52 protein-coding genes, 1 tRNA gene and 1 other annotated feature (2 of these 54 only partly in view) are annotated in these 57671 nt (G+C 47.2%); of the genes, 6 read left to right on the forward strand and 47 right to left on the reverse strand.

Annotation, left to right across the window (positions count from 1 at the left end):
- The 21 genes from ACE3MZ_RS18050 to ACE3MZ_RS18150 form a co-directional block, all read right to left on the reverse strand.
- Window positions 1-175, reverse strand: partial view of a homoserine dehydrogenase gene (locus ACE3MZ_RS18050; RefSeq protein ID WP_411343501.1) — the start only. It extends 1115 nt beyond the left edge of the window; only the first 175 of its 1290 coding nucleotides appear in the window; the start codon lies at window positions 173-175; its stop codon lies beyond the left edge, outside the window.
- Window positions 176-287: 112 nt separating this feature from the next.
- Window positions 288-725 carry an ACT domain-containing protein gene (locus tag ACE3MZ_RS18055; RefSeq protein ID WP_367062841.1) on the reverse strand — a complete coding sequence of 146 codons (438 nt, stop codon included), beginning with the start codon at window positions 723-725 and terminating at the stop codon, window positions 288-290.
- Window positions 726-1102: 377 nt separating this feature from the next.
- The gene (locus ACE3MZ_RS18060) at window positions 1103-2341 is read right to left on the reverse strand and encodes a DUF418 domain-containing protein (RefSeq protein ID WP_411343502.1); all 1239 of its coding nucleotides are present in this window, start codon (window positions 2339-2341) and stop codon (window positions 1103-1105) included.
- Window positions 2342-2730: 389 nt separating this feature from the next.
- Window positions 2731-4041: a GTPase ObgE gene (gene obgE, locus ACE3MZ_RS18065; RefSeq protein ID WP_411343503.1), complete on the reverse strand. Its 1311-nt coding sequence runs from the start codon at window positions 4039-4041 to the stop codon at window positions 2731-2733.
- Between the two features lie 21 nt (window positions 4042-4062).
- Window positions 4063-4857 (reverse strand): Spo0B domain-containing protein, encoded by a 795-nt coding sequence (locus ACE3MZ_RS18070; protein WP_411343504.1) that lies wholly within the window; start codon window positions 4855-4857, stop codon window positions 4063-4065.
- Window positions 4858-5100: 243 nt separating this feature from the next.
- The gene (gene rpmA, locus ACE3MZ_RS18075) at window positions 5101-5412 is read right to left on the reverse strand and encodes a 50S ribosomal protein L27 (protein WP_188777152.1); all 312 of its coding nucleotides are present in this window, start codon (window positions 5410-5412) and stop codon (window positions 5101-5103) included.
- Window positions 5413-5429: 17 nt separating this feature from the next.
- A complete protein-coding gene (locus ACE3MZ_RS18080; protein ID WP_411343505.1) occupies window positions 5430-5765 on the reverse strand; it encodes a ribosomal-processing cysteine protease Prp in 336 nt (111 codons plus the stop codon).
- A gap of 13 nt (window positions 5766-5778) precedes the next feature.
- Window positions 5779-6090 carry a 50S ribosomal protein L21 gene (gene rplU, locus ACE3MZ_RS18085; RefSeq protein WP_411343506.1) on the reverse strand — a complete coding sequence of 104 codons (312 nt, stop codon included), beginning with the start codon at window positions 6088-6090 and terminating at the stop codon, window positions 5779-5781.
- Window positions 6091-6237: 147 nt separating this feature from the next.
- Entirely contained in the window at window positions 6238-7485 is a 1248-nt protein-coding gene (locus ACE3MZ_RS18090; protein WP_411343507.1) for an Rne/Rng family ribonuclease, read from the reverse strand.
- Window positions 7486-7767: 282 nt separating this feature from the next.
- Window positions 7768-8910: an FtsW/RodA/SpoVE family cell cycle protein gene (locus ACE3MZ_RS18095; protein WP_411343508.1), complete on the reverse strand. Its 1143-nt coding sequence runs from the start codon at window positions 8908-8910 to the stop codon at window positions 7768-7770.
- A 6-nt stretch (window positions 8911-8916) separates the two neighbouring features.
- Entirely contained in the window at window positions 8917-9711 is a 795-nt protein-coding gene (gene minD, locus ACE3MZ_RS18100) for a septum site-determining protein MinD (protein WP_411343509.1), read from the reverse strand.
- A gap of 3 nt (window positions 9712-9714) precedes the next feature.
- Entirely contained in the window at window positions 9715-10389 is a 675-nt protein-coding gene (locus ACE3MZ_RS18105; RefSeq protein WP_411343510.1) for a septum site-determining protein MinC, read from the reverse strand.
- Between the two features lie 114 nt (window positions 10390-10503).
- Window positions 10504-11034 carry a rod shape-determining protein MreD gene (mreD, locus tag ACE3MZ_RS18110; protein WP_411343511.1) on the reverse strand — a complete coding sequence of 177 codons (531 nt, stop codon included), beginning with the start codon at window positions 11032-11034 and terminating at the stop codon, window positions 10504-10506.
- Entirely contained in the window at window positions 11034-11906 is an 873-nt protein-coding gene (gene mreC, locus ACE3MZ_RS18115; protein ID WP_411343512.1) for a rod shape-determining protein MreC, read from the reverse strand. The genes mreD and mreC overlap by 1 nt, the downstream gene beginning before the upstream one ends.
- 60 nt (window positions 11907-11966) lie before the next feature.
- Window positions 11967-13001, reverse strand: coding sequence for a rod shape-determining protein (locus ACE3MZ_RS18120; RefSeq protein ID WP_411343513.1), 1035 nt, complete (start codon window positions 12999-13001; stop codon window positions 11967-11969).
- Between the two features lie 39 nt (window positions 13002-13040).
- Window positions 13041-13730 (reverse strand): RadC family protein, encoded by a 690-nt coding sequence (gene radC / locus ACE3MZ_RS18125; protein WP_411343514.1) that lies wholly within the window; start codon window positions 13728-13730, stop codon window positions 13041-13043.
- Window positions 13731-13757: 27 nt separating this feature from the next.
- Window positions 13758-14369 (reverse strand): Maf family protein, encoded by a 612-nt coding sequence (locus tag ACE3MZ_RS18130; RefSeq protein ID WP_411343515.1) that lies wholly within the window; start codon window positions 14367-14369, stop codon window positions 13758-13760.
- Between the two features lie 50 nt (window positions 14370-14419).
- The gene (locus ACE3MZ_RS18135; protein WP_411343516.1) at window positions 14420-14662 is read right to left on the reverse strand and encodes a DUF4321 domain-containing protein; all 243 of its coding nucleotides are present in this window, start codon (window positions 14660-14662) and stop codon (window positions 14420-14422) included.
- A 182-nt stretch (window positions 14663-14844) separates the two neighbouring features.
- Complete coding sequence (gene murC / locus ACE3MZ_RS18140) at window positions 14845-16233, reverse strand: UDP-N-acetylmuramate--L-alanine ligase (protein ID WP_411343517.1); 1389 nt, start codon at window positions 16231-16233, stop codon at window positions 14845-14847.
- Between the two features lie 6 nt (window positions 16234-16239).
- Window positions 16240-17616 (reverse strand): bifunctional folylpolyglutamate synthase/dihydrofolate synthase, encoded by a 1377-nt coding sequence (locus tag ACE3MZ_RS18145; protein ID WP_411343518.1) that lies wholly within the window; start codon window positions 17614-17616, stop codon window positions 16240-16242.
- Window positions 17617-17627: 11 nt separating this feature from the next.
- Window positions 17628-20297: a valine--tRNA ligase gene (locus ACE3MZ_RS18150; RefSeq protein ID WP_411343519.1), complete on the reverse strand. Its 2670-nt coding sequence runs from the start codon at window positions 20295-20297 to the stop codon at window positions 17628-17630.
- 81 nt (window positions 20298-20378) lie between these two features.
- Window positions 20379-20682 (reverse strand) — a binding site (T-box leader).
- A gap of 220 nt (window positions 20683-20902) precedes the next feature.
- On the opposite strand from ACE3MZ_RS18150, the gene ACE3MZ_RS18155 reads away from it, so the two are divergent.
- Window positions 20903-21400, forward strand: a complete 498-nt coding sequence (locus tag ACE3MZ_RS18155) for a hypothetical protein (protein WP_411343520.1) — start codon at window positions 20903-20905, stop codon at window positions 21398-21400.
- A gap of 78 nt (window positions 21401-21478) precedes the next feature.
- Window positions 21479-21766 carry a hypothetical protein gene (locus tag ACE3MZ_RS18160; protein ID WP_411343521.1) on the forward strand — a complete coding sequence of 96 codons (288 nt, stop codon included), beginning with the start codon at window positions 21479-21481 and terminating at the stop codon, window positions 21764-21766.
- 544 nt (window positions 21767-22310) lie between these two features.
- Here ACE3MZ_RS18160 and ACE3MZ_RS18165 read toward each other — a convergent pair.
- The 17 genes from ACE3MZ_RS18165 to ACE3MZ_RS18245 form a co-directional block, all read right to left on the reverse strand.
- Window positions 22311-23222 carry an IS982 family transposase gene (locus tag ACE3MZ_RS18165; RefSeq protein ID WP_411343522.1) on the reverse strand — a complete coding sequence of 304 codons (912 nt, stop codon included), beginning with the start codon at window positions 23220-23222 and terminating at the stop codon, window positions 22311-22313.
- A gap of 158 nt (window positions 23223-23380) precedes the next feature.
- Window positions 23381-24388 (reverse strand): RluA family pseudouridine synthase, encoded by a 1008-nt coding sequence (locus ACE3MZ_RS18170; protein WP_411343523.1) that lies wholly within the window; start codon window positions 24386-24388, stop codon window positions 23381-23383.
- Window positions 24389-24403: 15 nt separating this feature from the next.
- Complete coding sequence (gene hemL, locus ACE3MZ_RS18175) at window positions 24404-25705, reverse strand: glutamate-1-semialdehyde 2,1-aminomutase (RefSeq protein ID WP_411343524.1); 1302 nt, start codon at window positions 25703-25705, stop codon at window positions 24404-24406.
- A gap of 77 nt (window positions 25706-25782) precedes the next feature.
- Window positions 25783-26796 carry a porphobilinogen synthase gene (gene hemB / locus ACE3MZ_RS18180; RefSeq protein WP_411343525.1) on the reverse strand — a complete coding sequence of 338 codons (1014 nt, stop codon included), beginning with the start codon at window positions 26794-26796 and terminating at the stop codon, window positions 25783-25785.
- Between the two features lie 228 nt (window positions 26797-27024).
- Window positions 27025-28578 carry a uroporphyrinogen-III C-methyltransferase gene (cobA, locus tag ACE3MZ_RS18185; RefSeq protein WP_411343526.1) on the reverse strand — a complete coding sequence of 518 codons (1554 nt, stop codon included), beginning with the start codon at window positions 28576-28578 and terminating at the stop codon, window positions 27025-27027.
- Window positions 28579-28582: 4 nt separating this feature from the next.
- Window positions 28583-29530 carry a hydroxymethylbilane synthase gene (gene hemC, locus ACE3MZ_RS18190; protein ID WP_411343527.1) on the reverse strand — a complete coding sequence of 316 codons (948 nt, stop codon included), beginning with the start codon at window positions 29528-29530 and terminating at the stop codon, window positions 28583-28585.
- Entirely contained in the window at window positions 29530-30207 is a 678-nt protein-coding gene (locus ACE3MZ_RS18195) for a bifunctional precorrin-2 dehydrogenase/sirohydrochlorin ferrochelatase (protein ID WP_411343528.1), read from the reverse strand. Before ACE3MZ_RS18195 ends, hemC begins: the two co-directional genes overlap by 1 nt.
- Window positions 30204-30905, reverse strand: coding sequence for a cytochrome c biogenesis protein CcsA (gene ccsA, locus ACE3MZ_RS18200; protein ID WP_411343529.1), 702 nt, complete (start codon window positions 30903-30905; stop codon window positions 30204-30206). Before ccsA ends, ACE3MZ_RS18195 begins: the two co-directional genes overlap by 4 nt.
- A 140-nt stretch (window positions 30906-31045) precedes the next feature.
- On the reverse strand, window positions 31046-32434 hold the full coding sequence (hemA, locus tag ACE3MZ_RS18205) for a glutamyl-tRNA reductase (RefSeq protein ID WP_411343530.1): 1389 nt from the start codon (window positions 32432-32434) through the stop codon (window positions 31046-31048).
- Window positions 32435-32833: 399 nt separating this feature from the next.
- Entirely contained in the window at window positions 32834-33415 is a 582-nt protein-coding gene (locus ACE3MZ_RS18210; protein WP_411343531.1) for a non-ribosomal peptide synthetase module, read from the reverse strand.
- An 81-nt stretch (window positions 33416-33496) separates the two neighbouring features.
- Window positions 33497-34213: a ribosome biogenesis GTP-binding protein YihA/YsxC gene (gene yihA, locus ACE3MZ_RS18215; RefSeq protein ID WP_411343532.1), complete on the reverse strand. Its 717-nt coding sequence runs from the start codon at window positions 34211-34213 to the stop codon at window positions 33497-33499.
- Window positions 34214-34625: 412 nt separating this feature from the next.
- Complete coding sequence (lon, locus tag ACE3MZ_RS18220; protein ID WP_411343533.1) at window positions 34626-36971, reverse strand: endopeptidase La; 2346 nt, start codon at window positions 36969-36971, stop codon at window positions 34626-34628.
- A gap of 788 nt (window positions 36972-37759) precedes the next feature.
- Complete coding sequence (gene ispG / locus ACE3MZ_RS18225; protein WP_411343534.1) at window positions 37760-38881, reverse strand: flavodoxin-dependent (E)-4-hydroxy-3-methylbut-2-enyl-diphosphate synthase; 1122 nt, start codon at window positions 38879-38881, stop codon at window positions 37760-37762.
- Between the two features lie 171 nt (window positions 38882-39052).
- Window positions 39053-40309: an ATP-dependent protease ATP-binding subunit ClpX gene (clpX, locus tag ACE3MZ_RS18230; protein ID WP_367062897.1), complete on the reverse strand. Its 1257-nt coding sequence runs from the start codon at window positions 40307-40309 to the stop codon at window positions 39053-39055.
- Window positions 40310-40323: 14 nt separating this feature from the next.
- Entirely contained in the window at window positions 40324-40914 is a 591-nt protein-coding gene (gene clpP, locus ACE3MZ_RS18235; RefSeq protein WP_411343535.1) for an ATP-dependent Clp endopeptidase proteolytic subunit ClpP, read from the reverse strand.
- A gap of 294 nt (window positions 40915-41208) precedes the next feature.
- The gene (gene tig / locus ACE3MZ_RS18240; RefSeq protein WP_411343536.1) at window positions 41209-42522 is read right to left on the reverse strand and encodes a trigger factor; all 1314 of its coding nucleotides are present in this window, start codon (window positions 42520-42522) and stop codon (window positions 41209-41211) included.
- Between the two features lie 165 nt (window positions 42523-42687).
- The gene (locus ACE3MZ_RS18245; RefSeq protein ID WP_411343537.1) at window positions 42688-43665 is read right to left on the reverse strand and encodes a hypothetical protein; all 978 of its coding nucleotides are present in this window, start codon (window positions 43663-43665) and stop codon (window positions 42688-42690) included.
- Window positions 43666-43929: 264 nt separating this feature from the next.
- Here ACE3MZ_RS18245 and ACE3MZ_RS18250 point away from each other — a divergent pair.
- Window positions 43930-44003: transfer RNA gene (locus ACE3MZ_RS18250), tRNA-Arg, on the forward strand.
- A gap of 84 nt (window positions 44004-44087) precedes the next feature.
- Here the strand turns inward: ACE3MZ_RS18250 and ACE3MZ_RS18255 are convergent.
- Window positions 44088-45179 carry a DNA-3-methyladenine glycosylase family protein gene (locus ACE3MZ_RS18255; RefSeq protein ID WP_411343538.1) on the reverse strand — a complete coding sequence of 364 codons (1092 nt, stop codon included), beginning with the start codon at window positions 45177-45179 and terminating at the stop codon, window positions 44088-44090.
- Window positions 45180-45312: 133 nt separating this feature from the next.
- Window positions 45313-46608: a Gfo/Idh/MocA family protein gene (locus ACE3MZ_RS18260; protein ID WP_411343539.1), complete on the reverse strand. Its 1296-nt coding sequence runs from the start codon at window positions 46606-46608 to the stop codon at window positions 45313-45315.
- A 238-nt stretch (window positions 46609-46846) separates the two neighbouring features.
- On the opposite strand from ACE3MZ_RS18260, the gene ACE3MZ_RS18265 reads away from it, so the two are divergent.
- Entirely contained in the window at window positions 46847-47743 is an 897-nt protein-coding gene (locus ACE3MZ_RS18265; RefSeq protein ID WP_411343540.1) for a helix-turn-helix domain-containing protein, read from the forward strand.
- A gap of 21 nt (window positions 47744-47764) precedes the next feature.
- Here ACE3MZ_RS18265 and psiE read toward each other — a convergent pair whose 3' ends face one another.
- Window positions 47765-48178 (reverse strand): phosphate-starvation-inducible protein PsiE, encoded by a 414-nt coding sequence (psiE, locus tag ACE3MZ_RS18270; protein WP_411343541.1) that lies wholly within the window; start codon window positions 48176-48178, stop codon window positions 47765-47767.
- Window positions 48179-48506: 328 nt separating this feature from the next.
- On the opposite strand from psiE, the gene ACE3MZ_RS18275 reads away from it, so the two are divergent.
- A complete protein-coding gene (locus ACE3MZ_RS18275; protein ID WP_411343542.1) occupies window positions 48507-48854 on the forward strand; it encodes an aegerolysin family protein in 348 nt (115 codons plus the stop codon).
- A gap of 711 nt (window positions 48855-49565) precedes the next feature.
- Window positions 49566-51473, forward strand: a complete 1908-nt coding sequence (locus ACE3MZ_RS18280; protein WP_411343543.1) for a DUF342 domain-containing protein — start codon at window positions 49566-49568, stop codon at window positions 51471-51473.
- 226 nt (window positions 51474-51699) lie between these two features.
- On the opposite strand, the gene ACE3MZ_RS18285 is transcribed toward ACE3MZ_RS18280, so the two are convergent.
- From ACE3MZ_RS18285 to ACE3MZ_RS18310, 6 genes are all read right to left on the reverse strand, one after another.
- A complete protein-coding gene (locus ACE3MZ_RS18285; RefSeq protein WP_411346842.1) occupies window positions 51700-52575 on the reverse strand; it encodes an STM4011 family radical SAM protein in 876 nt (291 codons plus the stop codon).
- Between the two features lie 77 nt (window positions 52576-52652).
- Window positions 52653-54104, reverse strand: coding sequence for an STM4012 family radical SAM protein (locus tag ACE3MZ_RS18290; protein ID WP_411343544.1), 1452 nt, complete (start codon window positions 54102-54104; stop codon window positions 52653-52655).
- Window positions 54105-54131: 27 nt separating this feature from the next.
- The gene (locus ACE3MZ_RS18295) at window positions 54132-54917 is read right to left on the reverse strand and encodes an STM4013/SEN3800 family hydrolase (RefSeq protein WP_411346843.1); all 786 of its coding nucleotides are present in this window, start codon (window positions 54915-54917) and stop codon (window positions 54132-54134) included.
- A 56-nt stretch (window positions 54918-54973) separates the two neighbouring features.
- Entirely contained in the window at window positions 54974-56377 is a 1404-nt protein-coding gene (locus tag ACE3MZ_RS18300; RefSeq protein ID WP_411343545.1) for an STM4014 family protein, read from the reverse strand.
- On the reverse strand, window positions 56350-57192 hold the full coding sequence (locus ACE3MZ_RS18305) for an STM4015 family protein (RefSeq protein ID WP_411343546.1): 843 nt from the start codon (window positions 57190-57192) through the stop codon (window positions 56350-56352). Before ACE3MZ_RS18305 ends, ACE3MZ_RS18300 begins: the two co-directional genes overlap by 28 nt.
- Before the next feature lie 268 nt (window positions 57193-57460).
- Window positions 57461-57671 carry the 3' end of an XTP/dITP diphosphatase gene (locus tag ACE3MZ_RS18310; protein WP_411343547.1) on the reverse strand. The gene runs 422 nt beyond the window's last position, so only the last 211 of its 633 coding nucleotides appear in the window; its start codon lies beyond the right edge, outside the window; it ends in the stop codon at window positions 57461-57463.

Below are 57671 nucleotides of genomic sequence, written 5' to 3' on the forward strand. Positions count from 1 at the left end.
TAGATGGATCGATCTCGATGCTACGCGCTTTGTCTGCACTGCGAACAGCGATCTTTTCGATCATGATCGGTGAACCGACCTGGCTACTAAGATCCTGTTGATTGCCCTCCAATATGCGCACTACTCCAGTACCGACGGTACCTAATCCTAACAAGCCAACTTTTACTGGTTTCATGTCGTACTCCTCCTCCTGGAACTTTCGTTATGCTCTCTAGTCTAATCTACTAGTATGATGATAGTACTGTGCAGATGAACTCTATGACAGATCAGCATGTCGATTGTCTGGATCACCCTTGACCGATAATATGGATATGCCGTACACCCGGAACATTCTGCATATCTTCAATCATGACATCCAAATCCTGTGTTAAACGTGTCGTCTCTACTGACAGAACGACATTCGCGCGTCCTTGCAAGGGAATGCTCTGATGAATCGTCAGTACATTGCCGCCGTATTCCGCCATCAGTCCAAGCACATGCGACAAAATGCCGGAACGATGATCCAGATCAAAGGATACGGTAATGATTCGATCTTTTTCGAGTCGGTTCAGTGGATGAATGCCGTCCTTGTATTTGTAAAATGCGCTCCGACTCAAGCCTACTTTCTCTACCGCTTCGTTAATCGTACGTGTATCACCCGAAGCAAGCAGCTCCTTAACACGCATCGTTTTCAAAACAGCTTCCGGCAAAATGTCTTCCCGTACAAGATAATACTTCTCTTTCACAACGTCCTCTCCTTAAAGACTCGTGTTTTCATATAGTGGACATTATAAAGTAACCGTCTATGTCAGGCAACCACTTTTTCCATAAGAAGGCTTACATGAGCTGTAAAAGATAGAGGATTGTTATGATGCATTGATAGTTCGTGCACAAGAGCTAAGAAAAGCTGTGACCTATAATTCGTCAACAGTTGTCCATATGATAGGGGAATAGCTGTGTCATAGGATTCGAACGATTCAAACGACGGCTCCATACAGCGATATAACAAAAAACCTTTCCCAAGATAGAAACAGGAAAGGTTTGAAGTCAAACGAGCAATAGGAGTAGAGAAATAAGATGATAATTCACTGGATCTCACTAGATCTCACTAGATCTCATTAGATCATTGCTGCTGTATCCGTGCTGCTGAAGAAGCAGAACGTCGATCATTACGCCGGAATGATGGAATCTCCAAATTGGTTCCGATTCGCCACAACCATTCGAATGGACCGTATTTGAAATATTTTAACCAATACGTAGCGAAGATCATCTGAGCGATGAAAAATAGTAAAGAGCCTGCAAATATGCGTCCATATGGCATTACATCCACCCAGCCAATATAACCAAACACCCCTTCGCCCGTAGCGGCAAATACAGATACATAGATAAGGGATTGCAGCAAATAGCAACTGAATGCCATTCGACCAATCGGACCAAACAAGGACAGGATGCGACTTACCCAGCCTCCGCGATAGCCGATCCATACAATACAGAATATAGCGCCAATCGTTACAGCTACATAGGCAAAAGGATAAAATTGTGCAACTGTCGATACCCATGGTGCAGTATAACCGAATGAATTGGCTATTTTGCCTGCCAATCCGATAAGTAGCAGTATAACACCTGCAATCGCAAAACGACCTGGAAAACGAGCAATCTGTTGAAAGATGCCTTTACGATACGCATACATACCGAATAAGAAAAAAGGTAGATGTTGAATCGCCAGTTGCCATTCGGACATCATTAAAAACCAATTTGGATGTTCATACCATTGTTGCAAGGAAGGCATACTGCCAGACAATTGGGAAAGTAACCAGAACGGCCATGACGATGGATCGTAAGAAGGCCAATTCCTTTCACTTAGCCATGCCTGTAAACCGGGCGTCCAATCTTGCAATGTCGATGATGTTAATAGCAGTAATACAATACCTGTACTCAGCAAAAGCAGTGGTGACATCCACAAAAATGCTAGCAGCATCAATCCATCCAGTGCATACATAAACAAAATATCACCGCTCCAGATCATATACAGATGCACACTGCCGATGAGCAGTAACGTTAGCATCCGGCGCAGCAATGTCCAGTACGGCTGTCGATCTCGCCGCCGCGCACTATCGTAAATGAGCAGCATACTCATCCCGAACATAAAGGAAAACAAGGTACGACTGCTATCGCCCAGCACAATATGTACGAGCAGATACATCCAGCCTCCCGGTGTGCCGTCTGTTGCTGATGCTCCACTCAATGCAACCAGATTGCATAAAAAAATAGACAGCAATGCTACCCCACGCATTTGATCCAATACTTCAATTCGTGCACCATCGCCTGACAGCGTTGGTTGCCGATAAACCAATATACCCATATGATCCTCCCCGACCGGTAACTATAACAACAAGCCCGGCTTTTTCATGTGACGTTATTATCATACTGGCATATGCCACCGCATTGTTTGCTGCAATGCTTCAATTTCAACACAATATTGTTATGAATCAGATTGCAAAACGAACATTTCTGTCATTTGCAACCTTATTTGGACACATGCCGTGTGAATACATATAGTTGTTGCAATATGGAAGGAGCTTAACTATGTAAAGGAATTGGGGACGGGGAATGTTTATGCTCATTTGGGTGTAACGTATATATTTATCATTGGCTGTTGGAACGGGCAAAAAAGACCTTACTTCCGGGCATTTGATCCCGAATGTAAGGTCTGTTGCATAATGTATGAATGAATATCTGATCAATCGTTGATTAATAGTAGCTACTGCCTTCAACGAATTCGAATTCTAGCTCGCCAATGCGTACAGGTGTACCGTCTTTGGCACCACGTTTACGCAGTTCGTCGTCGACGCCCATATGACGGAGGGTACGACCGAGCTTGAGGATCGCATCTTCGGTATTCAGCTGCATGCGCTTCATGATATTTTCGATCTTTTTGCTCTCGACAACAAAGGTATCGTTCTCGCGGTGGATTGTAAAACCATCGTCCTCTTCTTTTTCGAGACGATACACTTTACGTTCTGCCACTTCTTGAACTTCCTCAACTGCTACGACTTCTGGCATTTGATCCAGTTGGTCAGCTGCTTTGTACAGCAACTCCTGAATCCCTTGACGAGTCAACGAGGAGATCGGGATAATCTGGATATCAGGATGTGCTTCTTGTACCTGTCGTGTGAATTCCGGCAGATTCTCCTGTGCTTCTTCCATATCCATTTTGTTGGCTGCTACGATTTGTGGACGGTTTGCCAGCTCCGGGTTGTACAGTTTCAATTCTTCATTGATTTTTTTCCAATCGTCAAATGGTTCGCGACCTTCTGAGCCGGATACATCCACAACGTGGATGATCACGCGTGTACGTTCAACGTGACGCAGGAACTCGTGTCCCAGACCGATACCTTCGTGCGCGCCTTCGATCAGACCCGGCAGATCCGCCATAACGAAGCTGCGATCATCACCAACAGCAACGACACCCAGATTCGGTGTAATGGTTGTAAAATGGTATGCACCGATCTTCGGTTCAGCTGCGGATACAACCGACAACAGCGTCGATTTGCCGACACTTGGGAAACCGACCAGACCGACATCTGCCATGACTTTCAGTTCCAGAACAATATTGCGTTCCTGTCCTTCTTCCCCATTTTCCGCCAGATAAGGCGCCGGGTTAGCTGGTGTAGAGAAACGACTGTTTCCGCGTCCACCACGTCCGCCTTTGGCAACGACAATCTCCTGATTGTGGCGCGTCAAGTCAGCCAGAATTTCTTCGCTATCTGCATCAATGATAATCGTTCCCGGTGGAATCCGTACGATCATATCTTCAGCGCCAGCACCGTGCTGGTTTTTGGTACGTCCTTTTTCGCCGCGTTGGCCTTTAAAGTGACGTTGGTAACGGAAGTCCATCAGTGTACGCAAACCTTCATCTACACGAAAAATAACGTCGCCACCGCGTCCGCCATCACCACCAGCAGGGCCTCCGTTTGGCACGTATTTCTCACGACGGAAAGAGATTGTACCATTACCTCCGTCGCCGCCCTTTACATAAATCTTCGCTTTATCTACAAACATGTGTGCACCTCTATTTTCAAATTACTTGTCTTCCTGATTCTCCAAAGCAATCAGTGGAGAAATGTGCAGTGTAATGGATGCTGGGTCTTCTTCCAGCCGGGAACTAACAATGCCTGTTGATTGTACAGACGATTGAACATCCAGCCATAATCCTTCCGCATCGGGGTAGTTCTCATCAGGCTCGAAAATACATTCAAGCTCCTGTTCTTCGCTCCGAATCATAATGAGCAGTGTGGGGCACTCACCCCAGGACGATCCTCCATGCTGTGCATACGCGGAGATCGTCTGCTGCATGACTCGGGTCAATTCCTCACACTGCTGTGGCGTAAGCCGTGCGGCAAGGGAAATCCCGTCTTCGATCTCCAGTTCCAACTGCATATCGCGTTGAATCGCTTTAAACGTTTGCAAGTAAAAAACCAGCTCAGGGACACCAAGCTTGGCTACGCGGCTCTCGGCTACCATCTGTTCCTTGATTCGCTCGATGTTCTCAATCAATCGCTCCCGATTCCCCATCTGGATGTATCCGTATAACAGCTGTAAATCATTCATCCAGTCATGACGATGGTGACTAAATGCTTCAATGGCTGTTGCATAGACATCCTCATTTTGTTTGTCCGGTAACGAAAAAGCGATGCGATCAATTCTGCGTTGTTCTTCCATCTCACCGTATACCATTTTCAAACTGAGTATATACACGACAGCAATCCACAGTCCAAGCAAAATGAATATCGGAATCGTATGAATACGGTATGCTGCAACCAAAGGTAAAATGATCGTTCCGGCAAGCACAGCCGGACGCCAGCCAAAATGCTTCATCGGTTCTCTCCAATCCTTACATGGCTTTTGAACAACATTAAGTATACCATAAACCATCATTGCGCCAACGACCCAATAACGATTGACTGGAAAAAATTAGCGAACCGATGGATAAGCTGTAAATGTAGTGATGATGGATCAGAACGATACGAACCGGAATCACACAACAAGCCTTCCATAAAATAGAATAAGCCTCCGGCACGAACAGTACCGGAGGCTTATTCATCCTGTCGTAAGACCGGATTATTGTTCGATTGCTGCTGCTACTGGAGCAACGTCAACCGGGTAGACGCTCACTTTTTTGCGGTCGCGGCCCCAACGTTCGAATTTCACGACGCCGTCAACTTTTGCAAACAGTGTATCGTCTTTACCGATGCCCACGTTTGTGCCTGGGTGAATTTTTGTACCGCGTTGACGATACAGGATGTTACCACCAAGTACGAACTGACCATCTGCACGTTTTGCACCAAGACGTTTGGAGTGGGAATCACGACCGTTCTTTGTGGAACCTACACCCTTCTTGGAAGCGAACAATTGCAAATTAAGCTTCAACATGTTTGTCTACCTCCTTTTTACGTTAATGTGACTTGCTTTATTTTGATATACTCACCGTAAGACTCTTCAATACTAACCAGCATGACCTGCATGGATTCCAGTAACAATTGGATCTTGTCGAGTGGGCTGTCTTCCGGAAGATCCGGTAAACGGGCGCTCAAAAATCCGTCTTTCATCTTTGCTTTCATTTCGACACCGGTCAGAGTTTCAATTGAGTTCACTGTACCTACCGTAATGGCAGATACTGCTGCACATACAATATCTTCTCCTGGATCGGCATAGCCGGCATGACCGCGAGAGGAAAAACCATGAATTGTACCATCTTCATGCCGTTCCATACGCACGATAATCAATTACCGCACCTTCTTATGCTTGGATTTTCTCGATAGTCACTTTAGTATATGGTTGGCGATGACCTTGTTTTTTGTGGTAGTTCTTTTTCGGTTTGTATTTGTAAACTACAACCTTTTGGCCTTTACCGTGTTTTTCAACTTTCGCTGTTACAGTAGCGCCTTCTACCAGTGGCAGACCTGTTGTCAGACCGTTCTCTTTGGATACAGCCAGAACGCGGTCAAAAGTTACGCTGTCGCCGTCATTAGCATCCAGCTTTTCGATGAACAATACGTCGCCCTCTTGCACTTTGTATTGTTTACCACCTGTTTCGATAATTGCGTACATTTCCTTGCACCTCCTCATGTCTCAGACTCGCCTGATTCAGGTGTTATGCCGAAGCATAAGCTTAGGACCATACCAGAGCGGTTACAGCATGTGAGGGAGTTATATCCGACACATACCAAATGATTGTAGCACAGCGTGAAACAGAAATCAATCCTTAATCCAAGATGCAATTTTGCCAGTGCCGTGGCAGACGGAGCAGGTCTGAAAAGCAAAGCTGATCGTTTCTTCACGCGCCTTTTTGCGGGTTAATTCCAGCAGCCCGAGCCGTGTCCAGCCGACGATATGCGTTTTGGTACGATCCTGAAGCAATACTTGTTCCAGTGCGTCCACAACGGCATGGCGGCTTGATTCGTGATCCATATCAATAAAATCGATAATAATAATTCCACCAGTATCGCGAAGACGAAGCAAGCGGGCAATAGATTGGGCTGCCAAGATATTCGTACGAGTGACTGTTTCTTCCAGCGTAGCGCCGCCAGTAAATTTGCCTGTATTGACATCAATGACAGTCAATGCCTCAGTCTGATCCCAGACAATATAACTGCCGCCCTCCAACCATATTTTACGCTGAAAATCATGATGCAATCGTTCCTCGACTCCAAGATGGGCGAAGATTGGCTCACGTTCCCGGTAGATCTCTACCGCAGGCTGAATATCGGCAGATGATATACGCTGCAAAAATGATTCCGCTACAGTTGCGCATTGTGGATCATCGGTAATAAAACGATCCGCTTCCGGATGAAACACGTCGCGGATCATTCGCTCCACCAAGCCGAGATCGCGATGCAACTCCGCTGGCGGACGCTGACGTTCAGCTTCCGCTTCAATCCGATGCCAGATGTGACGCAGAGTGAGCATATCGTTTTCGATTGCTTCGTCTTGCTCGCCCTCAGCGACGGTACGAAGAATAACCCCTTCTTCGTTATCGCGCAGACGCTCCCCGAGATGTCGTAACCGGCTCCGTTCCTGCTCAGTGCTCACCTTTTTGGAGACGGCGATATAATCAGCATACGGCATATAAACAAGCCAGCGACCGGGTAACGAATAGTGAGTAGTCAACTTGGCACCCTTGCTGCCGGAAGGCTCCTTAGTCACCTGTACAATCAATTCCTGACCGGGATGCAGCAGATCAGCGATATTCGGTTTTACTCTAGGCTGCTTATCCATATGCGGATGCAGCACATCATCAATATACAAAAATCCATTCTTTTTCTGACCAATATCCACAAAAGCTGCCTGAATACCGGGCAGCACATTCATTACTTTTCCTTTGTAAAAGTTGCCGGCAATTCCCTTGACGGCTGAACGCTCAGAAGCAAATTCAACCAGTTGGCCTTCATCAAGCAACGCCATCCGCGTTTCCTTCGGATCACAGCTTACTATCATTTGCTTCATCGGGATATTTCACCTCTGTTGGTTTCGGGCGATGGCAACATGCAAAAGACGCCCTTTACCCCTAGACGCAGCGTTTCGGCAAAATGTTTCAGCAGACACGGGCATAGAGAACGCCTGCAATGAAAACGATATTCGACGGATGAACTGTCTACATATAGACACTTCGAGCTGCCCATATTCAAACTGGCGCTGCATCGTATTGTTGAATGAAGATTTCGGGATCAATGCACAACAAAACAACCGGCACGATCATCATGCCGGTTGTCCTTTAGCTCTATTCTCTTAATCTACTTCATACTTTTCTTGATAAATTTTGATACTCAATACGAGACCAATACTGAACATATTGAGGATCAGGGATGTACCGCCATAACTGATAAACGGAAGCGTAATCCCGGTAATCGGCATCAAACCGATCATCATGCCGACATTTTCAAAAATCTGAAAGACGAACATGCTGACTACGCCGACAATAATATAGGAACCCCGCCTGTCATAACACTGCAAGGCGATAAGTATCATTCGATAGATCAATAAAAAGTAGAATAGCAGCAGTACCGATGCACCGATAAAGCCAAACTCCTCGCCGATGACGACAAAGATCGAATCGGAATACGGATACGGAACGAATTTGTTATTTTTCAACTGGCCCTGCATGTATCCATCGCCGAACAGCCCCCCGGAGCCGACTGCGATCTTCGCATAGCTGGATTGATGCTTGGCATCATCAGATGCCTGCGTCGGATCAATAAACGTATTAATCCGCTCATACCAGTGAAATTTGTTGTTCTGATACAGATAATCATGAATCTGCTGGTTAAAGGTCGTAAACAGCACGATAACAAGCACAAGTGCACCAATAATCGTTGTCAAACCGATAATGACATGCGTGTACTTCGTATTCCCAATCCACAACATGCCGACCAGAATAATCAAATAAATAATGGCGTTACCCAGATCCGGCTGAATCAAGACGAGGACAAACGGCAGAAAAACGACCAGCGCGGTCGGTAGCAAATCCGTACGAAACCGCAACGGATCGCCTTCCCGTTTGCCGAGCAAATACGCGGTCGTCAACACGACAACAATCTTCACAATCTCCGCCGGCTGAATCTGGAAGCCCGGCAGATTGTACCAGGACTTGGCGCCGTTGATCTCAGCACCAAATGGATACAACAGCAACAGCGATACGATACCAAATGCATACAGATACCAGTGCTTGCGAAGCAGAATCCGGTAATCAAACAAACTGACAGCAAACATAATCACAAAACCAATGCTGTAGAAAACGATTGTACGTATGTCGTACCCAGCAAATTTCGGGTCCGGTGCAATCGCACTACGCACCAGCAATGTACTGAACACCATAAATACGCCGAGCAGGGTTACGATCCCCCAGTCCAGCTTTTTGAACTTGTTAAGCAAAATCCATCAACCCATTCCAAAAAACTTCTTAAAGCGAGAAAATGCACTTTTTTTCTGATCCATGGGCATGAGTGGAACCGTATCTCCCAAAATGCGGCGGGCAATATTACGGTACGCAATAGCAGCTTTGGAGTCAGGATTCATTACGGTCGGTTCACCTGAATTAGCGGCTTTGATGACCATTTCGTCATCGGGTACAACACCAAGCAGATCAATATTAAGCACTTGCAGTACTTCGTCGATATCCAGCATATCGCCGGATTTAACCATACTATGGCGAATCCGGTTCACGATTAACTTTGGTGAAGCAATATGTGAATTTTCCAACAGACCGATTACGCGGTCGGCATCGCGGACGGATGCATTTTCCGGTGTGGTCATGACGATTGCCTGATCAGCACCAGCAATAGCATTTTTGAAGCCTTGCTCAATACCGGCTGGACAATCGATCAAAATGTATTCGAAATCCTTTTTGAGTTCTTCGATGATTTCTTTCACTTGCTCCGGCGACACGGCGTTTTTGTCTTTGGTCTGTGCGGCAGGCAGCATGTACAGCTCGTCAAAACGTTTATCTTTGACCAGCGCCTGGTTGAGCCGGCAGCGACCATCGGCTACGTCACACAGGTCATAAATGATGCGGTTTTCCAGGCCCATCACGACATCCAGATTGCGCAAGCCGATATCGGTATCGACCAGGCAAACCTTTTTGCCGAGAAGCGCGAGCGCGGTACCTATATTTGCGGAAGTGGTTGTCTTTCCAACTCCGCCTTTCCCTGAAGTGACGACAATAGCCTCTCCCATGTACTACACCCCTTTGAACACATTAAAATCCCGGCCAAGCCGGGCCATATTCGCCATCTTGTCAATTTTCATAATGCCATCCTGCAAATAGGCAAACTCCATATGAGATTCGCGGTTTTCACCCTCATCCGGTGGACGGCTGATCAGCTCGGCAATACGCAATTGGGTCGGCGAGAAAAATGAAGCCGCGATAACCGCATCCTCATTGCCGTTAATACCGGCATGCGCCATACCACGCAGCGCTCCGAGAATATAAATATCATCGGTACTCATAATCGTGCCACCTGCGTTCACATCGCCAAGCAATAGCACTGGTCCTTCGTGATGCAGAACCTGTCCGGAACGAACCATACCGGTTATGATGTGCACCCGGTTACGGTCATACGGAATGACTTCCGGTTCCACTTCAACAGGTTCTTCAAACGAACGGACAAGCAAATTGCCCTTCTGGCTCAAAATATCAAGCAGCGTGTCTTTCTGTTCTTCGGTCATCTGCCGCTCGCCAGTACGAATATCGACATGCACTAGCGGTCCGGTCAGAATGTTCTGGTGCGTATGCTCCAGCTTGAAGCGCAAATCGGCAACCAGATCTTCAAAATCACATGTATCGTCAAACTGGAATGTTAATCCGTCTTTAATCCCTTTTATCGTTACGAATCGTGAAGCCCTTACAGCCATTCATCGTTCACCCCCACCCTACTATCAGTTCGTGCTGATGGCGGGAATTCCTGCCTGAGCGGTAAATTAAGCACACCTGCGACGTATCGTCACATGTGTGTACACGAGACGTATTCATTCCTCTTCGGCAGCACGTTTGCGCAGCTTGGCGACCTTTTCCAGTTGACGACGTACTGGAATAAAGATCAGTAGCGCAAAGATGAAGTGCAGCAGCAAGTTCGGGAAAATATAATGCCCGAGTGCCCAGGCGTAAGGTTCACGCGTCAGTCCGAACACCAGATAGATTCCGTACAACAGGTGATCCAGCAGCAGGCTACCGATCAGCACAACAGTCATCATTAGCGGATACGGTGCGCGTGGCGACTGGAATAGCAGACCTAGCACGTATGCAGACAAGCCCATCGCAAACGAATATGCACCAATCATATCTCCGTAAAATACGACATCATGCAGCAGTCCAAAAATCAGACCAAGCGCCAATGCCGTATGACGATGATAATAAATCGATACGAACAAAATCAAAATATACGTCAGATGTGGAATCAACCTGCCGTGCATTGCATCAGGAATAAGCCATGGCACGATGGTGCTTTCCCAAACGAAGACGAGAAATAACAGCAGCAGCAATACGATGCGGCGCACCATTATTCCTGTGTCTCCTTCGTATAAACTACGAATACTTCTTTCCAGTCTTTGAAATCAGCGGATGGATCAATCGTTGCCGTGTTAGTCAGACCGAAGTCACCGACTTGACGACTGATTACTTTACCGATGATCATGCCTTTCGGGAACAGACCGCCACTACCAGAGGATACGATCGTATCGCCCTTAGCAAGTGGATCGTTTTCCTTGATCTGCGTCATCGTCAGCATGCCGGTTGCTTTGTCATAGCTCTCTACCATACCGAATGTTTCGTTCTCTTTGCCGACTGCCGTCGCTGCAATCGCTTTGGAGTTCGGATCAAGTGGATCAAGGGTCGTCAACAGTTTGACAGTCGCATGATAATTGCTCGTCTGACTCACAATTCCGACCATACCTTGCATCGAAATGACAGGCATGTCTTTGCGTACGCCGTCCTTGCTACCTAGATCGATGACGACTGTACCTGTATCCTCATCGTTATCCACACTTGTAACATTGGCAATATGCAAATCAAAATCATTTTGTGCCAGCTGGTTTTGCGTAAACTTCAGCTGATCTTTGTAGCGTTCATTTTCTTGTACCAAACTATTGTAGTTCGCCTGCTGCATCATGTACTGAGCAGCAACAATTTTCAATTGTTGGTTTTCTTCATGCAATTTATCCAGATCGCCGATATCTTCAAAGAAGCCCGCTATGTAAGAAGCGGGCTTGTAAAATACACCTTGCACAAAACCGACCGTATCCCGGGCGAATTTCTCCGGCCAGGATATGGAACTGCGGTTGGTCAACGTATATCCCATTAACGCGATGAAGAGAATCAGTCCTACTAGCAGGATAAACAGTTTCTTGTTACCCAGCAGCTTAAACAGTTTCAACACCCTCTTAATTAACGGTTATTCTGTCCCTGGTAAGGGGTTGACCATAATGGCCGTAAATTAACGTTTCGAACGGACGGCCGAGCTGCTGCGTGTTTTGAACAGATGAATGTTTTCCAGCGCTTTGCCTGTACCGATAGCAACACAATCCAGCGGGTTCTCAGCAACGATGACTGGCATTCCTGTTTCACCAGCCAGCAGTTTGTCGAGGTTGCGAAGCAGTGCTCCACCACCGGTCAACACGATGCCACGATCCATAATGTCAGCTGCCAGTTCTGGCGGACATTTTTCCAGTGTGACTTTGACCGCTTCCACAATCGCACTTACCGTATCGGACAGCGCTTCGGAAATTTCGTCGGATGTAATAGTCAGTGTTTTTGGCAGACCGGTTACAAGGTCACGACCACGGATTTCCATCGTTTCTACTTTTTCAAATGGAATCGCGGAACCGATATCCATTTTCAGTTGTTCCGATGTGCGCTCACCGATCATCAGGTTGTACTGACGTTTGATGTACTGGATAATCGCTTCGTCCATTTCATCACCAGCTACACGTACGGAACGGCTTGTTACGATACCACCGAGAGAGATAACAGCCACTTCGGTTGTACCGCCACCGATGTCAACAACCATACTGCCTGTCGGTTCCCAAACGGGAAGGTCAGCACCAATCGCTGCTGCAAATGGTTCTTCAATCGTGTACGCTTCACGCGCACCTGCTTGTTTGGTTGCATCTTCAACTGCACGTTGTTCAACAGCGGTAATACCGGATGGTACACAAACCATCACGTTTGGATGCTGCGGGAACATGGAGCGCTGCTTTTGCGCCTGACGGATAAAGTATTTGATCATCGTTGCCGTCGTGTCAAAATCGGCGATAACGCCGTCTTTCATCGGACGAATCGCACGGATATTACCCGGTGTACGACCGATCATTTTTTTGGCGGATTCACCGACAGCCTCGATTGTATTCGTATCGGTACGGATTGCCACGACAGACGGTTCTCTCACGACAATGCCTTTTCCTCTTACATATACCAGTGTATTCGCTGTTCCTAGGTCAATGCCCAGATCTTTCGTAAAGCTCCCAAACATAACTTTTAACTCCCTTTCCTCTGAATCTCGACTATTATATTACATCAGACCCTGTTCCTTCAAACTTACGAATCGTGTATCCCCGATCACGACATGATCCAGCACTTCGATTCCGATCAAATGACCCGCTTCTACCAATCTGCGCGTGAGCGAGATATCTTCCGGGCTTGGCGTTGGATCGCCGCTCGGATGGTTATGGGCACAGATGACCGACGCACTGCTGCATTTGATCGCAGCACGGAATACTTCACGCGGATGCACGATGGACGCGTTCAGACTGCCCATCGATAACGTTTCCTGGGAAATAATCTGATTCTTCGTATTGAGAAACAGACATACAAAATGTTCTTTTTGCAAATAACGCATCTGCTCCATAAGCAGATCGGCTGCGTCCTTTGGACTGCGAATCGCGATTGCCTCATCTCGGCTCGTCCGTGTAATGCGACGACCTAATTCGATACCGGCTTTGATCTGAATCGCTTTGGCGGTGCCGATACCACGAATCTCTGTCAATTCTTCAATACTCAAATCAACGAGCTGGCGGATATTACCCACCTGCTTCAAAATACGGGTTGCCAGGTGAATGGCAGATTCATCCCGTGTACCGGTACGCAGCAAAATTGCCAGCAACTCGGCATGGCTGAGCGCCTCTGCCCCATAATTCATCATCCGCTCGCGCGGACGATCCTCATGAGGAATATCACGCAACAGATATTGTGGCGCCTCCATGATGGTGTCCCCTTTTCTCTAACGAAATCAAGACTCAAACACCGAAATGCCGAATTGCTCCAGCATATCGCTTAGCAATGGCACAGGCAATCCAACAACGGTAAAATAACAACCTTCGATTCGATCCACCAAGGTGGAGCCGAGACCTTGAATCGCGTAAGCGCCCGCCTTGTCAGCAGGCTCTCCGCTGCGTACGTAAGACTGAATGCGTTCCGCCGTGAGCGGCTTCATATGTACGACAGTCCGGCTGTATTGACTCAATGTACGACCACTCGCCGCATCGATACACACAATACCGGTATACACATTATGACTGCGTCCTTGCAGAGATTGCAGCATACGTTCCGCTTCCGCCTCATCACGGGGCTTGCCAAAAATGACGCCGTCCAATACTACAATCGTATCGCTACCGATGATCAGCGCATCGTGCCATTGGCTGAGCGCTTGTTCACGTACGGCTTGCGCCTTGCGTAGCGACAACTCAGTAACTACTTGTTCTGGTGTCCATTCCTGCAGTACCGTCTCGTCGGCATCGCTTGGCAAAATTTCAAATTGAAGCTGTAAAGAGGTCATCAATTCCTTTCTCCGTGGAGAAGCGGACGCCAGTACAATCGTGTGACGTGAATGTTCTCTACCCATAAGAAAGGCCCTCTCCTTATCCATATTCATTGTCATTCATCAGTGAGTACTTAAAGTTTGCGATATAACCAGATTGCAGCTACGACTCCAATCAGGCTAAGCAGACTCATTTTGAAATGAAGCTCAATCGTATAGCGGATAATGTTCAAATTCGCACTGGGAGACCAGTCAATCGTCGTCGATTTTGTCAGAAAAGACAATACCGCTACCGGTTCAAGCAATGTAGCGATCCACGAGCCGATGAGCCAGCCCAGCAGTAAAAATAAAATCAGTGTTCCAGCGTTCTTTTTCATACTGATATTCCCCTGCCTTTAATTTGACACCACATTATTATACGTTGATTCCAGCAGCAATACAAACAAAAAAGAAAGTGAGTGATTTTGAGATGCTGTACAGTGAAAAAAGACTGCCGCATGACAGTCTTTTTCGCAAATGCTGCGACAGCGGCGGTATTGAGCCGCGCTGCATCAACAGATCAGTGACCGGTTTGTGTGGAAGTCAGCTGTTCTGCCAGCGCTTTGGATACTTTCCAAATGTCACCTGCACCCATCGTAATGATCAGGTCGCCCGGCTGCATAGAAGAGGACAATTCGTTGACAACATCGTCCTTATCAGCGACATAACGTGCGCTGTCATTGCTGTGTTTGATAATCAGATCGACAAGAGCTGCGGAGTTTACGCCTTCGATCTGTTTTTCGCCTGCGGGTGCATAGATGTCGGTGATGATAACTTCGTCCGCTTCGCCAAATGCACGGCTGAATTCATCCAGCAGAAAGTACGTACGTGAATAGCGCTGCGGCTGGAAAATGGCAATGATCTTCTTGCCAGTAGCGCGCGCTGCCTTCAGCGTAGCTTCGATCTCGGTCGGATGGTGAGCGTAATCGTCCACAATCAGAATGTCGTTAGATTCGCCGATCACTTGGAAGCGACGCTTTGCTCCTTGGAAACGAACGATAGCGGCTGCGGCGGCCGTAAACGACAGTCCCGTTTCTACGCAGGCAATCAGTGTTGCCATCGCATTGTACACATTATGCAGTCCCGGTACGGACAATTGCACCGTGCCCAGCTTCTCGCCTTGGTAGCTCATAACAAAGGAGATTTTACGATCGCCCGGTTGAATGTCGCTCGCTGTGTAGTCTGCTGGTTGGTCGATACCGAACGTAACGGTATCACCTTGAATGCTTGGCAACAACTCACGGATATTCTCATCATCGGCATTGATAATCGCCTTGCCGCCTGAACGCAGCTGGCTCAGAAATTGCACGTAGGCTGCTTTGATATTGGCAAAGTCACCATCGTAATTTTCCAGATGATCGGCTTCGATATTCGTAACAACAGCAATGGCCGGATGGTATTGCAAAAAGGTGCCGTCGCTCTCATCGGCTTCGGCGACTACATACTCGCTTTTGCCTGCTTTGGCGTTCGTACCCAGATTAACGATCTCGCCACCGATAATGTACGTCGGATCGGCTTCGCACTCTTCCATAACGAGCGCGATCATTGACGAAGTCGTTGTTTTGCCGTGTGCACCGGCAACGGCGATGCCTTTGCGCTCATTGAGCAGACGCGCCAGCATTTCGGAACGGTGCAATACTGGAATCTCCAGCTTGCGCGCTTCTACCAGCTCTACATCATCTTGCGATACTGCCGAGGAGTACACCAACAGATCGGCACCATGCACTTTTTCCGGTGCATGACCGATATGAATGTCTGCTCCTTGGTCTTGTAGCTTTTGCGCCAGCGCGCTCATCGCTACGTCCGAACCGGTTACTTTATATCCCATTTCAAGCAGGACTTTGGCGATAGCACTCATGCCGTAGCCGCCAATCCCAATAAAATGTATATGTTGTTCTGTCTTGTTCATCCTGTCTCACCAGCCCTTTTCAGAATCGGTTTGATGCAAAAGAGTCGCTCTTACATCTGAAATTAAATACAGCGTTCCGGTCACGACCCCAAGATCTTCCCGTTCTGTCTGCGACTGTAGCAGCTGGATTGCCTGCTTCCAGTCTTTTTCCACAATAACCTGCACGTCGGTTCTGCCCATCTCCTGTTGCAGACGCTGTACCAGCTCTAACAGATGTTCCGCTGGCATTTTGCGACGGAAATCCGGCTCGGTCAAAATCAGAGTATCTGCAATGGACAACAGATGGCGGAAAACCGGTTCATGCTGTTTATTTTCAAGCATTCCAGCGAGGAAATGCAGTTTGTTGTACGTATACGTTTGCGGAATGCTCTTGACGAGCGATGCCGCACCTTCGGGATTATGCGCACCGTCCAGTACGATTCGCGGATTCGTCAGCACCGTCTCCAGACGACCTGCCCAAAAGGTATGGCGGAAGCCTTCCAGCAGTGGTTCATCATCCAACACGAATGCCATATACTGACGCAGCACTTCCAGCGTCATCATCGCCAAACCGGCATTGGTGCACTGGTGCTCGCCCTGCATCCCAATTTCAATATCCAATTCACGGAAAATGCCTTGGAAATGGAAGTGTTGGCTGATTTCATCGCCGCCTGTTCGTTCAGCGGTGTAGTCGCGTCCTGCCAAATACATGCGGCTGCGGCATTGCTCCGCGCGTGCTGTCATCACCTGAATCACTTCCGGTTGAGTCACACTCGTAACGACTGGGACGCCAGGTTTGATAATGCCTGCCTTTTCCCCGGCAATCTGCTCCAATGTATCTCCCAAAATATCGGTATGGTCATAGCCTACATTGGTGATTACTGATACGACCGGATTCACGATATTCGTTACGTCCATCCGTCCGCCCAATCCCGTTTCCCAAACGACAACATCAGGATAACATTCCTGTGCATAATACAGAATCGCCAGCGCCGTCGATACTTCAAACATCGTTGGTGAGCCCAACTCGGTAGCGGCGATTTGCTGCACGAACGGATACAGCCGGTTAGAGAGCTTGAGCAGCGTCTCCTCTGGAATATCCTCGTTGTTGTATTGAAACCGGTTAGTGAATTTCGTAATGTACGGCGATGTAAAAGTTCCTACATCGTACCCGCAATTGATCAACACATTGGTCAAAAAGGCGCAGGTGCTGCCTTTGCCATTCGTACCAGCGACATGAACAAATTTCAGTCGGCGATGCGGATGTTCCAGCAATTCCATTAACATTTCAATCCGTTCCAGCCCAGGGCGAATGCCAAACGGAATCAGACCGTTAATCCATTCCACCGCCTGCTCATACGTATGTAGAGGGGCTGACTGCCCCTCCGCGGATTCATATTCCATCGATATCACCCTTAACCTTTCAGTTCGGCAATACGGGCAAGAACCTTGTCGCGTTTGTCGGAATAGTCAGCCTGTTTGGCGCGTTCTTCCTCGATCACTTTTGCCGGTGCTTTGGATACGAAGCCTTGATTGGACAGCTTCTTCTCTACGCGCTCTACTTCGCTGTTCAGCGTCGCCACTTCTTTTTCCAGACGGGCGATTTCTTGCGCGATATCCAGCAGCCCTGCTAGCGGCAGATACAGTTCTGCGCCAGTTACTACGGTACTCATCGCTTTGTCCGGTGCTGCCAGATCAAGACCTGCTTCATATTCGGACGTGTTACAGAAGCGTTGAATATAGTGTGCATTGGATTGGATAATATCCAGCGTTTTGCTATCGTTTGCTTTTACGAGCAATTCGATCTTTTTGCTCATCGGTACGTTCACTTCGGCACGGATATTGCGTACAGAACGGATGATGTCGATCAGCAGGGTCATTTCTTCCTCGGCTGCTTTATTTTCCAGCGCCGGGTCGAAGGTCGGCCAAGCCGCAAGTGTGATCGTATCCCCTTCATGCGGCAGATGCTGCCAGATTTCTTCGGAAATGAACGGCATGAACGGATGGATCATGCGCATCGTACGATCCAGTACGTAAGCCAGTACGGATTGCGTCGTTTTCTTGGCAGCGGCATCTTCGCCGTACAGCGACAGCTTGGCAATCTCGATATACCAGTCGCACAGATCATCCCAGATGAAGTTGTACAGCAGACGTCCGGTTTCGCCAAACTCGTACGAATCAATTAGACGCGTAATATCGCGAGATGTTTCGTTCAGACGATGCAAAATCCAGCGATCAGCTGTGCTGAGTTTACCAGTCAGGTCGATTTCTTCAAAGGTAAAGCCTTCCATATTCATCAATGCAAAACGGGAGGCGTTCCAGATTTTGTTGGCAAAGTTACGTGCTTGTTCTACACGTTCCCAACGGAAACGCAAATCTTGTCCCGGCGTGCTGCCAGTGGAAATCATATAACGCATTGCATCTGCGCCGTATTGCTCAATCACGTCCAGCGGATCTACGCCGTTGCCAAGCGATTTGGACATTTTCTGTCCGTCGGAAGCACGTACAAGCCCGTGCATGAGTACATCTTTGAACGGAATCTCATCGGTAAATTCAAGTGCGGTGAAGATCATACGTGCAACCCAGAAATAGATAATGTCATAGCCCGTTACAAGCAAATCGGTCGGGTAGTAACGCTTCAGATCGTCCGTTTGATCCGGCCAGCCGAGTGTGGAGAATGGCCATAGCGCGGAGCTGAACCACGTATCCAGTACATCTTCGTCCTGACGCAGCGTTTTGCCTGCATGCTCTGGCAAACCGCTTGGATCTTCAGCTGATACGATGATCTCGCCTGTTTCTTCACAGTACCATGCCGGGATGCGATGTCCCCACCACAGCTGACGGGAAATACACCAGTCGCGTACATTTTCGATCCAGTTCAGATACGTTTTCTCAAAACGATCCGGTACGAAGTTGGTGCCGTTGCCGCTTTTTTGTGCTTCGATAGCAGCATCTGCAAGAGGCTTCATTTTTACAAACCATTGCGTGGACAGATACGGCTCAACAACAGCACCCGTACGCTCACTGTGACCTACTTGATGTACGTGATCTTCGATATTGATCAGTACGCCTGCTTCTTGCAAATCTTTGACGATCTGCTTGCGTGCGTCACTGCGATCCATACCTTGATATTGATCAGCGTTCTCGTTCATGATGCCGCCTTCGTCCATTACAACGATCTGTGGCAGATCATGACGTTGACCCATTTCAAAGTCGTTCGGATCGTGGGCAGGGGTGATTTTCACCGCACCGCTACCAAATTCGCGATCTACGTAATCATCAGCAATTACTGGAATGGCGCGGTTTACGATTGGCAGAATCAGCATTTTGCCGATCATATCTTTGTAGCGCTCATCCTTCGGATGAACAGCAACCGCCGTATCACCTAACATCGTTTCAGGACGCGTTGTCGCCACGGTAAGGAAGCCACTGCCGTCTTCGAGCGGGTATTGCAGATGGTACAGATGACCGTTTACCTCTTTGTATTCAACCTCGATATCAGACAGAGCAGTACGAGCCTGCGGGTCCCAGTTGATAATGCGTTTGCCGCGATAGATTAGGTCTTTTTCATACAGGGTTACAAACACTTGGCGAACCGCTTTGGACAATCCTTCGTCCAAGGTGAAGCGTTCGCGGGAATAGTCGAGGGAGAAACCCATTTTCGCCCATTGCTCGTGAATCGTTTGCGCGTATTTATCTTTCCATTCCCATACTTTGTCCACGAATTTCTCACGACCAAGATCATGACGGGTAATGCCTTCGGCGCGCAGATTTTGCTCTACTTTGGTCTGCGTCGCGATACCAGCGTGGTCAGAGCCTGGCAACCATAGTGCATCGTATCCTTGCATCCGTTTGGTACGGATCATAATATCTTGCAGAGTAAAGTCCAGTGCGTGACCGATGTGCAGCATACCGGTTACGTTAGGCGGTGGAATGACAATCGTATAGGGCTGCGCATCCGGGCGCTGGCCCGCTTTGAAATAGCCATTGTTCATCCAATAATCGTACCATTTGCGCTCGGCCGATTTGGGGTCATAGGTTGTTGGCATCTCGGTCGTTGCCGGGTTAGTGTTTGGTTCTGTCATGCAGATCCCTCCATCTTCATCATCAATATCAGAACAGGCGGCATGTACAACTATGCCGGAAAATAAAAAAAGCCCTTCGTCTCAAAGGACGAAAGGCTTTGCTCTCGTGGTACCACCTTTGTTTCGTTACCCGTATTGCTTTGTGATTTCCATTTAGAAATGCACCTCAGATAACGACACTCGAAGACAGATAACGGCTGCTACCGGTTTATTCTAGTCCCGCTGCAACAATGGCTAGTACTTGAATGACAATCAAGCACATACGGTATTCAAATAAACGACTCCCGGACGACTTCGACATCCCGTATCCTGTAGAACCTCTCAGCGCAGCAGCTCTACTCTCTTTAGGTCGATCATGTCTACTATTTCCGTTCACAGTCTGTATTATGGTGTTGCTTTCGTGAAAATATTTCGTTGATTATCATAACTTGTGCACGTAGGAAAGTCAATAAAAAAAGCTGACATCCGCACGATTGGCGCGGTGTCGCAAAGTAGATGTACTATTCAATTTCTTGATGGTATTGAGTCTAGGAAAATTCTTGATTTTTTTACATGTCATGAATTAAAATACAATCATATCAAACGAAAATGAGCTGTTAGAAGAAATGAAATATCTGATTCGTGTGTTATTGTCTCTTGTTTTGTTATTGTCGTTGCTTCCTATCGATTTTACACATGCCACTCCATCTACTGTACAGCAAGATACCTACATAAGCGATTCGCTTTCATTACCACCTACGATAGTTTCACCGGGAAGCCTTCAATCCAATGCTCAATCTTCTTCAACCTTTTATGCTAATGGATATCGGTCAGGAGATGAATTACTCTTTGATTGGAGATATAATCGTCCTGGAGCAAAAATTACGCGTGTAGAGGTTACAGCTACTATTCAATACAAAAAGAATGCGTTTGACCAGAATTGGACAAACATAAAAACAATCTCTTTTGAATATCCAGGAGGACAAGGTTCTTTCGCAGAAAATCAAGTAGAATACCACCCTACTAAAGAAGGAACATATCGTGTTAAACTGACTGGTCTTTTCAGAACTACAACAGGTGGAGAAAGTGCTGGCTGTGTATCCAATACTGTTAACTATTTTTAATTCACTATAATTTTACATACCTGCTCTTGATACAATATCAAGAGCAGGTATATTTATTTGATTTTAAGGAGGATCTATGTGGATATTAAAAAAATCATAAAAGATAGACAACAAGGACGATTGACTATATTAGAACAATTGTACTGGAAATGGTTTGAACCGTCCCAATCACTCATTGGTACTACAAAAGAAATTTATGGAAAAATCCTTACAGATGAGCATCTTGCTGTCGCTTATCTACGCGAAAAAGGACTGATTGACATTGATGTCATTGAGAACCCACCCGATCCAAGAGAAGAAAAATTGGTGTTGACTATTACAGCAATCGGTATTGATTATGTAGAAGATCATATTTTAACATCTTAAATAATCTATTATAATTTTATGACACATGTAAAATTTTTTTCATTATTTCATATTAGTCTATGAAAGGAGTTGTTTTTTATATTAAATCGTAAAGCATTCGTTACGGAACAGAAAAAGCTGAGATGGTTGTTTTTAGAACAATTATACTGGAAATATTTCACAACTAGACTCAATATATCAATGCGTGGTACAAAACAAGAAATTTATGGACAACCTAATAGTGAAATACACCGAGCACTTATGTATTTACAAGATAAAAAGTGGATCGAAATGAACGATACTGCTTTCCCTGAAGACTTTCCAGATGAAATTTCACTTTTCATTACTGCCCTTGGAATAGATATCGTAGAAGATACATTATTAAAACGTGAATAATAAAAAAAACTATTCAAAAAATTACTCGATTAAGAATTCCTTATAAGTTATATATTCATCATTATTTATCGTTTTCAATATATACAAAAAATGAACATCCCTTCTTGATGCTGTGCAATCAAAAGTGGGTGTTCATTTTTGTTATAAATACCCGTGGTGCTAGTTAAAATTAATCTTGAATGACTCCTATTTTCCAAAGTGTATAGGCTAGCAAAAGTCCATCTAAATTTGTTTCGAATCCGGATGGACTCTTCGAACGAATCGAAGAAAGAGCAAAACGAGTCACTAAAATGGAAAATAAAGTTTCAATTTGTTTGCGTTTTCTTCGCATCCAGCGTGTAAAGGCTGGCGTCCACCGTTGTTTTTTGCTGTTTGAACGAGTGGGTACACAAAGGAGGGTACCAAAGTTTTGTTCCAAATGAACATGTAAAGAGTGACTGAGGTATCCTTTGTCTCCAAGAACGAGGGCAGAATGCGCCTGGCGAAGCAACTCTTCTACCATCTGCACATCGTGAACCGAAGCGGCCGACAAGACGTAACTTTGGACGAAACCGAATGAATCGATTTGCACGTGTAGCTTGAATCCATAGTAATGACTCTGTTTTGAAGCGCAATAACCAACGTCAGCTAGACCTCGAAAGCATCGCGCCCTTGTTAAACGAACCGGGTAGCATAAGGGAAGAGGAAGGCTGTCGATGATCGAATAGGGGCTGCCGAACTCCGGCGAAGAGAGTCGCTTGCGTAACCACTTGAGGGCGAAGCGAAGATCTCGGCATCGCCGATTGTACCGAGAACGTTCGACGACAGAACCTAAATTCCCTTGGATAAAGCGATGCCAGGCACGTTCGGAGGTGAATCCTAACGCTTTTCCCAGCAGATGAAGCGTCAGGACATGGGCATCGCTTTGCTGAAGTAGATGATGGTTTTTTCGTGTCAGAAACGGAGCAAAAGCTTGCAATTCCTGCTGAACTTTTTTCAAAATAGCGACAAATTGGCTTTGTACCGAGCATGGTTTTTGTGTACAATAAAGATGTCTTTGCACAGGAATCCACCTTCCAAAATGGGGTTTGGTCACTTTCATTTTGGGCGTTTTTCTGGGCAAAGGCTATTTTTATTTTTCAACTAGCACCACGGGTTATAAATATATCGAAATATGCCTTTAAAACCACTTCAATATTTGTGAAAATATAAACTATTCCCTTTTAATCAAACTGGAAATGGACTTTCATCTAAAGCAGACTATTTCAGCAATCCGAGCTTCTGCGCTGCCTGCTTAAAATCGTCCGGCCAGTGATCCTGCACTACGATCGTTTCCCCTGTCCATGGATGCACAAATTCCAGTTGCTCGCCATGCAATGCCTGACGCGACAATATGCCCGGTTTGCCACCATATAATGTATCGCCAACAAGCGGATGACCAGCATCACTCATATGCACTCGGATCTGGTGAGTACGTCCTGTTTCCAGCGTCAAGCGCACCAGACTAGCAGATGACGCCGCATGGATCAGCTCCACATGCGTGACCGCTGATTGACCACCCGGCGAAACACGGCGGCGCTGCTTATGATGGCGATCCTTACCAATCGGCTCGTCGATCACACGCAGACGTCGATCCACCTTTCCCTGTACTAGCGCGACATAGCGGCGACCGATATCCTTGTCGCGCATCTGCTCATCTAGCAGCATCAAGGCAAATTCATTTTTGGCGTATAAAACAGGCCCTGTCGTATCGTCGTCCAATCGATGCACATGACGTACTGCACAGTGCTGATGGCTATGTTCAAAATAAGCAGCGACTGCACCTGCCAACGTCCGGCGCTGATCCTGTGCATCTGATGGATGAACAGCTACACCGGCAGGCTTGTGCACAACCAGCACGTAATCATCCTCAAACAATACATCTGGGAAATGATGATGATCCGGAGCAAAGCCATACTCGCTATCTGGAAACAGCCGCAATCTGATCATGTCACCATCCACCTTGATCTCGCCGCGTGAGTGCAATCGCCCTAATAATTTGATCGGAAAATGATGCCCAAGCCATTCCATCATCCGACGATGACGCTGCTCTGTCTGCTGCAAATCCAACTCTGTACCGGGCGTCACATCTAACCATTCTCCATTCCGGCTCGCTTCCGGGCGGGCAACCGCAGAAACAGGATGATCCGCTGCACCTGATGTGAGCGGATCAATCATACCGCCAGAATGATCGGCGGTGGAACGTTTATGTTGCAAAAAATCATCCATATATGAGTAGTCCTATTACAAGGACTTCATCACGTCGCGATGTGCGGCGATCGTCTGCTCAATATCTTCATCGCTGTGCACGCCGGAAACGAACATGCCTTCAAATGGCGATGGTGCTACGCTGATGCCCTGATTCAGCATACCGCCAAAATAACGTTTAAATCGATCCATATCGCTGACTTTTGCTGTGTCATAGTTAGTAACCGGGCCTTCGGTCAGGAATGGACAAACCATCGAACCGACGCGATTGATCGTGAGCGGAATACCAGCTTCACGCGCATTGGCTTCAAAGCCCTCCTGCAAGCGTGCAGATACCGTTTCCAGACGATCATATACTTCCGGTGTCAGCAGGCTCAACGTGGTATATCCCGCCGCCATTGCCAACGGATTGCCGCTCAGCGTACCTGCTTGATAAATCGGACCAGTTGGCGCGATCTGTTCCATAATCTCGCGTTTGCCACCATAAGCGCCGACTGGCAAACCGCCGCCAATTACTTTTCCGAGACAGGTCAGATCAGGCGTGACACCGAAGCGTCCTTGCGCACTGTTCATATGCACACGGAAACCAGTCATCACCTCGTCGAAAATAAGCAATGCGCCGTATTGAGTCGTCACATCACGCAGCCCTTGCAAAAAGCCTTCCTGCGGTGGTACAACGCCCATATTGCCTGCAACAGGCTCTACAATAATACACGCAATATCTTCGCCAAAGCGCTCAAATGCCAGTTTCACCGCGTCCAGATCATTGTACGGAACAGTGATCGTATTAGAAGCGATAGACTCGGGTACACCGGGACTGTCCGGCAAACCGAGTGTCGCTACACCCGAACCAGCTTTGATCAGCAGACTGTCGCCATGACCATGATAAGAACCTTCGAATTTCAAAATTTTATTGCGTTTTGTATAGCCGCGCGCCAGACGAATCGCACTCATCGTCGCCTCTGTACCAGAATTGACCATGCGTACAATGTCGATTGAAGGGACGCGCTCTACAACCAGCTTCGCCATCTTCGTCTCAATCTCAGTCGGCGCGCCAAAGCTAGTACCTTTGATCGCCGTTTCGTGTAACGCTTGAATGACCTTCGGATGGGCATGTCCCATAATGAGCGGACCCCACGAACCAACATAGTCGATGAATGAATTGCCATCGATATCATACAGACGCGAACCTTCGCCGCGCTCAGCATAGACCGGAGTCAGACCGACCGTTTTAAATGCACGTACCGGGCTGTTCACACCACCCGGAATATACTGCTTAGCTTCCTCAAATGCTTCACGAGAACGCTCATCACGACGTACAGAATTGGTTTGATTCATTGATCAAGCACCTCCATAACATGGTTTACACACAAATGCACCTGTTTACACGTTTTCTATTCATCTTTCCATTGAACTTATGCCCAGTCCTCGCGCAACCAGCGTACAACGTCTTTGGAAAAATAAGTGATAATCATATCGGCACCGGCACGTTTGAAGCCTAGCATCATCTCAGTTACGATACCACGCTCATCGATCCAGCCTTGCTGAGCAGCGGCTTTGACCATGGCGTATTCTCCGCTTACGTTATAAGCGACCAGCGGTAGATCGAAGTTCTCACGGACAGCGCGCAGTACGTCCATATACGCCAGTGACGGTTTTACCATCAGCATATCAGCACCTTCCTGTACGTCGCTTTCTGCTTCGCGCAGTGCTTCACGTACATTGGCAGGGTCCATTTGATACGATTTACGGTCGCCGAATTGCGGTGCCGATTGTGCAGCTTCGCGGAATGGACCATAAAATGCCGACGCGTATTTGACGGCATACGACATAATCGGAATATCGTGGAAGCCTGCTTCATCCAGCGCTTCACGAATCGCATACACAAAGCCGTCCATCATGTTGGACGGTGCGATAATGTCTGCACCCGCTTGCGCCTGTGATACGGCGGTTTGTGCCAGCAGTGCCAGCGATTCATCGTTGTCTACATCGGCATGAACATGTCCATCATGCTCATGCGTATGCACAACACCGCAATGCCCATGATCGGTAAATTCGCACAGACACGTATCGGCGATCACGACCAGCTGTGGATGCTGCTGTTTGATCATACGAATCGCCTGTTGCACAATGCCTTGATCAGAATACGCGCCCGTACCTGTGCTGTCTTTGGCTTCTGCTTCTGGCACACCGAACACGATGACGGATGGAATACCCAGATCAACGATCTCCTGTACCTCTTCGCCAAGACGATCCAACGAGAAGTTAAATACACCCGGCATTGAGGAGATTTCCTGTTTTACATCCGTACCGTAGGTTACGAATACCGGTTGGATAAAATCGTTTTTGTGCAGCTGTGTTTCGCGTACCATACCGCGGATGGCAGGCGTTTTACGTAAACGACGGTGACGTGTAAATGGTTGACTCATAACTATATTTCCTCCTATACATTCATTTTATATGGTTGCTCATGCTCTGTTTTATCATATCCTGTGCGTGATCTGTGTCCGTATTCAACCGCTCAAACATACAAAGCCGACCTGCTAATGCAATGGTCGGCATATGATCATGTCGATCAACGGGGACAATGCTGAATATAAGTTTCTGACATCCATAACATAGAATGCGGTGATACCGTCATGCAATATGCTATCTTCTTATGATTGCGCAGGCAATTCCGATCCATTCCATTGGCATAGCACTTCCAGCAGTCCATTGATCGTTGACGACTCTGCCAGCAGATCAACTTGCAATCCAGCCTGCTCTGCTGTTTTTGCTGTTTGTGGACCGATGCAGGCAATGGTGCTGTGAGCCAAGGATGCTACCGGGTCTTCGATCCCCATCTTGCGCAGCGCTGTCAGCAGATTGGTCACTGTGGATGAGCTGGTAAAAGTCACAGCATGAATTGCCTGTTCTTCCAGCAGCTTTTTCAATTCCAGATCTTCTTCGGCTGCCAGCACGGTTTCGTACGTATCTACTTCCGTGACATCCAGCTTCATCCCGCGCAGCGTTTCCGGCAACCATGCGCGTGCCAGATCGCCGCGCGGCAGTAGCACCTGTTGTCCCGGCTGCAATTGTGCTGCCAGACTATCCAGCATCCCTTCCGCATGAAACTTCTCTGGCAACGATGTCACGTGAATGCCGCGACTACGCAGCGCCTCGCGGGTAGCCGGTCCGACGGCGACGATCCGGGCACGATGCAAAGCGCGAATATCCTGCTCTTGCTGCTCCAGATGTCGGAAGAAATACTCTACCCCGTTTACACTCGTAAAAAATACCCAATCGTACTGCTCCAGCTGTGCAAACACATTGGCAATATGTGTCTGCGTCTCGGTTCCAGTCGGCATCACCGTCTCAATGACCGGGTATTCATACGGCTCGCCGCCCAGCTCATCAATTCGATCAACTAGCTCGCTCGCCTGACTGCGCGCACGAGTGACCAGAATACGTTTGCCGAACAACGGCAGCTGCTCCGCCCATTGCAATTGTTCACGCAAATTGACCACTTCGCCAACAACGATAACGGCTGGCGGTTTAAAATTAGCTTCGGCCACTTTGGCAGCAATATCTTGTAGTGTACCCGTCAACGTCTCCTGCTCTGCACGCGTGCCCCAACGCACGAGTGCTACCGGTGTATCTTGCGGACGACCATACCGAATCAACTGTTCACTAATATAACCGATTTTGGCAACACCCATCATAAAGACGAGCGTACCGGTTGCATTGGTTACTTTGTCCCAATGAATACTGTGATCCAGCTTGTCAGGGCTTTCGTGACCCGTGATGATGGATACCGACGACGCCCAGTCCCGGTGTGTAACCGGAATACCGGCATACGCAGGCACAGCAATGGACGAGCTGATGCCCGGCACAATTTCGTATGCAATGCCATTGCGTCGCAGTAGATCGGCTTCTTCAGCAACCCGTCCGAAAATAGTCGGATCGCCGCCCTTTAGTCGCACGACCGTTTTGCCTTGTAGCGCCAGATCGACGAGCAGCTGATTAATCTCCTCCTGCTTCATCGTGTGACGATCAGGCAGCTTGCCTACATAGATTTTCTCCGCTCCCGGCTTCGCTTGCTTGAGCAAACGAGGACTTGCCAGCCGGTCGTACACGATCGCATCAGCCAGCCCGATGCATTCCCAACCGCGCAGTGTAATCAGTTTTAAAGCCCCCGGACCTGCGCCTACCAAATACACTTTACCGGTCATGATGTCATCCCCTAACGTCCGCCAGAATTTGATCCGCTCCCTGACGTTTCAGCTTGTCGGCGACTTCAATACCGAGCTGTACCGGATCAGTACCCTGCAACGTTTCTTTGAGCATAATATCTCCGTCCGGTGAAGCGACCATACCAGTCAGTTGAATTACATGCTCCTGCTCCGAATGGTCAGGATGCAGACGCACAGCGTACGCACCAATCGGCACCTGACAACCGCCATTCAGTTCCGCTAGAAATGTGCGTTCTGCCGTTACCGTTAGTGCCGTCAGATCATCATTGTACAGCGATAGCAGACCAAGCAGTTCGATATCATCGGCACGACATTCTACACCCAGCGCACCTTGTCCAACAGCAGGTAAACACAACTCCGCAGGCAAGTAAGCGCTAATACGATCACTCCAGCCCATACGCTCCAGTCCAGCAGCAGCAAGCATAATCGCGTCAAAGCCTTCCGTTTCCAGCTTACGCAGACGCGAGTCGATATTGCCGCGAATCGATTCAATGTTAAGATCTGGACGGTATGCTTTGAGCTGACTTGCCCGGCGTAAACTGCTTGTACCCAGCTTGGCTCCTTGTGGCAAGTCTTCCAGACCGCTACCATCGCGGGTAATCAGACAGTCACGCGGATCGACACGTTTCGGAATCGCTCCGTTCACCAATCCTTCGGGCAATACGGATGGCATATCCTTCATGCTGTGTACCGCCATATCAATCTCGCCGTTGATTAACGCCTGCTCGATTTCCTTGACGAACAGCCCTTTACCACCGACCTTGGACAATGTGACATCCAGAATCTGATCGCCTTTGGTGACGATCTTTTGCACTTCAAATTCCACTTCCATGCCCTGCTCGGCAGCAAGTGCTTGTAGCGCGTCGATAACATGCCCCGTCTGGGTCAATGCCAGCGCACTCTGTCTGCTTCCCACGATTATTTTGCGCATTACATAACCTCTCCCCGATTGTGTCTAATCCATTGCTTCGTCTGCTCATCATCCCACCATACAAATTGCTTATGTCGGATTTGAGCCAAAATATCCAGTGCTGACGCTCGTTCCAGCAGTAATTTACGCTCAGCAGCATCATTTACTTCCGCTTGAATACGGTGACGCAAATAATGCAAAAAAGCGATATACGTTTCATATTCCTGTCCAAAATGTGCTTCCAGCTCCTGCACAATCCGACGACTGACAGCCGGACCTGCACCAGACGTAGAGATGGACGCAACCAATCCCCCGCGCCGGATTACCGCCGGGTTGATAAAGTTGCCTTCTTGCTGCCGATGCGCCACATTCACGGGAATACTACATCGTTTCGCCGCTTGTGCAACCTGTTCATTGACATGTTGCTGTGACGATGCGGCATGGATCAGCCAATACCGCTGCGCTTCCACATCGCCATCCGTATACCCTCTGGCGTGCCAGATCAGACGTCGTTCCTCCGCCAACTGCTGCAAACCAACCGTCACTTCCGGGCTGATCAGCGTAATTTGTGCGCCAGCTTCTAGCAAATGCAGTATTTTGCGTTCTGCTACCGTTCCACCGCCTATAACAAGCACCTGCTGACCACGGCAATCGAGCAATACTGGCAAATACGGTACAGGCTCCTGTCTCTCCCTCATACGCCTACCCACTGGTGAAATGCCGACCATGCGTTAGCGGCAAAATTCAAAATAAACACGATATATCCAGCAATCGCCCAACGTGCCAGCACGACCGCTGAATAATTACGCATTTTACGAGTAGCAAAATAAGTCACATACACGCACAACGCCAGCAATGTGACGATCACTTTCAGATCCAGCAGCAGAATATAACGCCCTTCCGCAAAAATGGACATCAGCGCCACAATCAGCGATACGATCAATAGTGGCGTACCGATCAACATTGATGTGTACGTATACTTCTCCATACTTTCCAAGCTGGGCAAACGGCGCACCGTATTGTCCCATTTTTTCAATTTCAATTTGCGATGCAAGAACAGATACATTACTGCAAACACCGCTGATACTGTGTAAAAGGCAAAGCTCAAATTCGCTAGCACCACATGCAGAATCAGCAGCCCATGCACGGTATCCCAACCGGTCGGCAATGCGCCTTCCCCCGGCGAATGCAATCGATTCTGCACCATCGCGCAGAACCCAACGACATTCAGCAGCAATACGGCATAGTCTGTCTTCAATACCCGTTCAATAAAAAAGGAAATCAAGATAAGAATGAATGTCAGGAAAAAGAAAAAGTCATACGTTGAAAATAGCGGCAACGTCTTCTCTTCCACTGTACGAATCGTAATGCTGACCATCTGAATGACAAACACCATAACAAGAAACCCTGTGCCTATCCGCTTCGCCCTCGGATTGCGACGTATGCAATCCGAGAAATAAAACAGAAGGCTCAGGGCGTATAGATAGATAATAATATCGTATAACAGGTTGAACAGTGTCAACACAAATCACCTGCCTATAAGGTAGCGGAAGCAAAATAAGCCAGACTTCCTTCCACCACGGGTGGATGGGAAGCAATTGCTGTACGCTGTGTCGGTGCTTCTTTACGTTCATTCACCGGCTCAGCAGGCGCTTCGATATCATCTTCCAGCGCGAACAGGCGGGTAAACAATTCCAGTGTATCGGCACCATTTTTCTCGGCTGCCATTTCTTTGACCCGGTTGATCGGATCATGGTTCATCTGATTGACGATACTTTTGGTGAGACGGCTGATGACCTTACGCTGTCTCTCATCCAGCTCAGGAAGCTTGTTAAACAAACTTTCCAGCGTTTCTTCATGAATGCGTGCACCGCGTTCTTGCAGAGCGCGGATGACCGGCTTCACGCCAAGTGTTTTCAGCCATTGTTGGAAGACGTTAATCTCCTCGGAGATCATACGCTCGATCTTAATCGCTTCGGCACGGCGCATCGCCATATTGCTCTCCACGATCCCTTCCAGATCATCAATATCATACAGAAATACATTACTTAGTTCAGCCACTGCCGGATCAATATCACGTGGTACAGCAATATCAATCATAAACAGCGGACGCGATTTGCGCTGTTTCATACTGTACTCCATCACCTGCGGAGTAAGTACATAGCCCTGCGCCCCGGTAGAACTGATCAGAATGTCCACTTCATGCAGACGATTCAGTCCCTCTTCAATCGTGCAGGCAGTGCCGCTAAATTTATGCGCCAATTCTTGAGCGCGACCAATCGTACGGTTCGCTACAATGACTTCTGCCGCACCATTGGCATACAGATGCTTCACGGTCAGCTCGCTCATTTTGCCTGCACCCAGAATCATGATCGTTTTGTTATGAAAAGCACCAAAAATCCGTTTGCCCAGCTCTACCGCCGCATAACTAACCGAGACCGCGCTTTCGCCGATCATCGTTTCCGCATGTGCGCGTTTGCCAAGCGTTACAGCTTGCTTGAACAACATATTGAACCATGTGCCCGTCGCTTTGTTTTCCTGAGCCAGCTGGAAGGAACGCTTCACCTGACCGAGAATCTGCGTTTCGCCAAGTACCATCGAATCCAATCCGCATGCTACCCGGAACAGATGCTCAATCGCCTGCTCATCTTCATATATATACAAATGTTTCGTAAATTCTTGACGGGAAATACCGAACCATTGCTCCATAAAGCTACGGATATAATGTCCGCACATATGCAGACGATCCAGTACAACATAGATTTCCGTACGGTTGCAAGTTGCTACGATGGTGCCTTCCAATACACTTTGAGTATCTTTCAGCTGCCGGAGAGCTTCCGGTAATATTTCGTCCGCAATGGCAAACCGTTCTCTTACTTCAACCGGTGCTGTGCGGTAGTTGAGTCCGACAACAACTATGTGCATTGCAAGTTCACCTGCCTAGTCTAAAAGTTGTAACCAATATCGTTCATTCTTAACAATACGTTAATTATATCACATCAAATTGACCAAATTCGGCGTTTTTATGAAATGTTTATGAAATCCCCATCCATCTGGACAAATCGTAATACATTTGTCAAATCTTTCACCGACCGTTTCATGCATGAACCATCTGTTCCGTTTTTATATCGGTGTTTTATGGATAAACAGACAGAGCATATCACACAAAAAAGCATTCAGAGAGTCTGTTTAGACGTTACCGAATACTTTTTTATCATTTTAACATATTCAATTCATCATATGCATGTTCATGGTAAAGCTTCATGTGATATTCAGAGTTGCTAGCGGCAATTACATGTATGCGGGTCACGTCAAAGCTACAGATTACGATTCCAATTTGAGTAAGCGTTTCAATTGAAATGCCAGTTCCTTGTCGACCAGCTGAGTGGATGGATGCTCCTCATTTCTGCGATCCAATAGCGTATCAATTAAGCCGCATGTGAGGGCAATATCTGTTTCAACCGTCTGTGCATCGTATAGCTTCTGCAATCGGCGCGAATCGCTCTGATGAGTGTAAATTAACTGCTTATGACCTTGTTCACATTCCAAAATCTGCTCAACGGTGCCGTGTCTGTAAGTGTAGTGCAATGCCAGCTGTCCACGCGTACGCAATACCAGACCTGTACCATGAAACGCGATAAATAATCGCCGGATCAGATTGCTCAGCCGTACGTTGACCAGCTCACACGATAACTCGCATACATAATACCCATCACGCCATGCAAAAGGCAGCTGGACTTCTTCCCCCCAGCGTGTACCAAACCGGAATTCCTGATTGCCGTTATCCAGCACACGAATGTGCAGATGAATATGCGGGTCACTGGCATAGGCAATAAACTGTGAGAGCTGTTCCATCGACAACTGTATGCGCGCCTGTCGGTATTCGGTCACCAGCCGCTGGGTCATAGTCTTCCCCCGATTCCATGAAATGTACCACATGATGCATGGATTTATGCTTTGTTACAAAAATGTTGAGTATATTGCTGCTTATTCATGCTTACCATCATCGTCATTGTCGCTATGCTGAGCATGAAGTACTGCTGGTTGCTGCAATTCATTCTGAGTATCGCTAATTACAGCGTCCTCTGTTTCTTCTTCATCCCATTCGTCTTCCTCTGCTGCAAACGCATGACGCTCGATAATCGCCCACAGTTCATCTTTGCCAAGTCCGGTTTCCGAAGAGAACATTACAAAATCATCTTCCGGCACAAATGCCAGCTCCTGTTTGACGATTTTTACATGCTTCGCCCATTTGCTACGCGGGATTTTGTCAGCTTTGGTTGCAACGACGCAAATATTACAATCGTAATATTTCAGCCATTCGTACATCATAATATCATCTTTGGACGGTGCATGACGCAGGTCGATGACGAGCAGCACCAGCTTGAGCGGATCGCGCTCCAGCAAGTAACGCTCGATCATTTTGCCCCATGCTTCGCGCTGGGATTTGGATACTTTCGCATATCCATAACCCGGAAAATCGACGAAATACAGTATTTCGTTAATTTTATAATAATTCAAATGCTGGGTTTTACCCGGTGTCGCACTTGTACGCGCCAGATTTTTGCGGTTGATCAACCGGTTCGTCATCGACGATTTGCCGACATTGGAGCGTCCGGCAAGTGCAATTTCTGGCAAGCCATCTTCCGGGTATTGATCTGGCTTCACAGCACTAATAATAAATTCAGCCTGATTTACTTTCATTTCGTATACATTCCCTTCTTATTTCAAACGGTCGTCGCAGACGCTTCCCTACATCCATCTGTTTCCACCGTAATCCTGTTGTTCGCTTGTGTATGCCATATAGTTACATCTTCTGTGTCCAATACCGCATGCTATCTTTTCTTAGTGTATATGACACTACAACTATATGCTTCTCTTACCGTTAGTTGTCGTTGAATCAACAGCTTGTCGCACGTATCTATCTCAGTCCAATATGATCGTTGACATGATAAAGGATAGTCATCTGAACATAGTTCATGACTTGTGAACCTCACCTAGTATATCATCTTTTGCAGACACCATGTGGAATTATACAAAGGAAAATGTAGCCACCGTCATAGATACAAAAACAGCATCGCCTACCGCAGAACGGTAAACGATGCTGTCGATACTCTTATAATGCTGTTGGTGCTGATGGATCTGCGATCAATGCGTGTTCTAACACCTGATCCATATGAGCGACCGGTACAAAGGTCAGCTCATTTTTGATACTTTCAGGAATATCTTTCAGATCGCGCTCATTGTCATGCGGCAACAAAATTTTCTTGTATCCGGCACGATGGGCAGCGAGTGTCTTTTCCTTTAAGCCGCCGATTGGCAGCACGCGTCCGCGTAATGTAATCTCGCCAGTCATTGCCACTTCCTTGGAAACATGACGTCCAGTGAGAGCAGAGATCAGCGCGGTTGCAATCGTGATGCCCGCCGATGGTCCATCTTTGGGAATCGCACCTTCTGGGATATGAATATGAATATCATTTTTCTCATAAAAGTCGGCGTCGATACCGAGCGCGGTTGCTTTGGAGCGGGTGTAGCTGAATGCCGCCTGCGCGGATTCCTTCATCACATCGCCTAACTTACCGGTCAGCATTAATTTACCACTACCCGGTACGACAGTTACTTCGATGGTCAGCGTTTCACCACCAACTTCAGTCCATGCCAATCCGGTCACACTGCCGATCTGATTTTCTTTTTCCACCAGACCGTAGCGGAACTTCGGCGTACCGAGGTATTCCTTCACATCGTCAGGTGCAATTACGACCTGTGTCTGTTCATCGGCAACGACGGCACGAGCAGCCTTACGACATAATGCAGCAATCTGTTGTTCCAGATTACGCACACCGGATTCACGCGTATATTCACGAATGACGCGCAGCAGCGTATCTTCGCTAACGTTCAGCTGTTCTTCGGTCAAACCATGATCTTCCGTTTGTTTGGGAAGTAGGTATTGTCTGCCGATTTGCAGCTTTTCCAATTCGGTATAGCCGGGAATGTACAGCATTTCCATCCGATCCAGTAATGGACGCGGAATACTCTGCACACTGTTTGCCGTGGTCACAAACATGACGTTCGACAGATCGAATGGCACTTCAACAAAATGATCGCTGAACGTATTGTTCTGCTCTGGATCAAGTACTTCCAGCAGTGCAGCCGACGGATCACCACGGAAATCGGATGCCATTTTGTCGATCTCATCCAGCAGGAATACTGGATTGATGCTACCAGCATTGCGCATGCCTTGAATGATTCGCCCTGGCATTGCGCCGACATACGTACGACGATGACCGCGAATTTCCGCTTCATCGCGTACACCACCCAGTGAAATCCGTACAAATTCACGTCCAAGCGATTTGGCGATGGAGCGTGCCAGAGACGTTTTACCTACGCCCGGTGGACCGACGAGACAGAGAATCGGACCTTTGAGCTTTTTCACTAATTTTTGCACAGCCAGATATTCCAACACACGCTCTTTGGGCTTGTCCAGACCGTAATGATCTTCATTCAAAATCTGCTCTGCATGATGCAGATCCAGATCGTCATCTGTACGTTTATCCCATGGCAAAGCGAGCAGCCAATCCAGATAGTTGCGGATAATGCCGCCTTCTGCCGAGTTGGCAGGCGTTTTCTCCAGACGGTCGATCTCTTTCTCGATCTTTTCCTCGACTTTTTCCGGTACGGTCAAGTCAGCGAGCAATTGACGTAGTTCTTCCGCTTCCCCGGCACGTCCTTCTTTTTCGCCAAGTTCCTTCTGGATCGCTTTCATTTGCTCACGCAGGTAGTATTCACGTTGTGTTTTTTCCATTTGCTTTTTGACGCGCTGGCTAATTTTGCGTTCCAGTTCCAGCACTTCACGTTCATTATGCAAAATATCTAGCAATCGTTCCAGACGCGTACGCACTTCAACCGCTTCCAGAATATGCTGTTTGTCTTTGATTTTGATAACCAGATGGCTAGTAATTACATCTGCCAGACGCCCCGGTTCCTCGATGTCCGATACGGCTGCCATCGTTTCCGGAGTTACCTTTTTGGACAGATTGATATAATGTTCAAATTCGGTTAACACGGTACGCATAAGTGCGAATACTTCAGTGTCATTGTTTTCTTTTTCCGGCAGCTCGCGCGCCAGCACCTCATAGTATTCTTCATTGTCTACATATTCTAGTACTTCGGCACGTTCCAGACCTTCCACCAGCACGCGAATTGTTCCGTTCGGCAGTTTCAGCATCTGTCTAACCTTTGCAATTGTGCCTATTCTAAAAATCTCATCCTCGCTCGGCTCCTCAATGTTCACTTCGGATTGGGAGCATAGCAGGATGAGGTTATCATCGACCATCGCCTTTTCTAAAGCCTTGACGGATTTATCGCGCCCGACATCCAGATGAAGCACCATGCTTGGATAAACGAGCAGTCCTCTCAAAGGCAGTAAAGGAAAACGACGTGCCTTGTTTTTATTGGGTCCCATCGCTTTCGTACCTCCTATATTATGCGTATCGCACTGTCTGTGTGGCTATATGCCTATATCATTCCTATTTTAACAAATATCACATTGAAACACCAATCGTGGGGAAAGCGGATGGGGGTTTTCTTCTGGGGTTACTGAAGGGGATTTGAAAGATTCGGATTTAGATGGGAGCGCTGCGGGAAGGGATTAGGGCACGTCCTCGGGTGGAGCCGCGGGAATCTTTTGGAATGGGGAGAGAATGAAGATTCCCACCCCTCCAAAATCGTCCTTTGCCCTAATTCCCTTCCCTCCGCTCCGAGCTGCATCGAAACTTTGGAATGGGTTTAGTAAAGGAGAAAAAAGCTCATCCGCGGATGAGGGTAGCAGTAGAAAGATAAGGAGTTTGTAGGGTGAGATTGAGATGTATTGGTATGTGGCTACGCCTATGCCCACATCTATACCTACACCTACACCTACATCTACATCTACATCTACATCTACATCTACATCTACATCTACATCTACATCTACATCTACATCTACATCTACATATTATTATCGTGAAAAGTTTAATTGATATAAAAAGATATAAACAAATATAAAAAAAGATACTGATGGGTTTCGCATCAGTATCTGGGAATTGTTGCATATTTCACATATGAAATTAGCGACAGGCATACGTGCATGGTGCCTGTATTTTGTATATGTGCTTGTTGGAGCTGTTTGGAATTAAGAATTTTAATTTTGATGATCTGTGCAGATGGTGATGGTTTGGGATTGCGTCTATTACTGTTTATATCCTGATGAAATCAGGATTGGACTGCGGGTTGGTGGCGTTCTTCGCGACCTGGGATTTTGCCGGTGGCTTCGAAGGCTTCGACGATGATGTCGATTTCTTTTTTGAGTTCTTCTACCATGTCGGCTTCAGGCACTTTGCGAATCATTTTACCGTAGCGGAACAGCAGACCTTCACCACGTGCGCCGGCGATGCCGATATCGGCTTCTTTGGCTTCACCTGGTCCGTTGACTGCGCAACCGAGTACGGATACTTTGATCGGCACTTTCAGTTTGGAGATATATTCTTCGACTTCATTCGCAATGGAGAACAGATCGATATCGAGGCGACCACAGGTCGGGCAGGATACGAGTGTTGCCGCATTGGAGATCAGACCGAATGTTTTGAGCAGCTCACGAGCTACTTTTACCTCTTCCACAGGATCGGCGCTGAGGGAAATGCGAACAGTTGAACCGATACCGAGCGATAGCAATGCACCGATACCCGCGGAGCTTTTGATTGTACCGGCGTTCAATGTACCCGCTTCGGTAATGCCGAGATGCAGCGGATATTTGATCACTTCAGCAGCTTTGCTGTAAGCAGCAATTGCCATCGGTACATCAGATGCTTTGAGCGATACGATAATATCGTGGAAATCAAGCTCTTCCAGAATATTAATATGGAACAAGGCGCTCTCTACCATTGCTTCCGGTGTTGGATACCCGTATTTCTCCAGCAAATGGTTTTCCAATGAACCGGCGTTCACACCGATACGAATTGGAATGTTTTTCTCCTTGCAGGCACGTACAACCGCTTCAACTTTATCGCGACGACCGATATTACCCGGATTAATACGGACTTTATCGATACCGTTCTCGATTGCCAGCAGAGCTAGCTTATGATTGAAGTGAATGTCGGCTACAAGTGGGATATTGATGCGTTTCTTGATTTCTTTGATAGCAGCAGCGGCTTCTTCGTTGTTCACTGTTACGCGAACCAACTGACAACCCGCTTCTTCCAAGCGCAAAATCTCGGCTACAGTTGCTTCCACATCTGCCGTCTTCGTCGTACACATACTTTGGATCAGAACTTCATTGTTGCCACCGATCGTCAGGTTGCCAACTTTGACAGGTCTCGTGTTTTCTCTCAAAAACATGGTTTCTTCTCCCTTGCATTTGGGCTTAATCGCAAACCAGCCTTTATCCTACAAAGGAAAAAGGCCGGCGCGATTTCGATTTATCTATACGTGTAGAAGAATCGCATGGAGCAGCGACACCCCGGAAATCGTCGTTGTTCAACGAGTACAGAGCGGGATGTCATAAGCTACTCAGGCACTTTCTTCTTGTTTTTTGTCTTTGCCAGTTTGGAGTTCAGGTACAACCTTGCTCTCCACTACTTGCTCGGTGATTACGCAACGAGTAACGTCATCACGCGATGGCACTTCGTACATCACGTCCAGCATAATGCCTTCGATGATAGCACGCAGACCACGAGCACCAGTATTACGTTTGATCGCTTCGCGGGCAATCGCCTGCAATGCGCCTGGCTCGAATACGAGTTCCACATTGTCCATTTCCAGCATTTTGGAATACTGTTTGGTCAATGCGTTTTTCGGTTCGGACAGGATACGTACCAGTGTTTCTTCATCCAGCGGTTCCAGTGCAGAAATAACTGGCAGACGACCAACAAACTCTGGAATCAGACCGAATTTGAGCAAGTCTTCTGGAAGAACCATGCTCAGATATTCGCCGGCTTTTAGGTCTTTTTGACCTTGATTGTCGGAGCTGAAACCAATTACTTTTTTACCGATCCGGCGTTTGATGTATTGTTCCAGACCATCAAATGCACCACCGACGATAAACAGAATGTTCGTTGTATCAATCTGGATAAATTCTTGATGCGGGTGTTTACGTCCGCCTTGCGGTGGAACAGAAGCAACCGTACCTTCCAGGATTTTCAGCAACGCTTGCTGTACGCCTTCACCAGATACGTCGCGGGTGATGGACGGATTTTCAGATTTGCGTGCCACTTTATCGATTTCATCGATATAAATGATGCCGCGTTCCGCTTTTTCTACATCATAGTCTGCTGCTTGAATCAGCTTCAGCAAGATGTTTTCTACGTCTTCACCAACATAACCAGCTTCTGTCAGGGAAGTCGCATCCGCAATCGCAAACGGCACATTCAAGATGCGCGCCATTGTTTGCGCCAGCAGCGTTTTACCGGAGCCTGTCGGACCAACGAGCATGATGTTACTTTTTTGCAGCTCGACGTCTTCGATTTTGCTCTGGGTATTGACGCGTTTGTAATGGTTATATACAGCAACGGACAGGGATTTCTTCGCTTGTTCCTGACCGATGACATATTGATCCAAAATAGAACGGATTTCTTGTGGCTTCGGAATGTCTTTGAGGTCGAGTTCTTCTTCATGACCCAGTTCTTCCTCCACAATCTCCGTGCACAGTTCGATACATTCGTCGCAGATATATACGCCTGGACCCGCTACCAGTTTGCGGACCTGATCCTGCGATTTACCGCAAAAAGAACATTTGAGCTGTCCTTTTTCATCGTTGAATTTAAACATGTCTACACCCCTTTTTAGCTTGTGACAGGACGGGTAATAACCTTGTCGATCAGCCCGTATGATTTGGCTTCCTCAGCATCCAGGAAGTAGTCACGATCCGTATCACGTTCAATTTTGTCCAGTGTCTGACCGGTGCGTTCTACATAAATCTGATTCAGCTTCTCGCGTGTTTTGATGATCCATTCGGCATGGATCTTCATATCGGACGCTTGTCCGCTAATACCGCCCAGTGGCTGGTGAATCATCACTTCGCTGTTAGGCAGCGCGAAACGTTTGCCTGGTGCGCCAGCTGTCAGTAACAGGGAGCCCATACTTGCGGCAAGTCCCATACAGATGGTCGACACATCCGGTTTAACGAATTGCATTGTATCGTATATACCCATACCCGCTGTTACAGAACCACCGGGAGAGTTGATGTACAAGTGGATATCTTTCTCCGGGTCTTCAGCAGCAAGGAATAATAATTGTGCGATAACAAGATTGGCTACATGATCATCAATCGCCGTATTCAAAAATATAATACGGTCCTTGAGCAATCTTGAGTAAATATCGTAAGATCGTTCGCCTCTACTGGTTTGTTCAACAACCATAGGTACCAGACTCATAGAACCAACCTCTTTCTTATCCAGGAATATGACGACGGGAATTGCATACATTGAAATACAGATGCAATTTCTATTTTAACATGTAGACTGCGCCATGTCATTTTTTCAAAGGTAAAGATTTGGAAAATATATCGCAGTCCACAAATGGATGACAGCAACTATTAACCAATTTCCGCAAGCAAAAACCGCTATTCGTAAACAAGTCCCTAAATAGGGAAAAATAAGGCACGCAGATTATACGTGCCTTATTAGTAGAGATTGCACATTCATGCAACCGTACAGTATGCAATTGAATTATTCGGCTTTCTCAGCCACTGCTTCCACTTCTTTGCTGCTGTCAACCAGCAGTTCGATTGTTTTGCGCAGTTTGATTTCTTCGGAAAGACTTGCCAGGGAACCATTCGCACCCAGAATGCTGCGAACTTCTTCAGCACTGCGTTGGAATTGGGAAGCCATTTTTTCCAGCTCCGCATCCACTTCTTCGTCAGAAACTTCGATGTTCTCGTCTTTTGCGATTTGCTCCAGTACGAGGTTGTTGCGTACACGTTTTGCAGCTTCCTCTTTCATTTGCTCTTTGAGGTCATCCGAAGTTTGACCGGAGAAGCTTGTGTACATTTCCAGATTCATACCTTGTTGACGCAGACGGTTGTCGAAGTCGCGAACCATGTTGTCGGTTTCGGAACTTACCATTGCATCTGGAATTTCGATTTCAGCGTTTTCAGCAGCTTTATCAACAACAGCTGCTTCTTTTGCTGCTTTTACTTCGTTTTCTTTGCGGGAAGCGATTTGTTGTTTCAGGTCTGCTTTGAATTCGTCCAGTGTGTCGAATTCACTAACATCTTTTGCAAACTCATCGTCCAGCTCAGGCAGGTTTTTGCGTTTGATTTCATGCAGTTTTACTTTGAACACAGCTTCTTTTCCAGCCAGTTCTGTTGCATGGTAGCTCTCAGGGAACGTTACCGTTACGTCTTTGAAGTCGCCAGTAGCCATACCAACTACTTGATCTTCAAAGCCTGGGATAAAGGAGTTAGAACCCAGCTCCAGGGAGTAACGCTCAGCTTGACCGCCTTCAAATGCTTCGCCATCTACGAAACCTTCGAAATCGATAGATACAGTGTCGCCATTTTCAGCAGCGCCTTCTTCGATTACGGACAGTTCAGCATGACGTTGTTGCAGACGCTCCAGCTCGCTGGCGATGTCTTCGTCAGATACTTCAACTGCGGAAACAGGAACTTCCAGACCTTTGTAGTCGCCCAGCTTCACTTCAGGTTTTACTGTTACTTTTGCTTTGAATTTGAAAGTTTTACCTTTTTCAAATTGCTCAATTTCGATTTCAGGACGATCAACAGGGAAGATATCTGTTTCGTCGATTGCTTCGGAGTATGCTTCCGGCAGCAGGATATCGATCGCATCGTTGTACACACTCTCGATACCAAAACGTGCTTCAAAGATCGAGCGAGGTACTTTACCTTTACGGAACCCCGGTACGTTCACGGATTTAACCACTTTGTTGAATGCTTTATCAATCGCTGCGCTTACACGCTCAACAGCGACTTCTACTTCAAGAACACCAAGGTTCTTTTCTGTTTTTTCCCATTTTGCTGTCATTTCAAGAATTCCCCTCCAACAAATATTTAACATGAATGATTTCGTTTAAATTGTACATTTTCACGTGCAGAATAACCACTATAGTATATACAACAATTCATGTTTTATCAAGTTCGTTTCTATATCCCTTCGTGGGACGTTGTCATGCACACTGCACTAACGTACTCAGCGTGGTATTTGCCCGGATACGAACTGCTGCAATGCACGGTACGCTTGTTCATACCGGAATCGGATGCTGTCGGTGACGCCATACAGTGTGCGCGTCTCTTCCTCATCGCTAGAACCTTCCAGCGTCTCAGCAACCGTCTGATGCAAAGCCGCTGCCCACACATCAATCTCAGCATCATCGCCACGCGAGATGTACAGATAGTCCTGCGTGCCGAAAATACTCATAATGAACTGCGACCACAGCTCCTGAGCAAAGTAGAACAGATTCGGCGCGCTAATCTCCGCCTTGTCAGATACCCGTTCCAGAATCTGAATAAAGGATAACGGGAACTCGGTCGGATCAAGCGGAACCGTCTCTACGTCCACATCAACCCGTTCATTGCGATGCATATAATGCACATTGCCGCGATGTCCACGGCGGCGCAACGTTTGCAGGACGCGGAATTGGATGAGAGGATGTAGCTGCCCATCCTGCTGTAGCCAGTCTACAATCTGTTCATCAATCTGTGGTTGCTCCAAATAAGAGAGTTGCTCTAGCGCTAACAATGTACGTTCCGATACAGGAAGCTCCATCGCAGTCTTAAGCAGCTTTTCTTCATACTGCCGGTCTTCAGCTTGTTTGAGCCTAACTTTGTCCCGCATCACCTGCTCGTTATCAGGCGTTTCCTCTGGCTCAGATTCCGTTTGCGACATCGTTTGTTGACTGTAAGTCGCCTCTGGAAAAGTAGTCTGCAACCAGCCGAGCAGCGATTCCCACTCTTCTAGCTGACGTTCATCCTGCCCCTGACATTGCAGTAAAAACTGAAGCATTTCCATCGCCTCTCGATAACGTTCCGTCTCCAACATGCTAGTTAATTCGACCTGATAATAATCCAGCGTCTTCGGAAACAGGACAACATTCCGATTATGTTCTGTATGTGAATGCGTTGAATCAGCGATAACGACACCTCCTGCACTTCTTGCTTCTTTATGCACAACTCCATGATTATAGCACAGCTTATCACAGCGCACAGCCGTGTTACACGTCTATACATACGTGGACTACTATTTTGTTTGCGACCTATTCATGTATTAACACACTGCATAGTAACGAAACGTCTGGCGTACAGATTGACTTTGGTAACAAGCATGCTTGTACAGAGTTGTTTGCGTTGCTGTATTTGGATAAAAATAGCTTGCTTTCTTTTACACCACATGTTAATATATTTTTGTTGCGCTTGAAACGTAAATTTTATATTTGTCCCAGTAGCTCAGCAGGATAGAGCAACGGCCTTCTAAGCCGTCGGTCAGGGGTTCGAATCCCTTCTGGGACGTCACAGAGAAAAGCATCTCCGTTTAAACGGGGATGCTTTTTTGTATATTCCGGTTTGGATATTCGCATATCTTGTTATGATCATTCAATACAATACACGCCACAGGTAAAAGGTAGCATACGACTCCCAGTTGCTCCAGCCTGCGGACAGCTTCAGCAATTCCTCGCGTGTTGGCTTTGCCGATGAACCGGTTAGATGACGAATTACATTATGAAGCCCCACATCATCAATCGGAAATGCAGACGGGATTCGTAGACAGCGCATGAGTACATAATTAGCAGTCCAAGGACCAATACCGCGAATACGAACGAGCATCTTCTCCGCTTCACGATATCCACCAGCAGCCAGCAATTTCTCTTTGCTCAGTTCTCCACTGGCAACAAGGCGAGCAGCATGAAGGATATATTCGCATTTTTTCACGGTCATATGCATCAATTCCAGATCGTCCATGTTAAGTTCTGCAATCCGCTCGGCTATAGGGAAGATACGATACGTCTCTCCTTCGTACTCTACAGATTCGCCAAATGCCTCAGTCAAACGACATTTCAGCGTGTGTGCATAGCCGATATTGATCTGCTGACCAAGGATACCCCAGCATAATGTCTCAAATAGATCGGGAATCCCCATATTGCGTAATCCGTAAAAGGACTCCACCGCATGACCAAGCAGTGCGTCACTGCTGGCCAGTTTGTAGAACGGCAACAGATCGATACCCAGATCAAACCAATCACTCACATACGCAGCTACCGCAGCACGTTCCAGTTCGTCGGTCGGTGCAGTATTACCAAGAAATTGGACAACGATCTCACCCTGCTGCTCTTCAACGATACGCAGCAGTGGGCGCGACTCTCCAACCGCCAATGCTTTATACACATCGTGTTCGCCAACCGTAAACAAACATTCATTGGGAGAACTGCGTAAAAACTCAATGTTCATGCGAAAGTTGAATTCAGCAGGTACAGGTAATATGAGACGATCGCCATGATCTTGCCATCGTCCATGCTGCTGAAACTGCTCAATTTCGGAAAGTGATAGTCCAGCGTAATAAGGTACTGCTGGCTGATCATCTATCCTTGATTCGGTTTCTTCTATATTGGAGTCATCATTTGAAGCATACGATGAATTATCTTTTGGATATGTCTGATGAGGTTGTTGCTGTTTGTCATAACCGGTCATAGTAGATCCTCCTGTGTTATATAACGATGTTCTCACAGTGTTATATACCCGATTTGACGACCGGTTGGACGATAAGACGTATGCAATGTGCAGCTAACTGGTATAAGGTCTATGATTTGCTGTATTGTATCTTTTATTTGTCGTAAAAATGAACCAGTTGATCCACTTGTACGGGCAGCCCGGTACGAATCGACCGATTGGCAGCGATGCCTGTCAAAATCGAACGCGCCCCATCGGTATGATTGGCGGCGCGATGAAAAGGATCATCCTTCGGTTCGCCAAATATATCATTTAATAATACCGGATCACCGCCACCATGACCGCCTGCTTGTTCTTCAACCTGTACTTCGTAAGGCTTATCAAACATAGGGTAGACAGTTATTTTTTTGCCTTCTAGTGCACCTTCGTCTGCTTTTTCACCACCAGCGTTAACGTACGATTTCTCTACAATCTCCATTTCGATACGTCCCTTTGTGCCGTTGAAGGCGATTCGGTATCCTTCCCACGGCATATAAGCGTTGAGCGAATAGGTTAGCATCGCTTGATTGCGGTAACGAACCACTACGCTCATCGTATCTTCAATGCTGATTCCGTCGCCAAATACGCTCTGATCACGTTGGTATCCATCCTCATGCTCGGCATCCAGATACATCGCTTTCAGATTATCATTCTGATCCAGATGCAGTGCAAACGGATCGTCCTTGGCATGTTCATTGCCTGTTGCCCGATTATAAAAGGACGTTTGTCCGCGCTGTTCGGCATTGTCACGTCCATAAAAGAGCAAATCGCCGAATGCAAATACTGTTTCCGGCTGTGAGTCAATCCAGAAATTGACCAGATCAAAATGATGGGTCGATTTGTGCACGAGCAGCCCGCCGCTATTGCGCTTGTCGCGATGCCAGCGCCGGAAATAATCTGCACCATGCTGTGTATTCAGCAGCCATTCAAAATGAATCGAAGTCACCTGACCAATCACACCATCGCGGATCAGCTCGCGTGCCTTCGTGTGATGCGGTGCATAGCGGTAGTTAAACGTCACTCTTACTTGTTTGCCAGTACGCTCTACAGCATCCAGAATTTGCTGACATTTGTGCTCGTCTACAGTCATCGGCTTCTCGGTAATTACGTTACAGCCTAGCTCCAGCGCCTGAATAATATAATGATGATGCGTTCGATCCACGCTCGTTACGATTACCTCATCCGGCTTCTTATCACGAATCATCTGCTCAAACTGGTCTGCACGGTACAGATCAATGGCAGGATGATCATACTTTTGCTGTAACAGTTGATTCGCGTATCTTGCCCGCGTCGTATTGATATCGCAAAAGGCTACCAGCTCTGCGGTTTCCCTAAAATCGCGTGCCATCGCTCCATAAAAAAATTCTGCGCGTCCGCCGGTGCCAACCAGTACATATCGCTTCTTGCTCATCTTGTTCTGCCTCCTGTTATCGTAAACTTACTTCTTCATCAGCTTAACAAAACAAGCGGGAACAATCGCCGCAAATGATGTCCTGTTTACAAACCCCGCATATTTTGTTGTATGATACTACGTATATGGATAACGCTTACATTGAAGATTATGTCTATATGGCATACATGCGTGACTTATATTTATCTGCTTTATTCAACAGCTTACTACCATCTTTATATGTTGGAGGATGAACCTGATGACCCTAGACACGACGACTATGGATCTGCAAAGCAATCTGACGGATAGTCGGATGCCTGATGAGCTGGTGGGCGAATATGCGGCGCGACAGCATTATTTTGCAATGACGGATGAGCATCTGCATCCACATTACGAAATGTATATTTTGCTAGCTGGAGAACGGCAGTATTTTATTCGAGATCAGGTGTATACCGTTCATGCCGGAGATATTGTATTTATTGGCAAGCATGAATTACATCGGACACTGCCTGGTCAGTTGCCAGAGCATGAGCGAATTGTACTGTACTTTAATGATACGTTTGCTACGAAACGACTAGGTGCATACGCCAATTGGTTGCTGACGCTTTTTGATCCAACCCATCCGGTATATCGTCCGCAGCATCGTCAACATATGTTGCACGAGATCATACAACAGCTGGTGCGCGAATTGAATACGCGTGCGCAGGGATATCAGCTTATGGTAGAGCAGCTAGCGATACAAATATTACTGCACTGCGCACGACAGCCGTCAGATCAACCAACACGAGTGGATTCTTCATCACGGTCAGCGGTTCAGGGACAAATGTCCGCAGTCGCACGTCATATCCGCGAACATTACACTGAGCCGTTGCCGTTGCAACGACTGGCTGAGCAATGTCATCTCAGCCCTGCTCATCTCAGCCGTATATTCAAAAAAACGACCGGATTTCATGTAACCGAGTATATCAATACGATTCGAGTGCAGGCGGCACGGGAATTGCTGAGTCATACCGAGATGAGAATTATCGATGTCGCCGCAGCAGCAGGCTTTGGCAATGTTTCGCATTTTGGCAAAGTATTCAAGCACATATGTCACATCAGTCCACGCCAGTATCGGCAAACCGAACGCAAAAAACAGGCGTTACCGCAGCAATAATGCAGTAACGCCTGTCTGTAATTAATTGTCATGACGAATAGGGCGCGAATTGGATAAAAATAAAGCTCCGAGTAATACTAAAATAGCAATCGACCAGAGCATCGTATTCATCGCATTATCATAATCGACGATGATCAAACGGATGATCGCCGTGATGCCAATATAGATGAAGTAACGCAGCGGAAAATGAAATCCGCTTTTGAAATATTTGATGATCAAGGCAATAAACTCAAAGTACAGGAAAAAGACGAGCAATGTAGCAGTAAATTCATACGATGTTGCTGCCTGATCATCCAGAAAGATAAAACTAAAGATATGCCAAGCTTCTTTAAATAGGAAAAAACAAAGTGTAAAAGCAACCAGCCCCAGCGTTACATTGAGTACAGCCTGTAAAATGGCGGGAATTTTGTACACATAGCGCATCCATCGATCCATTTATAATGCCTCCCGTTTTCACAGATATAGTGTTTTGACTTTTTGAAAAGATAAGAATGAATAAAGTATACAAGTTACTGAAATTCGCTGCAATGCCATCATTTTTTTACATTTAGATCGCTTTTATTATTGTGCTCCTGTGTACATTATATCGTCCATCCTAACAGCAAATATAAATAGCATATGTATTACGGCAAGATCATGTAGCGACAATAATATAAAATACATATATTGTAATTTATGGTTTTATTTTATTATATATACTTAATGTGTAATCCATATTAGACTAAGCTGGTAAGTCATTATAAAACGAAGGAGTGATTTACCGATGGCGCAACGCGAAGTGCATATTTCCGTAATTAATGTAACTGACAGTGAGCTTGTACTTGAAGACAAAACGGTGCTGGATCATGGAGAATGGGCGGTTTCACCGACCAATGTTCCTAACAATGCCAAGCCCGTGAATTTCGAGGCGGATTCGGACGGCTTTTCTACAGGTGTGGAAGGAACGATTTATTACAAGCTTCCGCAAGGAGAAATCACGTTATATTTTGATGATCCATTTGTTGGTTCAGACGGATTCTCGGCACAGAGCAGTTCACCTGCATACAACATTCAGGTGATTGGCGGCAGCGGTAATGTTTGTAATGTGACTTATCTGGTTAGCAATGCCTGAGTGCTCTGATTACGACATTCATGGATAAGCCGCGAAATAATCGAAGTTATATTGTAAATGTCATGTATCCAGTTGGAAGATCTGACTGAAGGAACATACAAATGAACATAACGATGTACGCCAAAAAGCGTCTCCACTTACTTTACGGAGATGCTTTTTGGCATAGGGTCTATATTTTGCATAACATTTATGGTTTGCATGGGATCTATTGGTATAAGATCTATGAAGGAACTGCTTTTTTGTGTACGATCCATTTTTTCGTGTTTTGTGTCATTGTTATATTCGTGTTTTTCGTAATAGATGAAATGGAAAACGAGAAAAATAGAATAATCAACTATGCTGACTTCTCAGACTATGTTCAAATTACTATGGTAAAAAAACATCGCCCTCTTCATCCAATAGTCCTATGATCAGCATTTTGTACTATCTTTCTTCTACCTTCAATGCCAAATAGATAAAAAACATTTTAAAAAAAGGAACTTTTTATTCAAAAATGAGTTTAAATTGGGAAAATGTGTATTATAATATCAGTGTGCTTATTCATCAAATTACATACACAATATACGCACTACTTCATCTTACTCGTTTTGGAAGCGTACACACCGTTGCCATGCATACAAGATACAGGTTTTCTGAACCATTTCCATTCAAGATTCCCTACAGTAAAATATAGGAACTATTTATGTGCATATCAACGGGAGGGGATACAGAATGTCTAGACCCATCTCTGACGAGGAATTGGGACGCATCATTCAATCAGCTGACAACGATACCTCCGTATCCCTGAACACCCGGGAAGACGGACTTGCTGGCGATAGTAACAATGGTTGGATCAAAGTTAAGGATAACCGGATTCATGTCTTTTCACCAAAAGCAGGTGGCAAAATGGCATCGATCCGTGCTGTTCTACCGGTTACGCTCATTGTAAATGAGAATATCATTTCTGGTACTGCTCATGTGAGCGAAGAAGATGTAGTTCATTGGGAACTTCAACATACACCGATGTTTGAAATCAGTGTATCACCAGATCAGATGGAAGCGTACTTGACGCTGCATACCCGTGAACGGTTTGAATGGACGCTGGTTGATACACCCGCAGCGAACCAGATGATCGTGCGTGCGATGCCAGACCAAGCGCGCATCGTCGACACTGTACAATTCAAGCATATTACGAATGCGCTGGAACACCACGGCATTCGTAAACATATCGATAAAGCTGCCATTCTGGATGAATTGGAAGCGCCCACTCATCAGCCGATCGTAATCGCGCGCGGGCAAGCCTCGATTCCCGGCACCGATGCGCGGCTGGAATTGTTTTTCCCGGAAAAGATCGAGACGATCTTCCACGAAGCGGGCGGGATTGTCGATTATCGTAGTCATCGCCGGATTCCATCGGTACATGAGGGCGAGATTGTCGCTGCCAAGCATGAACCGATACAGGGAATGCCGGGCTACGATGTATTCGGCAATGAACTGCTACCACGTCCGACACAGGATCTGGAAGTCGTAGCAGGAGAATTTGCTGAAATGAATGATCATGGACAGATTGTAGCGCTGCGCCCCGGTCGCCCGCGTATGACGGGTAAAGGCAATCGGCAGGTGATCGATATTTCCAATGCTTTTGTCGTGGATGGTGATGTTGATCTGCGAACAGGGAATATCGTGTTCGCTGGGGATGTGATTGTAAATGGCAATGTGACCGATCATATGATCATTGAGTCGCTTGGTAATGTATATGTGCATGGTAATGTGTACAACTCCACTATTACGGCAACCGGCAGTATTTCGATTGAAGGAACGATTATTGGCGGGCGCATCTATTCTGGTTATTTTGGCGTGATGTTCAACCGAATGTATGCAGCGTCCAAGCAGCTCAGTCATGAGATTCGTCAGCTTGATCTGGCGGCGCATACGTTAGCTGAAGAAGTCGCTGCACGTCAGCAGACCGTACGTTATAGCCAGATGATTATGCTGCTCATCGAACGTAAATTCAAAACGATTCCTGAGCTATGCAAAGAATTGTTGCAGGTATTTGCCAGTATTCAGCATGTGGATAGCCGTGAATCGGAGCAGCTCAAACATCATCTGCATTATTTTCTGCATTCCGGTGCAATTCTGGAACAGGTTGATGAGCAGCAGATCGTATTGATTCGCGGGCTGCTGGATCGTCTGTATGCTAGCGTATCTTGTATGCAGGAGATTGAAGTCAATATCGAGCTGTACCGCTGTCAATCAAGTGAGATCAAGTCGAACGGTGATATTGTGATTACGCATGAAGGCGTTATGCAGAGCGAATTGTACTCAGCAGGCAGTATCGCTTTTATGAAGGAGCAATCCATTTGTCGCGGTTCACGGTTACATGCGGAAGATCGGATTATTGCAGGAATGGTCGGTAGTGATGCGAATGCAGGTTGTATTTTGCAGGCGAAGCAGCATGTATATGTCAAGAAGCTGTATAACGGCTATATTATGATCGGTGATTATCGGCATCATGTGCTCGAACCAGTTGAGGATCAGTTGTTTGATGAGGAGTATATGCAGAGTCGTCCACTGTTCCATGCGGCAGGAACGGCTATGCAAAATGTACCGGGTGGACGAGCAATGATGAATGGACGTTAATCAAACGAATATTAATCTAAAGTTATACGATTAGACAGTCCAGACCATTCTAGATAGTAATATTAATAATTAGGCAGTATTTCAAATTACCTATACAAAAAAGCAGGCAGTTGTTGGTCATCAACAATTGCCTGCTTTTTCATTAGTATTGTCGTTTGACCTTCGGCTGCGGTTATGGATCGTTACAGTATTATATGTGCTATATGATCGTGTTACATTACATTTCTTACAACTGCGGCACAGTCCGATACGCTTGCGGAATTCGCTCCAGCAGACTGTTTCCGTACAATTGATGGAACGGTTGCTCTGGCATATGAACATAGCCGATATAACATCCACACTGGCTCATCCCGCATGGTCGTTTCTCTGCCATTTGCTCCAGTTCATGACGGTAAATGCTACCGATCACGCGCTTGTCCTGATAGCAGCGCTTCACCATTCCATTGCCCTGCACATAAAAGACCTGCTCGCCCGCCAGACAGGATTGTCCGAGACTGTCATAATCATTGAGATTATGTGCAAAATACGGATCAATCTGCTGCAAATACTCCACTTCGCCGGGACGATAGTAGTTGGGGCGATCTTTGAACGCATTAATCCATACATACACATCATCAGGTAAACGTCGGCGCAGGGAAGCAATCGCTGCAAATGATTCGCGCAAGCCGACTGTACCAGCGCTAAAGGCAATTCCCTGTTCATAGAGCGTCATACACTGTTCAAAAAATCGTTCTTCCGTCGTTTCACCCGGATGATAGGTCGCCCAAAATGCAGCTTTGTCACGCTGCAATGCCGATGTCCAATCCAGCTTGACTGACAGATTCGTCTGAATCGCAATCTTATCCACATGCGGTAGCTGAGACAGTTCCACCATCGCCTGTCGATACCAGCTGTGCACCAGCCCTTCGCCATATGGATTAAAAAAGATCGACAAACGGTGTCCCCGACTCTCCTGCTGACGCACCCAGTTTACGAACTTGCCCAATTGCTGACGATCACGCGCTAGCGTTTCGCGGCTGTCCACTCGTTTACTAAACGGGCAGTAAGGGCAAGCGTAATTACAAGATGACAGGCTGCCGCGATAATATACCGAAGCTTGCATGCCTGAAGCGCTAGCAGGTCGATAGGAAGCAGCCGAAGAGGATGCGGAAGCTGACGATAGGAATGATGGCTTATCGCTCATACGCCCTCGTATCCTTCCATCAAAGCATATACATCCGGCGAGATCAGCCAATCGCCAATGCTGTCCGACAGTGCCATACCGCGCGGCGTCAGACGCAGCGTAGTATGCTGCTCCGAGATTGGTTGAACAGGCTCAGTCTGTGTTGCCAATACCGAGACGTTGGTCGGTACCACGGTCGGTATCCACTCGGCAAGCCCCGTCCAGATCAGCTGTTTCAGATCTGGCAGATCGTCAAGCAACCAACTGCCAAAGCGCTCATAATAATCCAGCTGCTGCAAGCCTTCGCGATGCAGCAATGCTTTTAATACAAAGCGGCGGCGACGTTCCTGTTCATTGAGTACAAAACCGTAATCGGCAGTGTCGTATCGTTCAGCGGCAACATAGTCAGCGATAATGCTGCGCGTTGCTGCTGTCGTGACACCATAATGCGACGCATAATGCACATTGCGCGTATACGAGCGCGCCCCGCAGCCCATGCCGACCATGCCTTCCTCCTGACAGCTGTACGGCAACAATGTCTTCGTCGAATGAAACGGACGGGCAAAGCGGCGCATCGAATACTGTATATATCCTGCCTGCTCCAATCTCTCCCTTGCCGCCTCATACAGCTCCATCCGAATATCATGCTCCAATCCAGTATGACCCGGCTTGAGGATCGTATTCTCACGCACATATAACGGATACAGAAAAATCTCACCCGGTTCAAATTCCAGCGCTTGTTCGAGCGAATATAGCCATGAATCTACCGTTTGACTCGGCAGACCGTAGATCAGATCGACATTAAGCAGTGGAAAATCATACTGCTTGAGCATAACGAGTGCTTGCCGCGCCAGATCAGGATTTTGCGGACGATAGATCGCCTTGCTCTCCTGCTCGATAAAGCTCTGAATACCCATACTAACCCGATCCACGCCCCAATGTTTCAAAATCTCCATACGTTCTTCGGTTACCGTCTCCGGCGACGTTTCCACCGAGATCGAGGACGTCTGTACATCTAGCCCCATAATATCCTGCGCAATCACAAACAATCGATTCAATTGCTCCGGTTCCAGCAATGTCGGTGTCCCTCCACCAATCGCAAATCGTGAAAAGGGACTGCCCGCCATAATCGGCGCCCACTGCATTGCCTGTCGTTCTAGCGCATCCACATACTGCTTATGTACATCCAGCCTTTTGTCAGGCAACGTAAATAAATTGCAAAATCCGCAGCGTGCTCCGCAAAACGGAATATGCATATATAGAAAGTAACTGTCCAGTTGTTCCTGTTCCCATAGCTGCTGTAGCGGATAGGGCGGATTCAATTCACGATACGCCGTCTTATGCGGATAAGAATACAGATAGGAACGATACGGTGCAGCCGATAGCTGCTGTTCCCACTCCCGCAATTCAGATGTCCATTCGTGAGGTGCCAGCGCGCGCAGCGGCGGGTTCATTTGCTTCTGCATCATGAGATCACACTCCTCCGGTCTACGATTTTACAGAAAAAATTCACGATACGGCACATTCCAGACTACTTCATGCGCCAGCCGATGTCCTTCATACCCATCTTCACCATACGCCGTCCCATGATCGGAAAAGACGAGACACAGCACCGGACGTTCCCGCTCCCGTAAGGAAGCAAACAATCGTCCCAATTCCCCGTCTACATAACGCAATGCCGCCCGCTGACTCTCTACCGAATCACGACGGTTATTGGGAATATAATAGTGATTCGGTCCATGAATCGCCGAAACATTCATGAATAGAAACAGCTTCTCCTGCTCTGATATGCCATCCAGTAATTTCAGCGCATGATCCACCTGATTGGCAGTAGAATTAGGATTGGTCACCCCAAAGTTCATACGCCAGTAGCTCTGTTGAAAATACCCCGGCAGAACGCGAGACAGCTTGTTCTTTTTCGTAAAAAAAATCACGCCGCCGATGCAGATCGTACGGTATCCTTCCTGCGCCAATCCGCTTACGATATCCGGTGCATCGAATAGCCAAGTGTTGGGATGAGTACGCAGCCCGCTATGCTTGCCATGAAATAAACGGACATGCGATGCTTTGTCTGTATTAGCAGGCGTAGGTAGAAATCCACCAAAAAACGCATGGTGCGCCGCATACGTAAAGCTGCCCGGCGTATGCCGCTTCTCCCATCCGCCGCTTTCGCACAGATGGGGACAGTTGTCCTGCTCTAGTACAGCGACATCATAACGAAGCGTATCGAGCGTAATCATCACAATATCGTGACTGCCTACAATATCATTCATATTTAGCATGCGTGCCTGTTTCCTTTCCTGATTGTCTATCGTTGCTATCGTCTCCTGCTGTCTGCTTAACGTTTCAATTGCCGTAGCAGACAATCCAGCTCCCATTCATACGGGCTCATGCCTCGGTGACGAATATGATACAGCAGATCGCCAAACGGATTCACATCCATAATGAGCGGACGACCACCATGTTGTGGCACCAGTACATCTATGCCAGCGCAAAATGATCCTGCAAAGCATGACAATGCCTGTATCGCCACTGCCGAGATGCTGTCTACGGTCTGCGGCGGCAATTGAAAATCTTCCAGCACAATACGCTCATTGCGTAAATGCAGGTTTGTGATCGGCGTTCGACTCAGACGCGCTACCGCATGTCCAGCTCCTTCACGGCAAACGAGCTGACGTACATCATACGCCTTGCCGTTGATCATATCTTTGCTAACCCAGCGCTCCACATGTATACCTTCCATCGCCAACCAATCTATAATCCGCCGGATATCATTATGCTGTGTATACCGGATCAAGCGCCCTGAATTGTAAAAGATCGTCTCGCCATTCACCTGCTCCATACCAATCGTCGTCATCGCAATCTCGGCACCTGTATGTGGCTGATACTGATATGCGATTACGCCCGATGCTGCCGATCCGCAAAACAGCTTCACAAATACACGACGAGCATATTGCTGCTTCAAACTCTGATGCAGATGCTCATAGCCCGTAATACTCGTGATCGTATCGGTCGGCATATGAAAACTCTGACCTGCATGATGCAGCTGTTGACGCAACGTTTCATACTTAGATTCGCCAGATTGCTGCTCACCATGCAATGCTCCATGATCTTGCATGGACAATATCGGCGGCACGGCTACTCCAGCAGTCGCCAGATGATGCGAGCACGCCCTTTTATCAAACATAAGCGCTACATCAGCTGGTGCATTCAGCCATTGCGCTTGCGGCATATGCAAAGACACCTGCTGCTGCAACCATGATAATAGTCGGCAGTACCCGCGAAACCACTGCGCTGGATAAAAGATACGTCCATGCTGTGGCGGCAATGTTCTCGCCTGTGCAGCAGAGATACGATGCCCTTCGGTCAGCTGATCCAGCGGCACCAGATCATCATCATTCCAGCCTTCCGCATCTTCCGCTCCTAACGCAATCAATCCACGCTCCACAGCAAAATCATCTCCCGGTGCATCCAGACGCAGCAACAACGGCTGCTGCTCATCTGCCAATACAGCCTGCTGGCGGTTGCTCATGCCTTCCATCACTTCCGGTAACGACTCGCCTGCACGAATAGCATGCAGCAATCGGACATACGGTACTTCCAACGCAGCGGCGCGTCCATGATGAGACAGCGCCTGCTGCCAGCCTGCGGTTCGTTTATTGCCCGGATTGCCAAATAAAATATGGTTAGTCGTGCGAGATAAGGTGGCTGTCATTATTCCGTCAACGCTGGATAGCGCCACTCCTCACCTAGATCCTGCTGCTCACCCGTACTCACGTTGATACCTGTGCGGCGCCAGCGGTTTAGCATCTCATCAGACATATAATGGTAGTTCAGATTTAGATGCTGAAGCTGACGAATCCCCTCGCTGTTGATCAGCGCTTCGGCTCCTTTGTCAGACAATGTGCCTTCGGACAAATCCAGTTCTTCCAGCTGAGACAGCACCGGTGCACTGGCTGCCGCAATGGCAATCTCATCCTGCAATTCACTATCCTTCAAGCCAAGATATACCAGCTTCGGAAATGGATTATTATTCAGAAACGGCAAAATATCCTGCTCCAGATCGCCGTCAAATCCGTATTCGTCTACACCGAGATACAATTCCAGCTTACGCAGCTCCGGCAATGTACCATGATACACAGCTTGCAGGACACTCGCTGGCAATCCGCCACAAATAATGCTCAATTCTTTCAGATTGTGATGCTCCAGCGGATTCAGCTCCAGATCGGTACTGCCTTTGACGATAAACGTTTCTAATTGTGGATAAGCGGATAGCAACGGCCCCAGATTACTCTGGTTAATCCAAGACACCTCACATTCCTCAAAGCTCATATCACCAATGAACAGCTTGCGCAGATTGGGAAATGAACGGCTCGCTTGTATTAAGACTGGCAGGAAATCATCCGGTGACTGCTCGTACGCACCGCCCCAGTCTCCGATGATCAGACTGGTCAGAGCATTGCTTTTCTCCGAGTCGGCAGCCAGTTCCTCAATTAGCGGTGCCAGTGTCTTCCCGTCCTCATGTGCATCAAAATCAATACTCAACTTCACTTCCATCGTATGTACATCCTCCTGTCACACCGGATGACCGGCATAGTATGGTGCTACTTCCAATTTTACAATAGGGCAATTGTCGAAATCAAAAGATACAGTTTCACCACATATTCATTTCGAAAACAAAAGCCATGCGGCGGTGATAGTGCTTCCGGTCATGTCCGTCCGACTCTTCTACCTCTGCCTGCATCAATTGCAACGAAAAGGGAATGAACGGCGGCTTGACCTGAAACGGTTTCCCGCGCATGGCTGTGCTAGTTCTTGTATCCAGTTACACTTCCAGTTGTAGCTGAGCGATCAGCTTGCGCAGCGCGGCGCCGCGGTGGCTGATGCTTTGCTTTTGTTCCATTGTTAGATCCGCCATCGTCTTCTGCTCAGTCGGCAGATAAAATAACGGATCATATCCAAAGCCGCTATTGCCTGACGGCGTAGCGGTAATCCAGCCTTCTACTGTACCTTCCGCTGTCCATGTCTGATGACTG

The organism is Paenibacillus sp. WLX1005 (assembly GCF_046603685.1).
In the GTDB taxonomy this organism is placed as follows: domain Bacteria; phylum Bacillota; class Bacilli; order Paenibacillales; family Paenibacillaceae; genus Saccharibacillus.

Excerpts from the sequence above, each read along its gene's own strand:
- clpP (WP_411343535.1), bottom strand. The coding sequence starts at position 40,914 with ATGAGTCTGGTACCTATGGTTGTTGAACAAACCAGTAGAGGCGAACGA.
- ACE3MZ_RS18195 (WP_411343528.1), bottom strand. The coding sequence starts at position 30,207 with ATGAGGGAGAGACAGGAGCCTGTACCGTATTTGCCAGTATTGCTCGAT.
- ACE3MZ_RS18060 (WP_411343502.1), bottom strand. The coding sequence starts at position 2,341 with ATGGGTATATTGGTTTATCGGCAACCAACGCTGTCAGGCGATGGTGCA.
- rpmA (WP_188777152.1), bottom strand. The coding sequence starts at position 5,412 with ATGTTGAAGCTTAATTTGCAATTGTTCGCTTCCAAGAAGGGTGTAGGT.
- ACE3MZ_RS18295 (WP_411346843.1), bottom strand. The coding sequence starts at position 54,917 with ATGCTAAATATGAATGATATTGTAGGCAGTCACGATATTGTGATGATT.
- cobA (WP_411343526.1), bottom strand. The coding sequence starts at position 28,578 with ATGACCGGTAAAGTGTATTTGGTAGGCGCAGGTCCGGGGGCTTTAAAA.
- rplU (WP_411343506.1), bottom strand. The coding sequence starts at position 6,090 with ATGTACGCAATTATCGAAACAGGTGGTAAACAATACAAAGTGCAAGAG.
- ACE3MZ_RS18150 (WP_411343519.1), bottom strand. The coding sequence starts at position 20,297 with ATGACAGAACCAAACACTAACCCGGCAACGACCGAGATGCCAACAACC.
- ACE3MZ_RS18130 (WP_411343515.1), bottom strand. The coding sequence starts at position 14,369 with ATGGGTAGAGAACATTCACGTCACACGATTGTACTGGCGTCCGCTTCT.
- ACE3MZ_RS18090 (WP_411343507.1), bottom strand. The coding sequence starts at position 7,485 with ATGAAGCAAATGATAGTAAGCTGTGATCCGAAGGAAACGCGGATGGCG.
- ACE3MZ_RS18265 (WP_411343540.1), top strand. The coding sequence starts at position 46,847 with ATGACCCTAGACACGACGACTATGGATCTGCAAAGCAATCTGACGGAT.
- ACE3MZ_RS18105 (WP_411343510.1), bottom strand. The coding sequence starts at position 10,389 with ATGGCTGTAAGGGCTTCACGATTCGTAACGATAAAAGGGATTAAAGAC.
- hemL (WP_411343524.1), bottom strand. The coding sequence starts at position 25,705 with ATGAATCAAACCAATTCTGTACGTCGTGATGAGCGTTCTCGTGAAGCA.
- ACE3MZ_RS18120 (WP_411343513.1), bottom strand. The coding sequence starts at position 13,001 with ATGTTTGGGAGCTTTACGAAAGATCTGGGCATTGACCTAGGAACAGCG.
- hemC (WP_411343527.1), bottom strand. The coding sequence starts at position 29,530 with ATGCGCAAAATAATCGTGGGAAGCAGACAGAGTGCGCTGGCATTGACC.
- obgE (WP_411343503.1), bottom strand. The coding sequence starts at position 4,041 with ATGTTTGTAGATAAAGCGAAGATTTATGTAAAGGGCGGCGACGGAGGT.
- hemB (WP_411343525.1), bottom strand. The coding sequence starts at position 26,796 with ATGAGTCAACCATTTACACGTCACCGTCGTTTACGTAAAACGCCTGCC.
- ACE3MZ_RS18070 (WP_411343504.1), bottom strand. The coding sequence starts at position 4,857 with ATGAAGCATTTTGGCTGGCGTCCGGCTGTGCTTGCCGGAACGATCATT.
- yihA (WP_411343532.1), bottom strand. The coding sequence starts at position 34,213 with ATGAAAGTAAATCAGGCTGAATTTATTATTAGTGCTGTGAAGCCAGAT.
- ispG (WP_411343534.1), bottom strand. The coding sequence starts at position 38,881 with ATGTTTTTGAGAGAAAACACGAGACCTGTCAAAGTTGGCAACCTGACG.
- tig (WP_411343536.1), bottom strand. The coding sequence starts at position 42,522 with ATGACAGCAAAATGGGAAAAAACAGAAAAGAACCTTGGTGTTCTTGAA.
- ACE3MZ_RS18210 (WP_411343531.1), bottom strand. The coding sequence starts at position 33,415 with ATGACCCAGCGGCTGGTGACCGAATACCGACAGGCGCGCATACAGTTG.
- mreD (WP_411343511.1), bottom strand. The coding sequence starts at position 11,034 with ATGGTGCGCCGCATCGTATTGCTGCTGCTGTTATTTCTCGTCTTCGTT.
- ACE3MZ_RS18170 (WP_411343523.1), bottom strand. The coding sequence starts at position 24,388 with ATGGATGATTTTTTGCAACATAAACGTTCCACCGCCGATCATTCTGGC.
- ACE3MZ_RS18260 (WP_411343539.1), bottom strand. The coding sequence starts at position 46,608 with ATGAGCAAGAAGCGATATGTACTGGTTGGCACCGGCGGACGCGCAGAA.
- radC (WP_411343514.1), bottom strand. The coding sequence starts at position 13,730 with ATGGAGGCGCCACAATATCTGTTGCGTGATATTCCTCATGAGGATCGT.
- ACE3MZ_RS18255 (WP_411343538.1), bottom strand. The coding sequence starts at position 45,179 with ATGACCGGTTATGACAAACAGCAACAACCTCATCAGACATATCCAAAA.
- ACE3MZ_RS18145 (WP_411343518.1), bottom strand. The coding sequence starts at position 17,616 with ATGGAATATGAATCCGCGGAGGGGCAGTCAGCCCCTCTACATACGTAT.
- ACE3MZ_RS18280 (WP_411343543.1), top strand. The coding sequence starts at position 49,566 with ATGTCTAGACCCATCTCTGACGAGGAATTGGGACGCATCATTCAATCA.
- ACE3MZ_RS18165 (WP_411343522.1), bottom strand. The coding sequence starts at position 23,222 with ATGAAAGTGACCAAACCCCATTTTGGAAGGTGGATTCCTGTGCAAAGA.
- psiE (WP_411343541.1), bottom strand. The coding sequence starts at position 48,178 with ATGGATCGATGGATGCGCTATGTGTACAAAATTCCCGCCATTTTACAG.
- hemA (WP_411343530.1), bottom strand. The coding sequence starts at position 32,434 with ATGCACATAGTTGTTGTCGGACTCAACTACCGCACAGCACCGGTTGAA.
- ccsA (WP_411343529.1), bottom strand. The coding sequence starts at position 30,905 with ATGGTGTTTGTCATTCAGATGGTCAGCATTACGATTCGTACAGTGGAA.
- clpX (WP_367062897.1), bottom strand. The coding sequence starts at position 40,309 with ATGTTTAAATTCAACGATGAAAAAGGACAGCTCAAATGTTCTTTTTGC.
- minD (WP_411343509.1), bottom strand. The coding sequence starts at position 9,711 with ATGGGAGAGGCTATTGTCGTCACTTCAGGGAAAGGCGGAGTTGGAAAG.
- ACE3MZ_RS18135 (WP_411343516.1), bottom strand. The coding sequence starts at position 14,662 with ATGAAAAAGAACGCTGGAACACTGATTTTATTTTTACTGCTGGGCTGG.
- murC (WP_411343517.1), bottom strand. The coding sequence starts at position 16,233 with ATGAACAAGACAGAACAACATATACATTTTATTGGGATTGGCGGCTAC.
- ACE3MZ_RS18305 (WP_411343546.1), bottom strand. The coding sequence starts at position 57,192 with ATGGAAGTGAAGTTGAGTATTGATTTTGATGCACATGAGGACGGGAAG.
- ACE3MZ_RS18275 (WP_411343542.1), top strand. The coding sequence starts at position 48,507 with ATGGCGCAACGCGAAGTGCATATTTCCGTAATTAATGTAACTGACAGT.
- ACE3MZ_RS18285 (WP_411346842.1), bottom strand. The coding sequence starts at position 52,575 with ATGCAAGCTTCGGTATATTATCGCGGCAGCCTGTCATCTTGTAATTAC.
- lon (WP_411343533.1), bottom strand. The coding sequence starts at position 36,971 with ATGGGACCCAATAAAAACAAGGCACGTCGTTTTCCTTTACTGCCTTTG.
- ACE3MZ_RS18290 (WP_411343544.1), bottom strand. The coding sequence starts at position 54,104 with ATGATGCAGAAGCAAATGAACCCGCCGCTGCGCGCGCTGGCACCTCAC.
- ACE3MZ_RS18155 (WP_411343520.1), top strand. The coding sequence starts at position 20,903 with ATGAAATATCTGATTCGTGTGTTATTGTCTCTTGTTTTGTTATTGTCG.